Here is a 57,028-nt window from a genome sequence, read left to right as displayed (position 1 = left end):
CCTGACATGCGCGCGCTCGTCCTCGGCGCCGGGGCCGTCGGCGGCTATTATGGCGGACGACTCGTCGAGGCGGGCGCGGATGTGACCTTTTTCGTGCGCGAGGCGCGGGCGCGGCTCCTCGCCGAGCAAGGGCTGCGGATCGAGAGCGCGCTCGGCGGCGCGCGGCTCGATGTCAGAACGGCCTGCGATCGACAGGCGCTCGCGCCTTTCGATCTCGTGATCCTCTCCTGCAAGGCCTATGACCTCGACGATGCGCTGGAGACGATCGCCCGCGCCGTCGGACCGCAGACGGGCGTGCTGCCGCTGCTCAACGGGCTGGTCCACCTCGATCGCATAGCCGCGCGATTTCCGCGGGCGACCGTCTTCGGCGGCGTGGCGCGCATCAGCGCGACGCTCGGCGGCGATGGGATTGTGCGGCATTTCGGCGTGCTGAATCGCATCGATTTCGGCGCCCGCGACGGCGGCGCCGACGCTCGCCTCGAGGCGTTGCGCGACTTTTTCGCGCGGACGCCCGTCGATGCGCGGCTCTCCGCCGAGATAGAACAGGAGCTGTGGGACAAATTCGTGTTTCTGGCGACGCTCGCCGGAATCACCACGCTCATGCGCGCCAGCGTCGGGACCGTGCTGGAGACACCCGCCGGCGAAACGTTGATCCTGCGCCTCCTCGCCGAATGCGAAGATATCGCGCGCGCCGAGGGCCATGCGCCGGTGCCGGAGAAATTCGCCGATTTCCGCGCCGAGCTGACGCGGCCGGGCTCGCCGCTCAAAGCCTCCATGCTGCGAGACATGGAGCGGGGCGGTCCGACCGAGGGCGAGCATATCCTCGGCGACATGCTGGCGCGGGCGCAGCGCGCCGGCGTCGCGGCGCCGGTGCTGGAGATCGCCGCGACCAATGTGCGCGCCTATGAGGCGAGCCGAGCGTCCGCCGGCTGACGGCACAAATTTCGCGTAAATCTCGGCCTGTTCGGCGAAAGGCGCCGCAGACCGGGGAATTGAGACATATGAGCGATCCGAGCGCGAGCCTCGCCAAGGCGGAAGAACAGGTGCTCGCCGCCGCGCGGCGCAATTTCGACAGCTTCTTCCGCTGGGTCGCCTTCCTCGACGAGTCGATCAAAAAGGATATCGGGCCGAAATTCGGCGTCGAGCTGGCGCTGAAGGCGAGCGCCGTCGAGCAGAAGGTGATGGGCCTGCTCTTCGTCTCGCGCCCGCTGAAGGAGCCGCTGCCGCTGCCCTTCGAGATCGAGGGAACCTCGATCCGCTTCGGCCATCCGAAATTCGAGCGCGACGACGAGGCCACCGGCGAGAAGACGACGCGTTACGACGTCTCCACCATAGACGATGTGAACCGCATTCTGGGCGATGTGGTGCAGGATTTCATCGGCTGATCTGAGCCGGAGGGGGCCGAGCCGGCCGCTCGATGGCATGTCGATTGCTATCTAATTCTGAGACAAGCAATCACGCGGGTCCAGGTTCTTTCACCGGGATCCCGGCCTTTTGTCGGAGATCGGACATGCTGCCGCAAGTCGTCCTGGTCGATGGCGTCCCCAGATGCGTTATTCGCCCGACCGATCAAAAAGCGCTCGACCGCTTCGTGCGCAACAGCAGGAAATGGCTCCAGGCCGGCAACGCCGAAGCCAAATGCACCTACCGCCCGGCCGATGACACGGAGCGGGCCGTGTGGACCGACGCGTTCGAGCTGCACAAGGCCGCCGGCTCGGATGAGGAGAGCTTTTTCGGCATTCCCCTCGTCGGCGCCGCGGCATTGGCGGCGGCGCCGTCCGAATAGCGGGCTTCCGACGATCTGATCGGTTCGCGCAGCGCTCGTCGCATTCCTCGTCCCCGTTTGCCGCCGTTTGCGGGGAGAAGGAATGCGGCGAGCCGCGCGAACCAATCTGCCAGAAATCATAAGAGTCGCGCGACGCCGATATCCGCCCGGTCGCCTCCGGCGGGGAAATCATCTAGAGAAAGATTGAACGGTCCGCGCAGCGCGAGACGAGCATGACTCGCCCGATCTATTACGAAATGACGCCCGGCGATTGGGGCGGCGGCGAGCATTGCGGTCTCGTGGTCGAGCCGGCATCAAAAGCGCGCGCGGCTTTATGGTGCGGGCGTGGCGTCGGCCCCGAGTCCTGGCCGGACGGCTTCCGTAAATTGCCGAGACATCCCTATCAGTTCAGCGACGCCTATGAGACGCCGCGCCTGCTGATCCTGCCGCGCAAAAGCGGCAAGGCGCCGAACGACTGCTTTTTTTACGGCGGCCTCTGGTTCATCTCGCGACGCTTCAAGGAAGCGATCGAGGAGATCGACCCCGGCGCTTGCGACATTCGGCCGGCCGAGACGATCATGCCCGACGGCGCGCCGGGACCGGAATATTATATTTGCAGCGTCACGCGGATGCTGGAGGCCAAAAATGTCGTCGATGTGGAAAGAAGCGAAGGATTGCAGATCGTTCAGCTTCCAACGGGATCGCTCGATTATCGAATGCCGTCGTTCAGCGATTTCGAGTTCAAAGCGCTGCCGAACGCCATTCGATTTTTTCGAGTAGCCGAATTCGGGCAAAGTGTATTTTGCGATTTCGACACAAAAAAGCGCCTGCAGGCCGGGAAGTTCAAGGGCGTCCATTATTCGAGAATGGGCAAGCGCTGAAAAGCGGACGATTGTCGCGCGGCCGAGCCGCTGCGCCGGGGATCGCGCGATTGCGACGGTTCCGCTGAGCGCCCGCCGCTCCGGGATGCGTTCGCCGCGCCAGTCTGCTAAACCGCCGGCCACGAACCCCTTCGGCCCGGACATTCGATGAACATCTTCTCCGACTTCCACGTCGCCATCGCCGCCATTCTCGATTCGATCAAGGCCTCCGGCCGCCTGCCGGAGACGTTGGATTATGCGCGTTTCGTCGTGGAGCCGCCCAAGGACGCCGCCCATGGCGATCTCGCCACCAACGCCGCCATGGTCTTCGCCAAGGAGGCCAAGGCCAATTTTGCCAATCCGCGCCAGCTCGCGGTGGAGATCGCCGCCGCGCTCGCCGATCTGCCCAATGTGGCCGAGGCCGAGGTCGCCGGGCCGGGCTTCATCAATATTCGCCTGAAGCCGAGCCTCTACGCCGATGTTCTGCGCGCCGTGCTGAGCGACTGCGAAGCCTATGGAAGGCCGCAGGGCAGGGGGGCGCTCGCGGGCAAGATCAATGTCGAATATGTCTCGGCCAATCCGACCGGGCCGATGCATGTCGGCCATGGGCGCGGCGCGGTGTTCGGCGATGCGCTGGCCAATCTTCTGGCCTTCGCGGGCGCAGAGGTCACGCGCGAATATTACATCAACGACGCCGGCGCGCAGGTCGATGTTCTCGCCCGCTCCGCCTTCCTGCGCTATCGCGAGGCGCTCGGCGAGACGATCGCCATTCCCGAGGGGCTCTATCCGGGCGATTATCTCAAAAGCGCTGGCGAAGCGCTGGCGAAGCAATATGGCCGCGCGCTTTTGGACAAGAGCGAGAGCGAATGGCTGGAGCCGGTCAAGGGCGCGGCCATCGACGCCATGATGGCGATGATCCGCGACGATCTCGCCGCGCTCGATATCACCCATGAAGTCTTCTTCTCCGAGCGCACGCTGCATGAGAAGATTAATGGTCTGTCGCAGATCGACAAGGAGATAAACGAGCTGCGCGCGCGCGGCCTCGTTTATGATGGCCGCCTGCCGCCGCCCAAGGGCCAATTGCCGGATGATTGGGAGGATCGCGAGCAGACCTTGTTCCGCTCCACCGATTTCGGCGACGACGTCGATCGTCCGCTGAAGAAATCCGACGGCTCCAACACCTATTTCGCGGCCGACATCGCCTATCACAAGTCGAAGATAGACCGCGGCTTCACGACTCTGGTCGACGTCTGGGGCGCCGATCACGGCGGCTATGTGAAGCGCATGACCGCCGCCGTCGCGGCGCTCTCCGACAATAAGGTCACGCTCGATGTGAAGCTCTGCCAGCTCGTCAAATTGATGCGCAATGGCGAGCCGGTGAAAATGTCGAAGCGCTCCGGCGATTTCGTCACTCTGCGTGAGGTGGTGGACGAAGTGGGCGTCGACGCCGTGCGTTTCATGATGCTCTATCGCAAGAATGACGCGCCGCTCGAATTCGATCTCGCCAAGGTCATCGAGCAGTCGAAGGACAATGCGGTTTTCTATGTGCAATACGCCCATGCGCGCGCCAAATCCGCCGTGCGTCAGGCGCTCGGCGCTTTTCCCGATCTCGACCTCTCGCCCAAGGCGCTCGCCGCCGCGCCGCTCGATCTGCTGCAGGACGAAGGCGAGATCGCGCTCGCAAAGGCGATTGCGCAATATCCGAGGTTGATCGAATCGGCCGCCGCGGCGCATGAGCCGCACAGAATCGCCTTCTATCTCTATGATCTCGCCAGCGTCTTTCATTCGCATTGGAACAAAGGCAAAGATCGGCCACAATTACGCTTTGTTAATGCAGATGATAGAAATTCGACCTATGCGCGGATGGCGTTGGTCGTTTCTTTGACTTGCGTCCTGGCGTCGGGTTCGAGACTCCTAGGCGTGAGCGCCCCCGACGAGATGCGGTGATCGCGGCCGGCGCTTTGCATGAGCGTGGCGCGCGCTCGCGTCCGGGAATGGCGACGTTGCGTCCGTCGGGTAGTGAGCAGGAAGGTGCATCATGCGCGAGGCGACGGCCCGAGGGCCTTCCATCGACATCAGCGAATTCGAGCGGCGCCTGCGTGGCGGAGAGCCGCAGGAGAATCAGCCGGGCAGGGGCGAGGCGAAGACCGATCCGCTCGCCGAGCTGGCGCGTCTGCTGCACGGCGATGAAGCGGCCGCCGCCGCCGACCCTTACGGGCGAGTCTTCGCCGACCAGCAGCGCCGGGAGCCGTCCGTGAGCCAGAGAGACAGAGACGTTTTCGATACGGCCGAGCTGCGCGGCGCCTTGCCGCCGGTCTCGCCGTCGCAGAGGTCGCCTTCGCCCATGTCGCCGCCGCCATTGTCGCCGGCCGCGCAGCAGCAGTCGCAGTCCGACGACTATTACGCGGTGCGCTCGCCCGGCGAGGAAGGTCAGTGGGCGCATCAGGATCAGCAGGATTATCTCGACTATGGCGTCGAGGACGAGCCCTATGACGAGCCGCGCGAGCGCAGGGGCTTTTTCGGCGCGCTGCGCGATCGGCTGCGGCCCTGGCATGCGGTGGTTGCGCTCGCCGGCGTCGGCGCGGTGAGCGTCGGCCTCGCCTTGGGCCATCGCGGCGGCGTCGTGGCCCCGCAGGAGCTCGCCACCATCAAGGCGCCGGAAGGTCCGGCCAAGGTGCAGCCCTCCACCGTCGCCGAAGCCGCCGCGCCTCAGCGCGGCGCGGCCGTGCTCGATCGCAATCAGACCGCTCCGGTCAAGAAGGTCGTCTCCAAGCAGGAGCAGCCGGTCGATCCGGCGGCGGCGGTGCGCGTCGTCAAGCTCGGCGACGGCCCGGTGGACGCGCCGCATGAGGCCGCCCCGGCCGGCGGCCCGAATAACGCCTATGGCGCCGAGCCGCGGCGGGTGAAGACCGTCTCGGTTCGGCCCGACGGCACCGTCATCGATCATGATGCGCCGACGCCGGCGATCGCTCGTCCAGTCAATGTCGCGCCTCCCGCGCGGCCGCCGTCTCTCGCCGCCCGGCCGAGCGCCGTCGACGCCGCCGTCGAGCCGCCGACCGCGACGCCGAAGGGGCCTGCCAAGCCGGCGACCACGCCCAAGGTCGCGCAACCGCCGCGCCCGACCAAGCCCGCCGCCCCGGCCGCCGCCGCCATTCCCGAGCAGACCGCCGCCATAGAAACCGCGCAGCCGGAGGCCGCGACCGGCGGCAATGGCGGCTTCGCTGTGCAATTCGGCGCCGCCGGCTCCGAGGACGAGGCGCGCCGGCTGATGCAGACGGTGAACTCCAAATACAGCGCCCAGCTCGGCGGAAAGCGCCTCGGCTTCCGTCTCGCCAAGGTCGGCGAGAAGAGCGTCTATCGCGTCCGCGCCGCCGGCATGAGCCGCGAGGCCGCGGTCGGCGTCTGCGAGAAGGTCAAGGCCTCCGGCGGCTCCTGCTTCGTCGCCGCCAATTGATGGAGACAGCGGCTCCGTGACGCGCGCTTTCATCTGCGGCTGCGCCGGCCTCGCGCTCTCGTCGGAGGAGAAATCCTTCCTGCGCGAGGCGCAGCCCTGGGGCGCGATCCTGTTCAAGCGCAATGTCGCCTCGCGCGAGCAGGTTTTTGCCCTCACGGCGGAAATTCGCGATGCGCTGGGAACGGACGCTCCCATTCTCGTCGATCAGGAGGGCGGGCGCGTCCAGCGTCTCGGCCCGCCGGTCTGGCGCGCCTATCCCGCCGCCGCCGCCTTCGAGCGGCTGGGGCTTCCGGCCGAGGAGACCGCCGCTCTCGTCCGGCTCGGCGCGCGGCTGATCGCCCATGATCTGCGCGAGGTCGGCATAGACGTCGATTGCCTGCCGGTTCTCGACACGCCGGTGGACGGCTCCCACAATATCATCGGCGACCGCGCCTATAGCCGCGTTCCCACCGAGATCGCGCGGCTCGGCCGCGCGGCGGCGGAGGGGCTGCTCGACGGCGGCGTGCTGCCGGTCATCAAGCATATCCCCGGCCATGGGCGGGCGCGGGCGGACAGCCATCTCGAGCTGCCCGTCGTCGAGGCCTCCCGCGCCGAGCTGGAGGCGCAGGATTTCATTCCCTTCCGCGCCGACGCCGATCTGCCGCTCGGCATGACCGCCCATGTCGTCTATCGGGCCATCGATCCCGAGCTTCCGGGCACGCTCTCCAAGGCCGTCATAGAGGGGATCATTCGCGGCCTCATCGGTTTCGACGGCCTGCTGATGACCGATGATCTCTCGATGAAGGCCCTCTCGGGCGGCTTTCGCGCGCGCGCCGAGGGCGCGATCGCCGCCGGCTGCGATGTGGTCCTGCATTGCAACGGCGATCTCGCCGAGGCCTGCGCCGTGGCGGAAGGGGCGGGCGATCTCGCCGGTCGGGCGCTGGAGCGGGCGCGCGCCGCCAAGGCGAAAATCGCCGCGCCGAAGGAATTCGATCCTGTGGACGGAGCCCGCCAGCTCGACGCGGCTCTTGCGGCCGGCGTCTGATCGGCCCAATCTCTCGCCTTCCCGATGGGCGGAGGCGTGAGACGACGCCGTGAGGCGAGATGGCGCAGGATTTGGCTTTCGACATTGCCGGAGAACATGAGCGCGCGGAGGCGGAGCCCGCCTTCCTCGTCGATGTCGACGGCTTCGAAGGCCCGCTGGACCTGCTGCTGGAGCTCGCCCGCCGCCAGAAGGTCGATCTCGCGCGCATTTCTATTCTGGCGCTGGCCGAGCAATATCTCGCCTTCGTCGAGGAGGCGCGGCGCGTCCGGCTGGAGCTCGCCGCCGATTATCTGGTGATGGCCGCCTGGCTCGCCTATCTGAAATCGCGCCTGCTGCTGCCGGAGCAGCCCAAGACGGGCGAGGAGCCCTCGGCGGCGGAGCTGGCCGCGGCGCTCGCCGATCGCCTGCGCCGGCTGGAGGCGATCCGCGCGGCGTCCGACAAGCTTCAGGAGCGGGCGCGGCTCGGCCGCGACATGTTCCTGCGCGGCGGGCCGGAGGGCATAGAGACCAAGACGAACTCGACCTTCACGGCCAGCCTCTATGATCTCCTGTCGGCCTACGCTCGCCAGCGGCAGAAGCAGGCGATCTCCAAGGTCACGCTGCGCCAGCGCAATGTCTGGTCGTTGGCGGAGGCGCGCGAGACGCTGGAGCGGCTCGCCGGAATCGCCGCCCAATGGACCGCGCTCGACGATTATCTTTTGGCTTTTTGTGTGGATATTCAAACGGCGCGCACCGTCCGCGCCTCGTCTTTTTCCGCTTCGCTGGAAATGGTGCGGGAAGGGCGGTTCGACATTCGCCAGGACCGCGCCTTCGCGCCGATCTGGCTGCGTCGGCGCGATACGGAACTGGACCGCGAGCCTTCGGGCTCTTTGAGCGAAGCCTCGGAGCCGTGAGCCACAGGGCTCATGATCCAAAGGCGAGGGAGAGAAATTTGGCGCGAGCCTTGCGACCCGTCGAGCTGTTCCAGGACGACGCCGCCCCCGATGAAGAGGCGGCGGCGCTGCGCGAGGCCTCGCGCATCGCCGAGGCGCTGCTTTTTGCGGCCAGCGAGCCGCTCGAGGAGACGGAGATCGCCCGCCGCCTGCCGGACGGAATGGACGTCGAGGCCGTGCTGACCAGGCTGAAGCAGGATTACGCCGACCGCGGCGTCACGCTGACGCGCGCCGGCCGCAAATGGTTCTTCCGCACCGCCGCCGATCTCGGCTGGGTGCTGGCGCGCGAGCAGGTGGAGCAGAAGAAGCTCTCCCGCGCCGCGCTGGAGACGCTCGCCATCGTCGCCTATCACCAGCCGGTGACGCGCGCCGAGATCGAGGACATAAGAGGCGTCGCCGTCGCCAAAGGCACGCTGGACGTGCTGCTGGAGACGGGCTGGATTCGCCTGCGCGGCCGTCGCCGCGCGCCGGGGCGTCCGCTCACCTATGGCACGACCGACAGCTTTCTCATGCAATTCGGCCTCGAGCAGATCGGCGATCTGCCCGGCCTCGACGAGCTGAAGGGCGCCGGCCTCTTCGACGGCCGCCTGCCCAAGGGCTTCGACGTGCCGCAGCCGACCGACGACGCCACGCTCAAGGAGGACGAGGATCCGCTGGAGGGCGACGCCGAGGCGGCGCTCGAGATGGATTTTCTGCAGGAGCCAGACGCGCCGGAGGAGCCGGAGCCGATCGAGGAGTAGGGCGCTCTCGCTCCGTCTCGCGCGGGTCCGCCGAAATCCTACCTGAAGCGTCGGAGAATTCGCTCATCCAACTTGTTTTTGCGCGTCCGGCGTCCTAGGTTCCGAGAAGTTTCGGCCGGCCTCGCCGGTCCACGAAAGACGAGTGGGAGGTTCGCGCCATGGGCGGTCTGTCGATCTGGCATTGGATTATCGTCGGCGGCGTGGCCTTCATATTGTTCGGCGGACGCTTCAAGATTTCCGACGTGATGGGCGACGTCGCCAAGGGCATAAAGGCCTTCAAGAAGGGCCTCGCCGAAGACGAGACCGAGACCAAGGCCGAGGAGCCGGCGAAATCGCTGGAGCATCAGCCGCTCGCGAGCCAGACCACGCTGCACGCCGACAAGCCGGCCGAAGCGAAAAAGGCCTGACGCCACCCTTGTTTCGCCTGCCGCGGGCAGGCTCTCGAGAAGACCATGTTCGATCTCGATCCCGGAAAGCTGATCGTCATCGGCATCGTTGCGCTCGTCGCGATTCCGACCAAGGATCTGCCGCGCGTGTTGCGCCAGATCGGCCAGATCACCGGGCGCATGCGGCGCATGGCGTCCGAGTTCCAAGGCCAGTTCATGGATGCGATGCGCGAGGCCGATCTCGCCGAGGTTCAGAAAAATTTGAAGAGCGAGGTCGATTCGGCCTTTGCGGGCGTCGGCGACGTCGCCTTCGATCCGCTCAAGCAGGCCCGCGAGCAGATCGTCGGCGCGATCGAAGGTCCGCCCGCTCCGCCGCAAGAGGGTGAGGCCAAGGCGGCCGAGAGCGACGTCGCCGCTGAGAGTCATGCGGCGCCGGCCGTCGAAGCGCGGGCCGAGGTCCATGCCTCCGACGAGCCGGCCGCGAGCGAGCCCGCGGCGGCGGCGAGCGGGGCCGAGACGACGCCCGAAAGCCAGCCGATATGACCGACGCCGATATCGACGCCACCAAGGCGCCGCTCCTCGAGCATCTGATGGAGCTGCGCGAGCGGCTCATCCGCGCGCTGATGGCGTTTCTGGGCGCCTTCATCCTGGCCTTCTTCTTCGCCAAGGACATTTATAATCTGCTGGTGGTCCCCTATACGATCGCCGTGGGTCCCGATGCGACGCTCATCTATACCGCGCCGCAGGAGTATTTCTTCACGCAGATCAAGGTGGCGATGTTCGCCGCCGCTTTCGTCTCCTGTCCGATCGTGTTCGGGCAAGTCTATGCTTTCGTCGCGCCCGGCCTCTACAAGCACGAGAGGGCCGCCTTTCGGCCCTATCTCTTCGCCACGCCCATTTTTTTCGCGCTCGGCGCATTGGTCGTCTATTTTCTCGTCATGCCCAATCTGCTGCATTTCTTCATCTCGATGCAGCAGGCCAACGAGCCCGGCAAGGCGAGGATCGAGCTGCTGCCGCGCGTCTCCGAATATCTCTCGCTGATCATGACGCTGGTGCTCGCCTTCGGCGTCGTCTTCCAGCTGCCGGTGGTGCTGACGCTGCTCGGTCAGATCGGCATCGTCTCTTCGCAATTCCTGGCCGAGAAGCGCCGCTATGCGATCGTCCTCGTCTTCATCGTGGCGGCGGTGCTGACGCCGCCGGATGTGTTCAGCCAGCTGGCGCTCGCCATACCGGGGCTGCTGCTCTACGAGGCGTCGATCATTTCCGTGCGCTGGATCGAGAAGAAGCGGGCGGCGGTCGAGGAACAGCAAGCCGCGGGTTGACCCTTCGTTCCGCTCGAGGGACAAGGACCCTCATCCGACCCTCGCTCACGCGAGGGCCACCTTCTCCCACGAGTGGGAGAAGGATTCGCGCCCCTCGTTTCGCGCAACGTTGGCCGCTCCCTTCTCCCACCTGTGGGAGAAGGTGGCCCGGCGTAGCCGGGTCGGATGAGGGCACGCACCAGTCGGCGGATCGATTCTCATGCATGACATCAAATTCATTCGCGATAATGCGGAAGCTTTCGACAATGGCCGCCGCCGCCGCAATCTCCCGCCTCTGTCGGAAAGCCTCTTCGCGCTCGATGACGCCCGCCGCGCGGCGATCGCGGCCTTGCAGGCGGCGCAGGAGCGTCGCAACGCGGCCTCCAAGGAAATCGGCCTCGCCATGCGCGAGAAGGACGCCGCTCGCGCCGAGGCGCTGAAGGCGGAAGTGGCGAAGCTCAAGGAAGACTTCCCGCAGCTTGAGCAGGCCGAGCGCGAGGCGAGCGCCGCGCTCGACAAGGCGCTGTCGGAGATTCCCAACACGCCGCTCGAGCTAGTGCCGGAAGGCAAGGACGAGCACGACAATGTCGAGGTTTTGCTCTGGGGCGAGCCGCGGCAGTTCAACTATCCGCCGAAAGAGCATTTCGACATCGGCGAAGGGTTGAAGCTCATGGATTTCGAGAGCGCCGCCAAGCTCTCTGGCGCGCGCTTCGTCGTGAACAAGGGCGGAATCGCGCGGCTCGAGCGTGCGCTCGCGCAATTCATGCTCGATCTGCACACGGGCGAGCACGGCTACACCGAGGTCGCGCCGCCGCTGCTGGTGCGCGACGACGCCATGTTCGGCACGGCGCAACTGCCGAAATTTCGCGACGATCAGTTCTCCGTGACGGCGGGTCGTGGCGACGGGCAATCGGAGGAGCCGGCGAGCGAATATTGGCTGGTGCCGACGGCCGAAGTCCCGCTCACCAATCTGGTCCGCGAATCCATCCTCGACGAATCGCAGCTGCCGCTGCGCTTCACCGCGGGCACTTATTGCTTCCGCGCCGAGGCGGGCGCGGCGGGGCGCGACACGCGCGGCATGATCCGCCAGCATCAGTTCTACAAGGTCGAGCTCGTCTCCATCACCACGCCCGAGCAATCGCTCGAGGAGCATGAGCGCATGACCGGCTGCGCGGAGAAAGTGCTGCAATTGCTCGAGCTGCCCTATCGCAAGGTGACGCTCTGCACTGGCGACATGGGCTTCGCCTCGCAGAAAACCTATGACCTCGAGGTGTGGCTGCCGGGGCAGGGGAAATATCGCGAGATTTCCTCCTGCTCGGTCTGCGGCGATTTCCAGGCCCGGCGCATGAACGCGCGCTACCGTCCCGCCGAGGGCAAGGCGACGCGCTTCGTGCATACGCTCAACGGCTCCGGCGTCGCCGTCGGCCGCGCTCTGGTCGCGGTGCTGGAGAATTATCAGGAGGCGGACGGCTCCGTCACAGTGCCGACGGTCCTGCGCCCCTATATGGGTGGGCTGGAGCGAATCGCCGCGGCGCGGTAGCCCTTACCGTAATCTATGCGCGCGCTTCCTTCTCCCGCTTGCGGGAGAAGGTGGCCCCGCGAAGCGGGGTCGGATGAGGGTCCTTCGCGTGACGCGAAGACTCGTCTCGACCTGGACGAGCCCTCATCCGACCCTCGCTGACGCGAGGGCCACCTTCTCCCACGTGTGGGAGAAGGAGCGCCAATGATCAGCGTTTGTGAGACGATGCGCATCCTCATCACCAATGACGACGGAATCCACGGCGCCGGCCTCGCGCTGGCCGAGCGCGTCGCGCGCAGCCTCACCGACGATGTCTTCGTCGTCGCGCCGGAGAGCGAGCAATCCGGCGTCGCGCATTCGCTCTCCATCAATGATCCGCTGCGTCTGCGCGAAATCTCCTCGCGGCATTTCGCCGTCAAAGGCACGCCGACCGATTGCGTCATCATGGGCGTGCGCAAGCTGCTCGCCGACAGACCGCCGGATCTCATTCTCTCCGGCGTCAATTCGGGCCAGAATCTCGCCGAGGACGTCAGCTATTCCGGCACCATCGCCGGCGCCATCGAGGGCACGCTGCTCGGCATTCCCTCCATCGCGCTGTCGCAGGTCTATGATTTCTTCGCCGGACGCCGGCACATCCACTGGGATTGCGCGGAGACGCATGCGGCCGACGTCATTCGCAAGCTGGTCGCGGCCGGCATTCCGCCGGGCGTGCTGATGAATGTCAATTTCCCCAATTGCACGCCGCAAGAGGTGAAGGGCGTCGCCGTCACCATGCAGGGCCAGCGCTCCAATGATCTGATGCATATAGAAGATCGCAAGGACGGTCGCGGCATTCCCTATTATTGGATATGCTTTCGGCGCGGCAATTTCACGCCGGGGCCGGGCACCGACCTCGAGGCGGTGGAGGCGAATAAGATTTCGGTGACGCCCCTGCGCCTCGACTTCACCGACCATCCGACCTTGACGCGGCTCTCCGCCGCTTTCGAATAGGAGCCAAATGGAGGAGCGCGCGGACGAGGGACCATCGATCGAGGCTCGCGCGGCGCTTCTCCTGCAATTGCGGCGCGCCGGCGTGCGCGACCTCTCCATCATGCGCGCCTTCGAGACGATTCCGCGCGAGCTGTTCGCGCCGCATCGCTTTCGCGATCTCGCCGCCCGCGACATGTCGCTGCCGATCGGCTGCGGACAGACAATGCCGGCCGCCGCCGCTCTCGCGCGCCGGCTCGAGGCGCTGCGAACCGAGCCGCATCATCGCGTGCTGGAAGTGGGGACGGGCTCCGGCTTCGGCGCGGCGGTGCTGTCGCGGCTCGCGCGCGAGGTAGTGACGATCGAGCGTTACGAGACCTTGGCGATAGAGGCGCGCCAACGCCTCGCCGAGCTCGGCTGCGCCAATGTCGAGGCGCTGTTCGGCGACGGGCTCGCCGCCGATGAGACGCGCGGATATTTCGACCGCATCATTCTCCATATGTCTTTTCACGAGCAGCCGCCGCATGCGGTCATGGCCGCGCTCGCGCCGGGCGGGGCTGCGATCTTCGGACGCTATGCGCCGCCGGCTTCCGAGGATGCGCGGCCGTCGGAGCGGCTCTCGCTCTCGCATCGCGACGGCGAGGCGCTGTGGACGACGAGCGATCTTTGGCCCTGCCGGCTCGGCGCGGCGCTCATCGGGCGCGCGAAAGCTCTGTGAAGGCTCGAAATTTACCTAAAATCCGCGTCGCGTCGCTGAACCCGCATTCATCTTAAACGCTCCCTTAACCGGGCTGTGGCTAAATGACCACAGTGAGGATAGCGTTCGAGCGTAGGTCGCGTCATGGCAATTGAGCGTCGTGTTTTTCTGTCGCGAGTCGCAAAGCGGCTCATGTTCGCCGCTGGCGCCGCCGGCCTGCTCGCCGGTTGTTCCGACGCTTCCCGTTTCTCCGATCCTTTCACCAATCCTTTCCAGGATTCTGCGCCGACGAGCCGCGTCGATCGCGCGCCGACGGGCACGATCTCGCAGCCCGTGCGCCGCAGCGTCGTCGAGCGCCAGCCGCTCGCCCCGCCGCCGGCCGTGAGCCAGCCCGCGCCCGTCGCCGCCGCTCCTGCGCCGGCTCGGGCCGCCGCGCCGGCGCCTGCGCCCGCCCGCGTGGCCGGCGCCTATAATCATTGGAGCGCCGAGGGCGGCACGCCCGTGGTCGTCGCCGACGGCGAATCGGCCGGCGTGATCGCGACCCGCTATGGCGTGCCGCTGGACGCGCTGCTGCGCGTCAATGGCTATGGCAAGCCGGCCGAGGTGCATTCCGGCTCGCGTCTGGTGATCCCGATCTATCGCGCTTCCGCCGCTCCGGCGGCGCCCGTGGCCGCAGCGCCGGCTCCGGCGCCCGTCCATGTCGCCGCGCAGCCGAAGCCTTTGCCGCAGCCTGCGGCCAAGACGGCGGATGTGCGCGATCGCAAGACGGAGAAGAAGGCCGCCGCCCCCGTCGAGCCGAAGAGGAAGACCTCCAGCGTCGAGGCCGAGCAGGAGCCCGTGCGCCCCGTCGTGGCCGAGCGTCCACATGCCGCGCCTGTCCGCCAGGCGCAGGTCGAGGCGAAGCCGGCCAAGGCGGCCCCGGTCAAGCAGGCCGAGGCGCAGCCTGCGCGGCTCGCGCCCAAGCAGATGGTCGCTCAGGCGCCCGCGCTGAAGCCGACGCCCGCGCAAAAGCCGCAGGCCGAGGCGCATCCGGCCCGCGCGCAGCTCGCGCAGCGGACCAAGGAGCCCGAGCCCGCGAAGACGAAGGCTGAGCCGCAGCGCAAGCTCGCTCAGGCCGAGCCCGCGCGCAAGGCGGAGCCCGAGGTCCGCGCCGAGAAGATCGCCAAGAAGAAGCCCGAGCCGGCTCAGCCGAAGGAGATCGCCCGCGCGCCGCAGGTCGAGAAGCCGCAGCGTTACGCCGAAGCCGCGCCGGCCCCGCAGCCGCAGGCTCTGCGCAATATCGACAAGACGCCGACCGCCTCGATCCCGCCGCAGGCGCAGCAGGCCGAGGAGAAATCAGCCCCCGCGGCGTCCGCGGCCTCCGCCGATGCGCGGCCGGAGTTCCGCTGGCCGGCGCGCGGCCGCATCATCCAGGGCTTCAGCTCGGGCGGCAATGACGGCATCAACATCTCTGTGCCGGAAGGCACGCAGGTGAAGGCGGCCGAGGGCGGCGTCGTCGCCTATGCCGGCAGCGAGCTCAAGGGCTATGGCAATCTGGTGCTGATCCGCCATCCCAATGGCTTCGTCTCGGCCTACGCCCATAATGGCGAACTCGATGTGAAGCGCGGCGATCAGGTGAAGCGCGGCCAGACGATCGCCAAATCCGGCCAGTCGGGCAATGTCGGCTCGCCGCAGCTGCATTTCGAGCTGCGCAAAGGCTCGACCCCGGTCGATCCGACCGGCTATCTCGCCGGGCTGTGAGCTAGAGCGCTTTCCGATCGAACGGAATCGTTCGATCGATCAGAATTCGCTCCCACGCGAGAATCGAGAGCGCTATCCGATCCAATCGGATTGGATAGCGCTCTAAAAGGAATCTCGGGCGTTCGCGAGACACTTGCGCCGGAGTGGGGCGACGGGCGGCACGACGCGCCCGTCGCCCGTTTTCTTTTCCGACGGGAGCCTCTATAGGGACATAAGGGTTGGGCGATAGGGGAAAATTCGGCAGTGAAACGTCTCATCTCTCTCGCGGCGGCTGTTCTGTTCGTCACGCCGGCGCTCGCCATCGATCCCACCGGAATTCCCGTCTGCGACACATTCTTGAAGCGCTATGAGGAATGCACGGTCGAGCTGCCGCGCGCCAATATCCACGCCGCGCAGAAGGAACTGCTCGAGGGCGCGATGAGCCTGCGCGCCAACGCCTCCAATCCCGAGCTGCGCCCGACATTGGAGAGGTTCTGCGCCGACACTTTCGAGGCGATGAAGACCTCGAGCGACATCAAGGCCTGCATGTCGAAGTGAGCCGCGGCTCAATGGATCGGTATGGTGATCGCATTGCGCAGGGCGGATTCGGCGGCGAAATAGCCGTAGCATTCCGCCGTGTGCAGAGCGGTCCAATTATTGACGGTGAGAAAATTCGCCTTGGTGTCGTAGGTGTGGTCGCCGATGCGGTCCGGGCTCCTCACGCCGGGTCCGACGAAATGCGCCAGCTCGTGAATGATCGTCTCCAGCATGAAATTATCGGTCTTGGCCAATAGCTGCCCGACCGGAAAAAAGATCGTGTCCTCGCGCAGATTCTTGGCGCCCTTGTAATTGTCGTCGCCGGAGAGGCGCGGCTTGCCGTCCGGGCGGCGCGCCTGCCAGCCGCCGTAAAAAGTATAGGCGACATAATCCAGCGCCGCGATCGTGCCGTCGGCGGGATCGGGCTGGAAATAGCCGACGCCCCAGCCGAACATCGGCGCCTGCAGCAGCGAATGGGTGATGACGGTGTTCATCGAATCATAGAGCCGCTTGGCGCGGTGCAATTGCGCCAGCTTCGTCGTCGTCGGCTCTTTCTGCGTGTGGAAATATTTGTCGAACAGAGCGAGCTGCCCTCTGCCGATGTCGTGCAGCGAGGGGAAGGGATCGTTGCGCCCGGCCGGCGCGCGGCGCAAATAATCCGTGGCCATGTCGATATTGAGCTGCGCCATGGAGATCCAATGCCGCGCGCGCGGCAGCAGCGAGCCGATGCGCTCGACGAATTGGGCGTTCTGCTGCGCCGTGGCCTTGGGCGGCGGCGTCTTGGGGCCGGCTTTGGCGGGGGCGGACTGACCGCCGCTCTGGCCGCTCAGCGCATGTATCGTCGGCCCGTCGGGATCGACTCGTCCGTCCGACCAGCCGAGCTGGCGGTTCTGATATTTCTCGATCGCGGCGATGGTGATCGGCCCGACGATACCGTCGACGTCGAGCTTCAATATCGGCCCGCCATCGGCCGGGCAGACGCCATTGAGCGCCGATTGAATCGTTCGCACGTCTTCAGGCAGATTGCGGCCGCCACGGCCGACAGAACCGCCGATCGAAAAGCCCGGCGCGGGCGGCGGATCGCAGCTGGAGCAGCCGCCATTCGACAATTTCATGAGAATTTGCTGGGCCATGGGTCAATTCCCCTCGAGGAGCGCTGAATCGAAATCGGGAGCGGCGCAGACGCGGAGGTCACATTAGCAGGCGGATTTTCGCCTCCTGTGCGCGCGCTCACAGTCGATGCGGCGGCGCCTCCGCCGCGATGCGCCTGCGGACATCTGCGGATTCGCCCTAGCGCTCAGCCCTCGGCGCGCCAGATATGATGGTCATGCGTTCCCTCTGCCTGCGCTGGCTGCCGAATTTCATCACCATCGGGCGTCTCGTGCTGACGCCGGCCGCGATCGACATGATCGTCGGCGATCATTGGCGCGCCGCTTTCGCGATCTTCGTTCTCGCCGGCGCGTCGGACGCGCTCGACGGCTGGCTGGCCAAGACCTTCGATCTGCGCACAGAGCTCGGCGCCGTGCTCGACCCCATCGCCGACAAGGCGCTGATCGTCTCCATCTATGCGACGCTGGCGATCAAGGGCGTGCTGCCCTCCTGGCTCGCCCTGCTGGTGATCTCGCGCGATGTGATGATCGTCGGGGCCGTGTTCGTGTCCTGGCTGCTCGCACGCCCCATGGACCTTCGTCCCTTGCCGGTCTCCAAGGCCACGACGGCGGCGCAGCTGCTGCTCGCGGCCATTGTGCTCGCGGGCGAGGCCTTCGCCATTTCGCTCCATGGCGTGGACAGCCTTCTAATGGCCGCGGTCGCGGCATTGACCGTCGCTTCCGCCAGCGTCTATCTCTGGCGCTGGGTCAAGCTCATGGGACCAGACGATGTCGGAGCGTGAGATGGGGGAGGCGCGCGTTTCGAACGCGCTGGACCGGCGGCTCGCCTTCTGGACGGCGACGATTCTTCTCGTCTTCGCGCTGTTCTATTTTCTGAGCGCGGTGCTGGCGCCTTTTCTGGCGGGGCTCGCGCTCGGCTATCTGCTCGATCCGGTCGCCGATCGACTGCAGACGCTCGGCCTCTCGCGCCTCGGCGCCTCTTTCGTCATTTTGACTGTGTTCGTCGTGCTGGCGGCGGCGATCGTGCTGCTGATCGCGCCGGTGCTCACCCGGCAATTCAGCGAGTTCCTCGAGAGCCTGCCCGGCTATCTCACCACTCTGCAAGGGCTGCTCACGCATGTCAGCCGCGAGGCTACCGGCGATTTTATGCGCAGCGTCTATGAGAAGCTCGGCCTGCCGGTCTCCGACGCCTCGCTCGACACGCAGAAATATGTGAACGACCTCGCCAGCGAGGCCGCGCGCATGGGCGCCGCGTTTCTCAAATCGCTGGTTTCCGGCGGCGCGGCGCTCGTCAATATGGTCTCGCTGGTGGTCATCACGCCGGTCGTCGCCTTCTACATTCTGCTCGACTGGGACGATATGGTCGCGACGCTCGATCAGCTGACGCCGCCGCGCTATCGCGACGATGTGCGCGCCATCGCTCGCGACATAGACAGAGCGCTGGCCGGCTTTCTGCGCGGCCAGGCGCTCGTCTGCCTGTTCCTGGGCCTGTGGTACAGCATCGGCCTGTCGCTCATCGGCTTGAATTTCGGCTTCCTCATCGGCGTCAGCGCCGGCGTGCTCAGCTTCGTGCCCTATGTCGGCTCGATCACCGCTTTCGTCCTGTCGATCATCGTCGCTCTGGTGCAGGGCTGGCCGGATTGGCGGCTGCTGGCCATGGCCGTGGCGGTCGTCTCCACGGGCCTCTTCCTCGATGGCAATGTGCTGTCGCCGCGCCTCGTCGGCGGCTCCATCGGCGTGCATCCCGTTTGGCTGATGTTCGCTCTGCTCGCGGCGGGATCGCTGTTCGGCTTCACCGGGCTGCTGCTGGCGGCTCCGGTCGCGGCCGCGCTCGGCGTCATTCTGCGCTTCGCCGTGCGGCGTTATCGTCAGAGCGCGCTGTTTCTCGGCCCGGCCGCGCCGGGGGAGAGCTGAGCCCATGCCAGAAGGCGATTCTCGCCGCGGGCCCGCCCAGCTCTTCTTCGATCTGGCCGGCGAGCCGCGCTATGGCGAGGCGGATTTTCTGATCTCCCCCGCCAATCGCGCGGCCTATGAGATGATCTCGCGCTGGCCGGACTGGCCCGACAGCGCGCTGCTGCTCGTCGGCCCGCCGGGATCCGGCAAGACCCATCTCGGCGCCATTTTCGCGCGTCGCAACGACGCCGTTCTCGTCTCTCCGACCGAGATTCCCGAGCCCGGCCGGCTCGCCGGCGCCGCGGCGATGCTCGACGGGCTGGAGGCGGTGACGGATGAGACGGCATTGTTTCATTTGATGAATTTTCTACGGGAAAGCGGCGGGTCGCTGCTCGTCACCTCGCGGCGGCCTCCGTCTGCGCTGCAAATCGCGCTTCCCGACCTATTGTCGCGTTTACGTCGTGCGCCGGTCGTAGAAATCGGCGCGCCGGACGATTCTCTGATTCGCGCCGTGCTGGAAAAGCTGTTCCGCGACCGTCAGCTGGCGGTAGAGGCGACGCTGGTCGACTATGTCGCGCTTCGGCTCGAGCGCTCGCTCGAGGCGGCTCGCGCCTTTGTGCGCATGCTCGACGAGGAGGCGCTGGCGCGCGGCCGTCCGGTCACGCGCGCGCTCGCGGGCGAGCTTCTCCAGCTGATCGACGCCTCGCGCGGCGCGTGAGGGCTTTCGGATGGTGGAAAATCTGTCAGAATCGCGCCGGCGGGCGAGAGGTGGAAAAAGCATGTCGAAGCACATCCAGGACAATCTCGAGGCCGAGCGCACCGGGGCCGATATTCCCGTCATGGACCAGCCGGGCGAGATTCTGGAGCGTCCCGAGGAGCTCGCCGCTCTGCCGCAGCGCTTCATCAATCGCGAATTGTCCTGGCTCGAGTTCAACCGCCGCGTTCTCGAGGAGGCGTCCAATCGCAATCATCCTCTGCTGGAGCAGCTGCGCTTCCTCTCCATCTCCGCCAATAATCTCGACGAATTCTTCATGGTGCGCGTCGCCGGCCTGCGCGGCCAGGTGCGCACCGGCGTCGCCACTCTTTCGCAGGACGGGCTGACCCCGGCCGAGCAGCTGGTGAAGATCAACGAGCGCGTGGCGCTGCTCACCACGGCGCAGACGCGGCGCTGGCGCGAGCTGCGCCGCGAGATCGAGGATGTCGGCATCGTCATCGTGGAGCCGGGGCATCTCTCCAAGGGCGACCGCGAATGGCTGGAAGACCATTTCCTCTCGCGCGTCTTTCCGGTGCTGACGCCGCTCGCCATCGATCCGGCGCATCCTTTCCCCTTCATCCCCAATCTCGGCTTCACCCTCGCGCTGGAGCTGGTGCGTCCGGGGGATCGCAAGACGCTTCATGCGCTGGTGCGCCTGCCGCCCAAGATCGAGCGTTTCGTGCGTCTGCCGAGCGCGGGCGGGCAGGGGCGCGAGCGCTTTATGCTGCTCGAGACCTTGATCGCCATCAATGCGCAAAAGCTCTTTCCCGGCTATCAGCTCAAGGGGCAGGGCATTTTCCGCCTCATTCGCGACAGCGATCTCGAGGTGGAGGAGGAGGCCGAAGATCTGGTCCGTCTGTTCGAGACGGCGCTGAAGCGTCGCCGCCGCGGCTCGGTCATTCGCCTCGAGGTCGCCTCGGACATGCCGGAGGCGCTGCGCGCCCTCGTCGCCGAGGAGCTCGATGTCGGCGATGACGAGATTTTCGTGCTCGATGGAATGCTGGCGCTGAACGATCTCTCAGAGGTGGTCGCGCTCGATCGGCCCGATCTCAAGTTCAAGCCCTACACGCCGCGCTTCCCAGAGCGCGTGCGCGACAATGGCGGCGATTGCTTCCTCGCCATCAAGCAGAAGGACCTCGCGGTCCATCACCCTTACGAATCCTTCGACGTCGTCGTGCAATTCCTGCAGCAGGCGGCGCGCGATCCCAATGTGGTCGCGATCAAGCAGACGCTCTATCGCACCTCTTCCAACAGCCCCATCGTGCGCGCGCTGGTGGAGGCGGCGGAGGCCGGAAAGTCGGTGACGGCGCTGGTCGAGCTGAAGGCGCGCTTCGACGAGGAGGCGAACATCCGCTGGGCGCGCGATCTCGAGCGCGCCGGCGCGCAGGTCGTGTTCGGCTTCATCGAGCTGAAGACGCATGGCAAGCTGTCGATGGTGGTGCGGCGCGAGGGCGGCGGCATCGTCACTTATTGCCATGTCGGCACGGGCAATTATCATCCGGTGACGGCGCGCGTTTATACGGACATCTCGCTCTTCACCGCCGATCCGGCGATCGGCCGCGACGTGTCGCGCATCTTCAATTTCATCACCGGCTATGCGGAGCCCGCGGGTCTCGAGCGCATGGCGGTGTCGCCCATCTCGCTCAAGACGCGGCTGCTCGAGCATATCGAGCAGGAGATCGGCTTCGCCAAGGCTGGCAAGCCGGCGGCCATCTGGGGAAAATGCAACGCTCTCGTCGATCCCGAGATCATCGACGCGCTCTATCACGCCTCGCAGGCGGGCGTGTCGATCGAGTTCGTCGTGCGCGGCATCTGCTGCCTGCGGCCGGGCGTGCCGGGCCTTTCCGACAATATCCGCGTGAAATCGATCGTCGGGCGTTTCCTCGAGCATGCGCGCGTCTATTGCTTCGGCGGCGGCCATGCGCTGCCGCACGCCAAGGCCCATGTCTATATTTCCTCGGCCGATCTCATGCCGCGCAACCTCGACCGCCGCGTCGAGGTGCTGATGCCGATCACCAATCCGACGGTGCATCAGCAGATTCTCGATCAGATCATGCTGGCCAATCTCATCGACAATGAGCAGAGCTATCGAGTCTTGCCGGATGGCTCTTCGTTACGCATAACTCCCCCGGAGGGCGAAGAGCGGTTCAACGCCCATAAATACTTCATGACCAACCCGAGTCTCTCTGGCCGTGGCAAGTCTCTCAAGGAATGGCGCCCGCGTTCGCTCCTCAAGCCGCGTGAGGAATGACGCGGCGGAGGTAGAGGCGGCGCGTGCGGAAGAAACGCAGCGGCCTGTCGCGATCGTCGACATCGGCTCCAATTCGGTGCGTCTCGTCGCCTATTCGGCGTTGGGGCGCGCGCTGACGCCGATCTTCAACGAAAAGGCCATGTGCGGCCTCGGGCGCGGCGTCGTCACGACCGGCCGGCTGCCCGATGATGCGATTCGCAAGGCGCTCGCGGCGCTGCGGCGCTTTCGCTCGCTCTGCGAGATCATGGAGATCGGCGACATAGAGGTGATCGCGACCGCGGCCGCGCGCGACGCCGTCAATGGCGCCGCCTTCCTCGCCGCCGCGCAGGAGGCGATCGGCCGCGAAATTTCGCTGCTGTCCGGCCGCCGCGAGGCCGAGCTTTCGGCGCTCGGCGTGATCTCCGCCATCCACGAGCCGGACGGAGTGGTCGGCGACCTCGGCGGCGGCTCGCTTGAGCTCATAGATCTGCATGACGGCGAGATGGGCGAGGGGGTGACGCTGCCGCTCGGCGGCCTCGCGCTGATGGACGCCGCCAGCCGCTCGACCCGCCAGGCGTCGCGCATCGCCCGCAAGGCGATCGACGAGGCGCCGCCGCTGCAGCGGCTCAAGGGGCGGACCTTCTACGCCGTCGGCGGCACATGGCGCGCGCTGGCGCGGCTGCATATGCGCCAGCGCAATTATCCGCTCGACATGATGCATAATTATCGCATCCCGACCAGCGACGCGGCGGAATTCGCCAGCCTGCTGGAGCGCGTCGACAGCGAGGCGCTGGCCGATATCGCCGCGGTCTCGGCGGCGCGCCGTCCGCTGCTCGCCTATGGCGCGATCGTTCTCGACGAGGTGATTCGCAAGGCGCGGCCCAAGGAGATCGTCATCTCCGCCGCCGGCGTGCGCGAGGGCCTGCTCTATGAGCGCCTGTCGCCGCAGCAGCGCGCGGCCGATCCGCTGGTCGCCGCCGCGCGTGAATTGGAGCGCGCCATGGCGCGCGCGCCCGGCTATGGCGATGATCTCATCGCTTGGACCGACGCGCTGTTTTCCTCCTCCGGCCTGCCGGAGACCGAGGATGAGGCGCGGCTGCGCCACACGGCCTGCTTTCTGTCGGATGTCAGCTGGCGCGCCCATCCCGATTATCGCGCCAATCAGGCGATGAATGTGATCGCCAATTCCGCCTTCGTGGCCGTCGATCATCCGGGCCGCGCCTTTTTGGCGCTGGTGGCGGTGCTGCGCCACGCCGGGCCGGACAGCGAGGGCGCTCTGCCGGTGCGCGGCCTGCTGTCGCCGCGCTTGCTGGAGCGCGCCCGCGTGCTCTCGGCGGCGCTGCGGGTCGCTTATCTGCTGACGGCGGCCATGCCCGGCGTCTTGCCGCGCACGCCGCTGGTCACGCATGAGGGGAGGCTGATTCTGTCGCTGCCGCCGGAATTCGCCGATCTCGTCAGCGAGCGGCTGGCCAGCCGGTCCAAGGCGCTCGGCCGTCTCATCGGGGCCGAGGCGGTCATAGAGGCCGCCGCCTCCGTCCTCTGACGGAGGCGGCGGCCTTCATCAATAGGCCGCGCGGGGCGCGACGCGCTCGCTCGTGCTCACCGTGACGGCGCCGGCGTCGGCGGAGCAGGAGAAGCGCAGCGTCTTGGCGACGGCGGTGTCGAGATTGGCGGACGAGCCGCTGGAGATCGGCACAATGAAGCGCGTCGTCGCCGTGCTGGCGTTGGCGGCCTCGAGCGTCGGCGCGTCGAAGACGATCACCGTCAGCCGGCAGGCGCCGTCGCCGCCGACGAAATAGCTCAGCACATGTTTCTGGCCCGCGTCGAAGCTGGCCGCGGCGAGCGGCTTCAGCGTCACGGGCGCAGCCGCCGCGCCATAGGGCTCGGCGTGCAGGGCCACGCCCGCCGTGAGGCTCAGCACAGCGGCGAGGGCCAGAGCGAAGATGCGTTTGCCTGCAGTCATCATGGTCTTGTCCTTCCTCGAAATCAGCGGCGGCGCTGGAAAGCGCCTCCTGCGACCGCCGCTCCTCGACCGCGCCGAAGCCGCGTCGAGCTCACGTTGCGTCGCAACATGATCGTATGTTGCGCCGCAGCAGCAAAAATTCAAGGCGCGGTTTGTCGCAGGGCTGCTTCTATAGAACCATTCGATTTGGCAATGAATTCAGCTCTAAAGAGGAGTTGTGCGTCGCAAAATGGATGGGTTTGTACGGGCTGGATGGGTTGGCAAAGAGCCACCCATCCCTATCCGTCAAGATAGGGATGAGAATGGGTGAAAGAATGGGGAGTCTGCCTACCCTTAGGCGGGCTTCAGCGCGCGGCGCTCTCGTCCAGCTCTTGCCAGTCGAGGGTGACGACCCGGCCTTTTTCGACCGCGAGGGCCAGTCGTCCAGCCTTCAGCTGCAGAGCTTTGTCGCCGAAGATCGCCCGCCGCCAGCCGGAGAGGGCAGGGACGTCCGCCCCATCGTCGGCGGCGATGGCCTCGAGGTCTTCGACGGTGGCGATCATCTTGGTGGCGACGCCCGTCTCTTCGGCGACCTGCCGCAGCAGCACCTTGAGCAGCTCGACCGTGGCGCCGCTGGAGCTGCCGCGCTTCTCCCGCTCTATGCGCGGCAGCGTCGCGGGGTCGCGCGCCAGCGCTCTTTCCACGGCGGCGACGATTTCCGCCCCCGAGCGGGAGCGCTCGAGCCCGCGCGGGAAGGCGCGCAAATTGCCGAGCGCCTCCTGCGTGCGCGGGGCGGCGAGGGCGATCTCGATCAGCATGTCGTCCTTGAGCACGCGCGAGCGCGGCACGTCGCGGCCCTGCGCCTCGGCCTCGCGCCAGGCGGCGAGCTCCATCAGCACGGCGAGGTCGCGCGGCTTGCGCACGCGATGCCGCAGCCGCTCCCAGGCGTTCTCCGGGCTCTGCTCATAGGTCTCCGGCGTCGTCAGCGTGCGCATCTCGTCGACGAGCCAGTCGAGCCGGTTGGAGCGCTCGAGCCGCGCGCGCAAATGCGTGTAGATCTGCCGCAAATGGGTGACGTCGGCGATGGCGTAGTCGATCTGCGCCGTGGACAAAGGCCGCTTCGACCAATCGGTGAAGCGGGAGGATTTGTCGAGGCTCTCCTTGGCGATGGCTTTCACCAATTCGACATAGGAGACCTGATCGCCGAAGCCGCAGACCATGGCCGCGACCTGCGTGTCGAACAAGGGCGCGGGAATCAGCCGCGCCAGCCGCCAGACGATCTCGAGGTCCTGGCGCGCGGCGTGGAAGACCTTGACCACGCTTTCATTGGCCATCAGCTCGAAAAAGGGCGTGAGGTCGAGCCCCTCGGACAGGGTGTCGACGGCGAAGGCCTCCTCGGGCGAGGCCAGCTGGATGACGCAGACCTTGGGCCAGAAAGTCGTTTCCCTCAAAAACTCCGTGTCGACGGTGACGAACGGATGTCGGGCGAGACGGGCGCAGGCGGCGGCGAGATCTTCGGTAGAGGTCAAGAGGCTCATCGACATGCAGTCTTAGAGTACTTTTTTGTGGTCCTGAAGGGTCTTTGCGCATGTTTTCTCACTCTCGACGCATGTTTTCGACCGATTTTCCTGCTGAACGCCCGAGCCTGCGCTGGGCGCGACGGCCCGCGCGGCGCATACGAAGGCGGCCAATCTGTTGAGCCGTTTCGGAAAATCATTTATCCGGGCCGTTCTGCGCGCCTCGGCCGAGCGGAGGCTGAGGCGGCGCGCGTCTCGATGCGCAGTTTTTCCGATTGCTCTCGAAGCGGCGAAATGAAATCATAGTGAAATAGTCAACTATACGGAGCCCTCGGCCACATGGCGCGCCACGCTTTCGTCTCCACCTCGTTTCGGTCTCCGCTTCGTCTCGCGCTGGCGGCGGCTTTCTCCCTCGTCTGCGTCGCCGCCGAGGCCAAGGGCGACGCCTGGGCGTCCTGCCGCGCCGCCGATCCCGACAAGCGCATAGAAGGCTGCGGCGAGGTGATCGCGCGCGGCGACAAGGAGACCAAGCCGAACCGCGTGGCGGCCTATGTCAATCGTGGCGGCGCCTATCACGCCAAGGGCGATTTCGAGCGCGCGCTCGCCGATTTCGACAAGGCGCTGGAGATCGACCCGTCCTCCTCCGTCGTTCTCGCCGATCGCGCCGCCGCCTATCGCGCCAAGAGCGATTTCGACCACGCCATCGCCGATTACGACAAGCTCCTCGTCGCGCAGCCGAAATCGGCGGCGGCCTATCTCGGCCGCGGCGGCGCCTATCAGGGGAAGGGCGATCTCGACAAGGCGATCGCCGATTACGACAAGGCGCTGGAGCTGGACAAGAAATCGGCCGCCGCTCTGGCTGGTCGCGGCCGCGCCTGGCGCGCCAAGGGCGATCTCGACCACGCGCTCGCCGATTTCGACGCGGCGATCAAGCTCGAGCCCAAATCCGCGCAGGCCTATCTCAATCGCGCCGCGCTCTATCAGGCCAAGGGCGATCTCGACCATGCGCTCGCCGATTACGACAAGGCGATCGCCAGCGACGGCAAGCTCGCCATCGCCTATAATAATCGCGGGCTGACGCTGCACGCCAAGGGCGATTTCGACCGCGCCGTCGCCGATTTCGGCAAGGCCGTCGGGCTCGATCCCAAATATGCGCGCGCCTATCTCAACCGCGCCAACGCCTATCGCGGCAAGCATGATCTCGAGCACGCCAAGCCCGATCTCGAGCAGGCGCTGACGCTCGATCCCAATCTCGCTGCGGCGAAAAAGGGGCTGGACGAGGTGACGAAGCAGCTCGCCGCCCGCGCCGCGGCCGCGCCGGCGCAATAAGCCTGCGACGCGCTCTCGTCGTCAGCGCGACGGCGAGGGCGCCTCGTCTATGGCGAGGAAGAGCCGCTCGACGCCCGTCCCGGCGATCGGCGGCGATCGATGCGGAAGGGCGCGGAGTTCGGCGCTCGCCGCCTTTTCGCCGCGCATGATCGCGACCCAGCCGCGTTCGAGCCGCCGAATCGAATTCTCCGCGAGCGGATCGGCGTCCGGCCCCGGCGCGATCCATTGCGTGCCCGGACCGCGATAGGTGGTCACGAGCCGAAAGCGCACGAAATCGACGTGGAATAGCCGGCAGGCGTCGTCGGCGATCGTCTCCAGCCTGACTCGCAATTCCTTCGCCCCAGTCGCCTCGCGATAGAGACGCGCGAGACGCATGACGTCGCTCGCCAACCATTCCGCGAGCCACTTCGGCGCGAGGCCGGCGTCGCCAAGAGCGTCGATGACGGCGCGCGGAAAGGTCTCCTCGGCGCCGGTCACGCGCAAGCGCAGAGGCTGCGCGAGACTCATCGCATCCAACGCTTCGGCGATCCGCGGCTCCAATTCTCGCGGCAACAGGCAGATGGAGCGGGACTGCATCAGTCGGCGAGCGGAACTGGACGGCGGCGCGGCCGCCTCGTCACGCAGCATCGGCGCTCTCCCAAGCGGGGAAGGGATCGACGAGCGAGCGATAGGCGGAGGCGTCGAAGCGCTTCGGCTTTTGCGGCCCGACGAGGCAGGCGTCGAGCGCGGCGCGAATCGCGGCCTCGTCCATGCCAATTCCGATGAAAACGAGCTCCTGCCGGCGATCGCCCCAGACCTCGTCCCAATTGCGCTCGAAATGGCGTTTCCAATCGGGGTGGTCGGGCCAATGCTGCTTCGGCACGGCGATCCACCAATAGCCCATGGCCGTCACGCGGGCGATCGCGCCGGCGATCGAGAATTCGCCGACCCATTTCGGCCGGGTGGCGAGCCAGAAATGCCCCTTGGCGCGCACCAGTCCCGGCCAGGTCGCATTGATGAAAGCGTTGAATTTTTCGGGGTGGAACGGACGCCGCGCCCGATAGACGAAGCTCTCTATTCCATATTGCTCCGACTCCGGCACATGCTCTTCCGGGCTGTAGAGCGCCTTGTGCCAAAGCGGATGGCGCTCCGCCTTCTCCTCGTCGAAAAGGCCGGTGTCGAGAATGGCGTCCATCGGCGCCGCGCCGAAATCGGTCTCGACGATGCGCGCGTCGGCGTTCAGCGACTTCACCAATTTGCGCACCAGCGCCAGCCGCTCATCCGATACAGCCGAGGCCTTGTTGAGGACGATGACGTCGGCGAATTCGATCTGCTCGACGAGGAGATCGACGAGGGTGCGGTCGTCGTCCTCGCCGGCGACCTCGCCGCGGTCGCGCAGAAAGTCGTTCGATCCATAGTCCTGCAGCAGGCTGGCCGCGTCGACGACCGTGACCATCGTGTCGAGCCGTGCGAGATCGGAGAGGCTGGCGCCATTCTCGTCGCGAAAGGAGAAGGTGCTGGCGACCGGCAGCGGCTCGGCGATGCCCGTGCTCTCGATCAGCAGATAATCGAAGCGGCCTTCCTCGCCGAGGCGCCGCACCTCCGCGAGCAGATCGTCGCGCAAGGTGCAGCAGATGCAGCCATTGGTCATTTCGACGAGCTTCTCGTCGGTGCGCGACAGCTCTGCGCCGCCGTCGCGGATGAGGTCGGCGTCGATATTCACCTCGCTCATATCGTTCACGATGACGGCGACGCGCCGGCCCTCGCGATTATTGAGAACATGATTGAGCAGCGTCGTCTTTCCGGCCCCGAGAAAGCCGGAGAGGACGGTGACGGGGAGGCGAGGGTCGGGGTTCTGGGCCATGGCGCGCCATATGTTATGTTATAACATAAATTGGCGTAGCCGAGCGGGATAGCGGCGTCAAGCGGAGGACGGTTGAATGAAGTGGAGCGGAATCTTATCCTTGAGATGCAACGGCTTTGATTGTTAGGGACGACATGGCAGAGAATGTTCCACAGGTTGCTGATAAAATTGACAGTTCTTCGAACGAGGCGGCCAATGCGCTTCTTTCTCGCTTGTCACAAATATTGTGGGCAGAGCTAGATTCGGTTCCAGAGTTTTATGATGCCAAGCCTCTGCTCGCTCATTACACTTCAATTCAAACGCTTGAGTCGATTTTCAAAAATCGACAGCTGTGGTTTTCCAATCCGCTTTATATGAACGATCTCGAAGAGGTTCGGTTTGGCATATTGGAAGGCTTATCTGCATTCATGGCTAGCCAATCTCTTGAATTAGCCTGCGGTACACCGCAGCGCGCGGCGCTGTTGCGTCAGAACTTTAAATTTTTATTTGATTCTTTCGAGCGCGAGCACGCTCTCGATACGTATGTATTTTGTTTGTCGGAGCACGTGCCTGGAAATGACGACGGGCTTTTGTCGATGTGGCGTGGCTACGCAGCAAATGGGAGCGGCGCCGCGATTGTTTTCGATACGAGGCGGTTGATTCACAATGAAAATACGCCGTTAACACTTGCTCGCGTTATCTATGCTTCGGTGGAGAAGCGACGAAAATGGATCATAGATAAAATCGAAATTCTAGCAAGTTTTATTCGCGATGTTCCACACTCTGACGAGCAGCTATTTGTTCCAGCCTTCGCATTCTTCGAGCGGCTGAAGCTGTTCGCTCTATTTACAAAGCACCCAGGGTTTGAGGAAGAACGCGAATGGCGTGCAGTTTACCGTCCTGAACGTGATCTCAACAAGTCGTTTTCTGATATGATTGAATACACTATTGGCACTCGAGGGATCGAAAATAAGCTAAAATTAAGACTTGAACCAATACAGGGGCTTATCGAGGATGACTTTACCCTCGATAAGCTCATTCACCGGATTATCCTTGGCCCCACGCTCTCATCGCCACTCACCCGTGCCGCTGTGATTAGAATGCTCAATCGTTACGCTCCAACTCTTGTAGAGCGATTAGCGACCTCGAGCATTCCTTTCAGGTCGGTTTGAAATCAACGAATCGGAGCGTGGGCGAGGGGCGCTACTTCCCCTTCGCCGCCGCCAGCACCTCGGCCGCATGGCCCGGCACTTTCACCTTGCGCCAGATTTTCTCGATCTTGCCGTCCGGGCCGATCAGAAAGGTCGAGCGCTCCACGCCCATATATTTGCGGCCATACATGCTCTTCTCCACCCAGACGCCATAGGCGGAGAGCATCTCCTTGCTCTCGTCGGAAGCGAGCGGGAAGGTCAGCTCATATTTGGCGCGGAACTTGTCGTGCTTGGCCGGCGAATCCGGCGAGACGCCGACCAGCGCGGTCTTCGCCTTGGCGAAATCCGCCTTCAAAGCGTTGAATTCGATCGCCTCCTTGGTGCAGCCGGAGGTGTCGTCCTTGGGGTAGAAGTAGAGCGCCAGCTTCTTGCCGGAAAAGCCGGAAAGAGAGAGCTTCTCGCCGCCGGCGCCCGGCAGCTCGAAAGAGGGGGCGGCGTCGCCTTCGCGCAAGCCTGTGGATTTCTTCGCTTCGGTCACCGCGCCTTCCTTTCGTCTCATCCGCCGTTACAATCGGCAGCATGCAGAGGATGGCGCGCTCCGCAAGGGATTCTGGTGAAAATCCCCAGTTGCGCGCCATTCGAGTTGTGATCTTCTCGACGCCGTGCAGATTCGGCGCCGGCGCGCGCGGAGCGGCGCGGTCGAACCGAAGGGCTGGCGCTTGACGCAGAGGATAGACGAGAGTCCGGCGGTCGGAGCGCGGGCGCCGCGCTTTTTATTGGGATTTTTCCAGCGCGGCTCGACCGCGGTCCGGCTGCGGGGCTTTTGCGTGGTGCGTAGCCTTTCCATCGTGGCGGTGACGGCGCTGCTCGTCATCGTGCTCACTGTCGGCGCTTTTTTCGCCGCGCTCGCCCGCGGTCCCATCGCCTCCGACTGGCTCGCGCCAAAAATCGTCGAGGCGCTCGACGATCTCTATGTCCATCGCTACCAATTCGGGCTCAGCTCGGTGGCGATCGCCAGCACGGATCACGGCCTCACCTTCACCGTGAACGGCCTCGCCGTGAAGAGCGGCGAGCGCACCATCCTCGCCGCGCCGCGCGCGCAATTGTCGGTGGACCCGCGGGCGCTGCTCATCGGCCGGCTGACGCCGCGCCGGCTCGATGTGCTGGACCTCGAGCTGAGGCTCGAGGTGCTGCCCGACGGCGTTGTGGCGATCTCTGCGCCGGGCGCCGATCCCGTCGCCATACCGCTCGACACGCCATCGCCGGCTGAGCCCGCCGCAGAGGCGCAGGCGGCGCCTGTCGTCCCATCGCTGCGGCAAGCGGCGGGGGCCTTGCGCGCGGTGATGAATTTCATCGTCGATCCTGAGAGCCCCGTCGCCGCCATCGACAAGATCGGCGTCTCCAACGCCCGCCTCGTGATCGACGATCGCACGCTGGACAAGACGATCGTTTATGACGATCTGACCTTGAGCTTCGACAAAATCGCCGGCGCGCGGCGGCTGCGCCTCGGCGCCACCGGCTCCTCCGGCCATGTCGGCGCCGAGGTGGAGGCCAAGGGCGCCATGGGCGAGCGGCGCACGCTGGACGCGCGCTTGCGCAGCCTCTCCATGGAAGAGGTCGCGCTGGCCGCGGGGGCGCGCACTCTGCCCTTCGACACAGACGCGCCTTTGTCGCTCGATCTGCATTTCGCGCTGGCGGACGACGGCCGCGTCATCGAGGCGAGCGGGAAATTCGCCGTCGGCGAAGGCTTCTTCCGCCTCGAGGAGCCGGACGCCGAGCCTTTCATGCTGCAGGAGCTGTCCATCTCCGGCCGCTGGGACATGGAGCGCCGGCTGCTCGCCATAGAGCCGGTCGAGATTCGCACCAGCGTCGCGCGGCTGAGCTTCAAAGGCGCGCTGACGCCGCCGGCGGAAGGAACGGGCGTCGTCGGCCTCTCATTCGATCTCGTGCGGCCGGGCGCCTTTCTGCCGACGCGCCATGGCGAGGCGCCGCTCGTCGTCGAGAACGCCGGCCTCACCGTGACGCTCGATCTCCTCGCCAAGAAATACAAGGTCGAGCGCGTCTATCTCGACGGGCCGGAGGTGCACGCCGCGGCCTCCCTCGATGTAGACGGCGCGCAGCCGGATGGAACGCATCTCAAATATGCGATCCGCGCGACGCAGACGCCGCTGCGCTCCGTGCTGCGCATCTGGCCGACGCAGGTGGCGGCGCCGACGCGCATGTGGATGGACGAGCACATCACCGCCGGCGTGATGCGCAGCGGAACGCTCACCGCCGATCTCGATCAGCAGGCGATGATCGCCGGCCGTTATGAGCGGCCGCCGCCGGACGCCGCCTTGCGCGGCGATTTCGATCTCGACAATGCGACGCTCGTCGACGCCGTTCCGGGCCTGTGGCCGATCAACGGCATGAACGGCCATATCGCGCTCACCGGACGCACCGTGTCCTTCGTCGCTTCTTCCGGCGTTATGGAGAGCGCGCCGGGCCGCAAGCTCGCCATAACGGAAGGCGTGTTTCGCGCGCCTGCGCTGGGCTTCGATCCGGCGCCCGCCTGGATCGAATTGAAGCTCGCCGGCGGCGTGGAGGCGGTCGCCGACATTCTCTCGCTCAAGAGCGTCGCCCCGGCCGCCAGCCTGCCCATGGACGCCAATCAGCTCAAAGGGCAGATCGAAGGCAAGCTGCGCATCGACTTCGAGCTCGGCCTCGCAGCGAAGGAAGAGCATACGCGCATCGCCGTCGACGCGGAGACGAGCAATCTCTCCATGGATCGCTTCATCGGCAAGGAGCGGCTCGAGGGCGCGGCGCTGCGGCTCGTCTCGGATCGCGAGGGGCTGCGCGTCACCGGCGCCGGCCGCGTCTTCGGCGCGCCGGTGACGCTCGATCTGCGCCGCGCCGCCGGCGAGAAGGGGCAGGCGCAGGCGCAATTGTCCTTCTCGCTCGACGACGCCGCGCGCCTGCGCGCCGGCTATGGATTTGGCGGCGTCTCCGGCGTCGTCGGCGTGCAAGTGCAGACGAGGCTGCCGATCGAAGATTCCGAGTCGCAATTCGAGATCGACTTCTCCAAAGCCGCGCTCGATCATCCCTTGCCGGGCGTGACCAAGCCGCTCGGCAAGCCGGGCCGCGCCAGCTTCACTCTGGTGAAGCGGCCGGACGGCTCGGCGCTCGAGCAATTGCAGGCGGAGGCGGGGCCGCAGCAGTTTTCCGGCGTGGTGGAGCTCGGCCGCGACGGCGTGCTGCGCTCGGCCAAGCTCAGCCAAGCGAAGCTCTCGCCCGGCGACGACATGCGCTTGGAGGTGACGCGCGGCGGCGATGCGCTGAAGCTCGTCGTGCGCGGCGCCAATATCGATGCGCGTCCGCTGCTGCGCTATCTCTCGCAGCCTTCCGCCGAGCCGCAAGGCGCCGCGGCGGCGGGCAAGCCGGCGTCCTCGGACGATTTCGATCTCGACCTCAAATCGCCGATCGTCACCGGACACGGCAAGCAGATTCTCTCCAATGTCGATCTGCGCTTCGAGCGGCGCGGAGGCAAGCCGCGGCAATTGTCGCTCACCGGCAATTTTGGCCGCGAGCCTTTCGCCGCGATGCTGACGCGCCATCCGAGCGGCGCGCCGCAGATCGATCTCTCGACCAGCGACGGCGGCGCCTTTCTCTCCTTCCTCGATCTCTATCACCGCATGGAGAGCGGCGCGCTGTCGGCGACGCTATTGCTCAATCCGGGCCGCTCGGACGGCACGATGCGCATTCATGATTTCTATCTGCAGAACGAGCCGGCCATTCGTCAGCTCGTCATGCAGGGCGCCGCGCGCACCGATGACAAGGGCGCCGCGCATTTCGATCCAGACTCGGTAAAATTCGCGCGCGTGCAATCCACCTTCACCTGGGCGAATGGCCGCCTCACAATGCGCGATGCGGTGATGTCTGGAACCGATATCGGCCTGACCGTGGACGGCTATATCGACATGGCGCGAGACCGCATCGACGTGTCGGGCTCGTTCGTGCCGGCCTATGGGCTCAATAATCTCGTGTCGAATATTCCGGTCATCGGCTTCATGCTCGCCGGCGGCCAGCACGAGGGCGTCTTCGCGGTGAGCTTTCGCGTGAGCGGCGCCTTCAGCGCGCCGGTGCTGACCGTCAATCCGCTATCGGTGATCGCGCCGGGTCTCTTGCGCAAGGTGTTCGGCATAGTGGACGGCACCGGGACGGGCCGCCTGCCGGAGAGCGCGCCGGCGCCGCGGTAAGGGGGCGCCGCGAGAGCGGCGTCATCTCGCGCGGCGACAGATCGGGCCGGTGGGCTCCGGGTCTTCTCGCAGCGTCGCCATCAACGCCGAGGCGCCGCCGCAGGCGAGGAGCAGAAGAAGCGCGAGCCACCCGATGGCGGCTCGCGTGTGGATGGTCGAGGCGCTCCACATGCGCGCGCTCAGTGGTGATGGCCGCCGCCGCCGCCGCCCGACACCGCGCCGTCTGATTCATCGTCCGACGGCAGCTGGCCGACGCGCTTCAGAAACGCAGCATGCTGCTCGGGCGTATGGTTGGCGTGGATGCCGCCGAGCTTCTTGTAGTCCTCATTGGCGGCGACGGCGGGCTTCGGCGAACTCGTCGAATTGCAGGCGGCGAGCATGAGCGCGCCGCCGATAGCGACGATAGAGAGTGACGCCTTCATCGTTTCTTTTCTCCAGTAATGATTTCATAGCCTCAAAATGTGATCGACGAGGTGACGCCGAATGTGCGCGGCCCTTGCGTCGAAATTCCGACGGTCGTCGGCGCCGAGGAGGTGCCGGGCGACCAGCTCGACCAGGGCCGATTGTTGAAGAGATTCTTCGACCAGAGGGTGAGGCTGTATTTGCGATCGTCGGTGCGCAGTCCAACGCCGGCGTCGAGCATCACATAGGCGGGCTGCCAATATTGGACCAGCGAGAAGGGGTTCGTATATTGCGCCTTGTTGAACCAGGACGCATTCGAATAGACGAAGCCCGTCACTGGCTGATTGCTCCACTCGCCGAGGTCGGCGAGCGCATTGCCGAGCCTCTGCTCGTAATTGAATCCGCCATTGACCTGCCACCAGGGCATGCCGGTGATCCGCGTGCCATTCATCGGAATGGTCGCCGGACCGCCGGTGATGCCCCAATCCGCGGGCGCCGGTCCGTCCTTATAATCGATATAGCGAGCCTCGGTGTATGCGCCCGACGCGTTCAGCGTCAGCCCTTCGAAGGGAATCCAGCGCTCCACGAATTCGACGCCGCGCAGGCGCACATGTGGCGCGTTGCCGAGATAAGAGACATTGGCCGTGACGCCGGCGCTGCTCGTCTGCACCTTGGTCTGGGTGATCTGGAAGTCGTAGAGATCGTTCCAATAGAGGTTGACGTTGGAGATCAGCGCGCCGTCGAACCAATTGGTCTTCGCGCCGATCTCATAGTCCCATGAGGTCTCGGGCCGGGCGAAGGCGGTCTTGAAGCTTTGCGCGACGCCGCCGATATAGGTCGGCGTGTTTTGCGTGTTCACCGATTGCGGCTTGTCGCCGCGTCCGACCAGGCCGTAGATTAGGACATTCTCATTGAGCTGATATTGCGGGTTGAAGACCGCCACGACGCCATTGTGATATTTCGTCTCGCCGCCGGAATCCGCCCAACCATAGCCGCCGCCGGCGATGATGGCGGCGTTCTGCTGCCAGACGGTGTAGGGCACGCCGTAATAGAAGTTCGGCCGAAATTTGTTCGCGCTATAGCGGATCTCATAGCTGTCGCGCAGGCCGAAGGTGAGGGCGAGCTTCTCGTCGAAGTGATAGGTTCCCTGGCCATAGGCGGCGAAGGAAATGTCGCCGGTCTTATTGAGCCACCACGGCGTCAGATCGGGCAGAGCGGCGGGGTTGTTGAGCCATTTCGCCGTGTCGACGCCATATTGGTAATGGTGCATGCGGTCTTCGCCATACTCCAGATAGCCGTAGAGACCGGTCGTCCATTCGAATTCCTGGTCCTTGGGCGAGGACAGCCGCAGCTCCTGCGAGGTCTGCATGAGATAGGTGTCCATGCTGCCCGAGCCGAGACCGAGCTGCAGCAGCTGATTGTCCGAATATCCCAAATTGCGGAACGAGCCATAGCCGATCGCGGAAATCGCGGTCAGCATATTGTCGCCGATCTGATAGTTGAACTCGTTCGACAGCATGAAGACATGCGTCGGGTCGCGGCCACTGCGCGCGAGATAGGGCGTGTTGGGATCGACCGTCCAAATCGGCTTGCCGAGCTTCTTGATGACATTCTGGAAGAAGGTCGTCGACGGACGTGTTCCATCGACATAGACGAGGCTGGTGTCGCCGATCGTGCCGGTGAGATAGTCATTGTGCTCGTTGGACGCGTTGTAGATGAAGCTGAAGCGGTCGCTCCATCCATCGCCGACGCCCAGAAGCTGGAGGTGCAATCCGAGGCGATTGGTGTCCTGATAGGTCGAGCCCGTGGACGGATCCTTGATCCAGCCGTCGCCGCGGTCGAGATAGCCGGCGAAGCGATAGGCGAGGGAGTCTTCGATCAGCGTGCCGGTCGTGTTGATCGTCTGCTTGAAGTGATTGTAGTTGCCGAAGGTGGATTTCACCGTCGTCTTCGGCTCGAAGGACGGCGCCTGCGTATGCAGGATGATCGAGCCGACATTCGTGTTCTTGCCGCCGGCCGTGCCGGTCGGGCCGAGAGCGAGCTCCACCGAGCTCAAATCGATGAGATCGCCCCATTGGAAGCCGGCGAAGCTCCAATAGACGTTATCGACGATATATCCGGTGTCCGACGGCGATCCGGTGCCGCCGCCCGCCGCGACGCCGACGCCTCTGATCGCATTGCGGGACTGTCTCGGCGTCGAAATGTTCGGACGATAGCCCGGCACGCGGCGCGAAATATCGGTGACGGAATCGATCTGCTGATCCTCGAGGGTGCGCTGCGTCACCACATTTCCCGCCCGCGGGGTCTTGGTCAGCACCTGCTCCAGCAGCTTCTCGCCGACGGCCTCCGTGCCGCCGGTCACCTGCACATCCTGAATCTGTGCGGAGACAGCTCCCTCACTCTGCGTCGCCGCCGATGGCGCGGGCGCCGGAGTCTGAGCGAGCGCCGCGCCGCCCGAAGCGCCCGCCGAAAGTCCTATCAGGATGGACGCAACCGACACGCTCGAAGACAGACGCCAATTCGAATTACCTTCCCCGATCCAGACCATTCGACCTATCCCTCACCGTTCGACCCGTGATGGTCCCCCCGGACCATGCCGCCTCGCGCCGCCGCCCCCTCAGGCGATCTGCGCGCTGCACGTACGAAGTCTCGCTTAGTGTAGGGAAAAGATACAGTATGTCTACCGATTTAATATATTTTAGCGTCGCGACCCGACCTTCTTTCGCCTCGTATCATGTTGAATAGTAGCAATTTATGAGATGGAGCGGAAAGCGCCCGCGCGCCGCATCGGGATTTTCCTCGCAGATAGAACCTAAAAAGTAGGAATTATGGTTCGCCTTTGCCCTGATCGGAGAGACTCTCGTCTCAGCTCCGCACCGGCAGGATGCGCCGCTTTTCGAGGAGCGGTGGCGTCGACGCAATCAGGCTCGCCGAATGTCGCCGGAGCGTCGGCTGCGAGAAAAGCGGAGCGAGTGTTCGACGGCGAGACGGTCAGCTGCGACAATGGAAGGAAGTGGACCAAGCAATAAGCGGCTCGGGCGCGCGGCGATCTCGTCGCGGCGACAGCAAGCCGTCGCTAGGCGCGCGTCGGCGCTTCACATCGAGTGCGGTCGGCTTCTTACGCGCGCTCCAGCAGCACATGCTTCTTCTTGCCGAGCGACAGCTTGGCGACGCCTTCGACGAAATCCGTCTCGCCGAGCACGGCCTTCTCGTCGCTCACCACGGCGTCGTTTACGCGCAGTCCGCCGGCCTTGATCTGCCGCCGCGCCTCGCCCGTGGAGGCCACGAGACCGGCTTTCACAAAGGCGGTGAGCACGCCAATGCCCGCCGCCACCTCGCTCGCCGCGACAGCGACCTTGGGCAGGGAGAGCGCGAGCGCGCCTTCCTCGAAAGTGCGGCGCGCGGTCTCGGCGGCGAGCTCGGCCGCCTCCCGCCCGTGCAGAAGCGCGGTCGCCTCGGTGGCGAGAATCTTCTTCGCCTCGTTGATCTCGGCCCCGCCGAGCGCAGCGAGCTTCTCGATCTCGTCCAGTGGCAGGAAGGTGAACAGCTTCAGGAAGCGGACGACGTCCGCATCCTCGGTGTTGCGCCAATATTGCCAATAATCGTAAGGCGCGAGCATCGACTCGTCGAGCCAGATCGCGCCGGCCGCCGTCTTGCCCATCTTGGCGCCGGAGGAGGTGGTGAGCAGCGGCGCGGTCAGCGCATAGAGCTGATGCGTCCCGAGCCGACGGCCGAGATCGACGCCCATGACGATATTGCCCCATTGATCGGAGCCGCCCATCTGCAGGCTCGCGCCATAGCGCTTGGCGATCTCGGCGAAATCATAGGACTGCAGACACATATAGTTGAACTCGATGAAGGACAGCTCCTGCTCGCGATCGAGCCGCAGCTTCACCGAATCCATCGACAGCATGCGATTGACCGAGAAATGACGGCCGACATCGCGCAGAAAGTCGATGTAATTGAGCTTGGTCAGCCATTCGGCGTTGTCGAGCAGAATAGCGTCGGTCTTGCCGTCGCCGAAGCGGAGAAATTTCGCGAAGGTCTTTTGGATCGCCGCCTTATTGGAGTCGATCGTCTCTATGGAGAGAAGCTTGCGGCTCTCGTCCTTGCCGGAAGGGTCGCCGACGCGCGTGGTGCCGCCGCCGACCAGCGGCAGCGGCTTGCCGCCCGTGCGCTGGAGCCAGGACAGCAGCATGATCGACAGAAGATTGCCGATATGCAGCGAAGCCGCCGTGCAGTCGAAGCCGACATAGGCGGTGAGCTCGCCGGAGCGCGCCTTTTCATCCAGCCCCTCGAAATCGGAGCACTGATGCACGAAGCCGCGCGCGATGAGCGTCGCGAGGAATTCTGATTTGGGGCGGAATGCGTCGGACATGGGGGCAGGGTGTTACGGGGAAAGGGGGCGGGGCGCAAGATAGAGCGTCGCGAGCCCGCAGCCGAGGCGTCGATCTCGCCGAGACAGCCCTTTGCGCGCCGAGCATGGCATAATTCATATTATATCTGTGTGATTTTTGACGCCATTCGTGGCGGTCGTCCGCCGGCGCGTAATGACGGAGCGTATAGTTTCCATACAAATCTCGCGCTTCCCTCGGTTCGTCGCGCCGCGCCCAGGCTGTTGCATATATTTATAAAATCTATCATATTAATATTATTAAAGGGCGGGAATGACGAAATGCGAATGATCGGCGCCACCAGACATCTACGGAATTGGCTTTGTTCCTCGGCGTCGCCTGCGCCGCTGCTGCTCGGGCCTCTGCTCGCTTTCATGGCTCCTTCCGGCGCGTTCTCGCAGGACGCGCAGATCGAGGATGTGCGGGTCGGCGGCCCGGCGCAGGAGGGGCTGTCGCGGCAGGAGGAGCGCGTCCTGCTGAAGGCGCCGCGCTCGGCGGCGATCATCAATGGAACGCGCGCGACGGAGGAGCATCTCGATCGCCTCTCCGATTTCTCGCAGCTGGCTCCGAATTACCGTCCCAATATCGCCAATCCCCAGACGGGAACGCCGGCCCTGCGCGGCGTCGGCGTCGGCGCCGGAACCGGAAATGGCGCGGAGTCGGAGACGGGATTCATCGTCGACAATGTGTTTTTCAAGAATGTCGGCTTCCAATGGGCCGATTTCGTCGAGCTCGAATCCTTCGAGGTCGGCCTCGGCCCGCAAGGAACGGCGGGCGGCAAGAACACGACTGTCGGCAACATCATCATTCGCACGCAATTGCCGTCCTTCGAGCGCAAGGCCACTCTGGAGACGTCTTTCGCCAATTACAGCCATGTCGTCGAGAAGCTGAATGTCACCGGCCCGATCATCGACGACAAGCTCGCCTATCGCTTGACCGCCTATTTCGACAAGGGCGATGGCTGGATCAACGACAAGGTGACGGGCGCCGGCTATCTCAACAACGACCGCTGGGGAATTCGCGGGCAGCTCTATTATGTCGGCGACGACATCACCGATCGCGTGATCTTCAGCTATGGAACCTCGCACGAATATATCGGCGCGAACCACCATACGGGCGTGATCGGCGATTCCGTTCCGATCTATGCGAATGGCACGGTCGGCGCGACATTCGCCCAAAATCTGTGGAACCGGCTCCACCTCGTCATGACGACGGTCGATCCTTATTCGCCAGAGTTCACGCACAGCGCCGCCTTCAGCCAGCAGACGATAAGCGCCTCCAATGAGCTGAACTGGCGGATCGGCGACAATACGCTCACATCCGTCTCGGCTTGGGCCTTCTATGTCGATCACCCCAATTACACCTATAACAACGAGAATGAAGAGCTGGAGCTGACGAGCGGATTCAGCGATCCGCATGTCACGCAATATTCGCAGGAGCTGCGCCTCGCCTCGCCGAAGGAGCAGACGCTGGAATGGCAATTCGGCCTCTTCGCCTTCTATGAGCGCATCTGGTCGTTCAGCCGCACGGATTTCGGCAGCAACGCCGCGCGATGGTTCGGCACGACGACGACCGATCCGCAATTGCTCAATCGCGTCGAGCAGCACACGGACGGAGCCTCGCGCGACTTTCAGGCGGCCGCCTACACGCAGGAGACTCTTCATATCGACGATCGCCTCGCGCTGACTTTCGGTCTGCGCGACAGCTATGAGATCAAGGAGGGCTCGGTCTTCGCTTGGGAGAAATATTGGAACACCGCCTACACGATCGCTCAGACCGATACGGCGGTGCGCGGCGGGGGCGGCGGCGGATATTACGACACCGGCGGCCAGACGCGCACGCGCAACATGCTGACCGGCGTTTTCAATCCGTCCTATAAGGTCGACGACAATATTCTGCTGTTCGGCCTGATCGGCCGCGGCGAGAAGGCGTCGCAGGTCAATGTCTCGGCGAGATCGGTGTGGTCCGGGACGAATTTTCTCGGCTGGCAGCCGCTCTTCACCAAGCCGGAGCAGAATTGGGATTACGAGATCGGCGTCAAGAGCAATTGGCTCGACGAAAAGCTCATCGCCAATTTCAATTTCTATTGGACCGACATCTTCAATTTTCAGTCCAATATGGTCGATACGAGCTTCGTCGCGTCCAATGGCCAGCCGCTTCGCCAGACCTATCTCGGCAATGTCCCGCATGTGCGGCTGAGAGGCTTCGAGTTCACGGGGCGGTGGAGCCCGGTCGAGCGTCTCTGGCTGCGCTTCAACGGCGCTTACACAGAAGCGCGCTACATTGATTTCGCTAAAGCCGCGCCTCCGTCAGATTGGGTGTGGCCGACGCCGAGTTCCGCGCCCGCGGGCTTCCTCGCCGCGCCTCTCACTCTATCGCGATCGAACACGCGCTGGGAGCTGCTGCCGAAATGGGCGGTGAATGTCGGCGCCAATTACGAACATCCGCTCGGCGCGATCTTCAAGGATTTCGGCGGCTTCGATCAGCCCGTCACCGCCTTCGGCTATTTCAATCTGGCTTGGCAGGATCGGATGCAGATGACCGATCCGCATTCCATCATTCAATATTGGCAGCCGGCCTATTCGCTCATCAACGTCGGCCTCGGCCTGCGCACCGACGACGGCCGCTACAGCTTCCAGCTCTGGAGCAAGAACATCACCGATCAGAGATGGATCAAGACTTGGACCGCAGGCACGCCGACGGCGCCGGCCACCATGCAGATACAGGATTTCCCGAGGACCTTCGGCGGGACGCTGCTGGTCAAGCTCGAGTGAGCGGAGTCATCGGCGGTCGCTCGCCTCCGCCGCCGCGCCGGGGGCCTGACGCGGAACGCGCTCTCTGCTAGCTTGCGCGTCATCGCGAGAGGCGAATGCGGCCGATGAAGTCGAGCAATGTTGTTTTTGTCCATGGTCTCATGGGATGGGGGCCGAATGATCTCGGTGGGCTTCCCTATTGGGGCGACGCTCCGGCGCAATTTTCGCCGCGCTTTCGCGCTCATCTCGCCAAATGCGGTCCGCTCAACTCTGTTCATGATTGCGCCTGCGAGCTTTTCGCGCAGATCGTCGGCGCGCGCATCGACTATGGCGAGAGTCACAGCGCACTGGCCGGCCACGCCCGCTTCTCCCGCGATTATTCCGGGCGCGGCTTCGTCGGGAACTGGTCGGCCGAAAATCCCGTAATTCTGATCGGCCACAGCGCCGGAGCTCAAACCTGCCGAATGCTGCAAAATCTTCTGGCGCAGGATTTTTGGGGCGTCGGCTCGAATGCGGAATGGGTGGAGGCGATCGTCGGCGTCGCCGGCGCGCTCAATGGCTCGACTCTCGCCTATCGATATTGCGACGAAGAGCACGGCAAGCTGAAAATGTTGCCGAGCGCGTTGGTCGCCGGTGCGCTCTCTGTCGTATCGGCTTTGTCCCGCTTAGGGGCGTCGCGCCTCTATGATCTGCATCTCGATCATTGGGCGCGAGAGGAGCAGGCCGGCGAGGCGTTCCTGCGGCGGCTGGACGCAACCTATTTCATAGAGAGCGGCGATAATCTCGGGTTCGACGTCACGCTGCACGGCGCCGCGCGCCTCAATCAGTCGATGGAGACTTTCGCGAACTGTCTCTATTTATCGCTGGTCTCGAGCGCGACGCGCGAGGGACGCTTCTTGAACCTGCCGTTTCTGCGCGCCAGGCATCGCCCCGTTCGTTCCATGGAGCTGACGATGCGCGACACGGCCGCCCACATTGCAACTCGACCTGAATTTTCCGTGGCTCCGACGCCCGATTGGGGAAGCGGCGATCTGACGATGGATCTCTGGCGCGAGAACGATGGCGTGGTGAACACGATCTCGCAGCGCTATCCTTTCATTGGCCGCGCTCATCCGGTCGGCGGCGAGGGAATTTTCGGTTTCGAGGATCGTCTCGAGCCGGGAAAATGGCGCTACCACCGCCTCGACGAAATGTTCGGCATGGCTTTCGACCATAATGACGCGACGCATGGCGCGTGCATGAAGCCACTCGAAAAGGGCCGGCGGGAGGTTCAGCGAGAGCTGTACCGAAGGCTCGCGAATGTTCTGGAAACATTCGATACGCGCCGCGACCAGATCGGACGGACGTCGCTGATTGGTTCGAGTCTAGCGGCTCGAAAAAGTGGCGGCGCGCAGACAAGCGCGCCGCTCTTTAGTTCCGTGTCTCAGCGGGCCGATCACACGTCGAAGCCGCCATCCCCGCCACCGTCATCGAAGCCGCCGGCGTCCGTGTCGTAATCGGCGCTCTGCACATCGGAACTGCCGGGGTCGGGGCCGTCATAGCCGGCGTCGGGGTAGGGCTGGCTGTAGCCGCCCTGATCGCCGTAATAATTATTGATGATGGTCTCGCCGCCGCCGGCATGCTCATAGCCCGAGCCTATGCCGAGATTGCTCCCCGCTCCGCCGGCGCCGCCATGGAACAGGCCGCGGATCGAATCGGCGAGCAGCACGCCGCCGGCGACGCCCGCCGCCGTGCCCAGCGCGCCCTTCAGAAAGCCGCCGCCGGGGGCCGCAGCCGCCTGCTGAGGCGGATAGGCCTGCGGAGCGTAGCCGGGAGGCGGGGGCGGCGCATAGGCGGGGCCGCCGGCCGGGGCCGCGCCCCAGGGACCGCCTTGCTGCTGCGGATAGCCGGGCTGCTGGCCATAGCCCGGAGGCGGGGCCGGACGCGGCGGGGGCGGAGCCTGGCGCTGAGCGCCGCCGAACAGACCGCCCAAAAATCCGCTGGACTGCTGCGGACGGCTCTCGAGGTCGCGCACGCGGCCTTCTAGCTCCTGCAGACGTTGATTGGCCGCCTGCAGCGCCTGATCCTGCACCAGAACGGTCTGCGCCAGCAGATAGGGCGCGCCCGGCTGCGACTTCAGCTGCTCGGCGATGAAACTCTCCGCCTCCTGATCGCGCTGAGCGCCGGCGGCGCTGCGCGTACGCTCGAACAAACCGGCGAGCAGTTGGCGTTCTTCGGGTGACATAGGTCTCTCCCAGTTGGAACCAGCCCTCTTCGCGGGCGTGGCGCCCGTGATATGGGAGCGCGATTTCGCTCTGCCAAGGCCTGCCGCTACGTTCCCGCCCATGTTTTACCGGGCTGCGAACGCCCCGAGTCAGTCGCCGGCGAGCGCCATGTCGTCGCGGTGGATGATCTCGTCCGGGCCTTTGAAGCCGAGCAGCCCCTCTATGTCGCGGGACGAGCGGCCGATGATGCGGGCCGCGTCCAATGCGTCATAAGTCACGAGGCCGCGGCCGATTTCGCCGCCCGAAGGATTGCGGATCACGACGCAATCGCCGCGCGCGAAGCCGCCTTCCAGCGCGGTGACGCCGGCCGGCAGCAGGCTCTTGCCGGAGAAGAGCGCGCGCGCCGCGCCCTCGTCCACATGCACGACGCCCTTGGGCTCGAGCGAGCCGGCGATCCATTTTTTTCGCGCCGTCACCGGAGACGAAGGGGTCAAGAACCAGCTGCAAGGCCCGCCCGCGGCGATGCGCGAGAGCGGCGCCTCCACGCGGCCGTCGGCGATGACCATATGGGCGCCGCCCGTGGTCGCGATCTTGGCCGCCTCGATCTTGGTGCGCATTCCGCCGCGGGAGAATTGCGAGGCGGCGCCGCCGGCCATCGCCTCCACCTCGGCCGTGACCCGCGGCACCACCTCGAGCAGCTTCGCATTTGGATCGCTCGCCGGCGGCGCAGTGTAGAGCCCGTCCACATCGGAGAGCAGCACCAGAAGATCGGCGCTCGCCATCGTCGCGACGCGCGCGGCGAGGCGATCATTGTCGCCGTAGCGAATCTCGGAGGTCGCGACCGTGTCGTTCTCATTGATGACCGGCACGGCGCGCAGCGCCAGCAGCCGGGTCAGGCATTCGCGGGCGTAGAGATAGCGGCGGCGCTCCTCCGTATCGCCGAAGGTGACGAGAATCTGCCCGGCGGTTATGCCGAGATCGCCCAAAGTCTCCGCCCAGATGCGGGCGAGGGCGATCTGCCCGACAGCCGCCGACGCCTGGCTGTCTTCCAGCGGCAGCGCGCCGGAGGGCAGGCCGAGCACGCTGCGTCCCAGCGCCACGGCGCCCGAGGAGACGACGAGAACATCGGCGCCGCGACGGTGCAGAGCGGCGATGTCCGCGGCGAGCCGCGCGAGCCACTCGCGCTTCACCTTCGCCTCGCGCGGATCGACGAGCAGCGAGGAGCCGACCTTGACGACGATGCGGCGGAAGGAATCGAGGGAGGGACGTTTCACGGGCGATCGGCTCATTCGAGATGCGGGACGGCGGGACTTATAGCCCGTCTGCGCGGAAAGCCCACCCCGCGCCGCACGGCGAGAAGAAACGGGACCGAAACGCGCGAGAGATTTTCCGCCGCGCATCCGACACCGGGCCGTTTCATCCTGCGCGCGCTGACGAAGACCAAGGAAATTCCATGCCTGACAAAATTGCTTTGACGCGACGCGGCCTCGTGGCTGTCGCGCTCGCCGGCTCGGCGACCGCGGTTCTGCCGGAACCCGCCGCTCCCGAGCCTGCCCCCGGGCCGCTGACGGCGCCGGCGGAAGAGGGGCCCTTCTATCTCGATCTCGATCTTCAGCGTGCGGACATAGCCGAAGAGCTCGCCGGCGTGCCGCTGGACATCGCCTTCGCCGTCCAGGACGAGACCGGCGCGCCGTTGCCGGGCGCCCGAATCGATGTTTGGCATTGCGATGCGCAGGGGCGTTATTCCGGCTTCCCTGGCCAGGGCGAGGACGGGCGGCTCGATCTCTCGGGCAAGACGTTTCTGCGCGGAAGCCAGATCGCGGGGGCGGACGGACGCGCGCGCTTTTCCAGCGTCTATCCGGGCTGGTATCCCGGCCGCACCACGCATATTCATTTCAAGATCATCGACGGCGGAACGGCGCGTCTCACTTCGCAGATTTTCCTGCCGGATGCGCTGAGCGAATTCCTCTACGCCAATCTCGGCGATTATGCGCGCGGCCGGCTGCGCGACACGCTGAACTCGACCGACGGCATAGCGCTCGCCGCCGGCGAGACGACGCGTGGCGAGCTGCGCGAGGCGGCCGGCCGCTATGTCGTGTCGCTGCGCGCGCGGATCGACCGCAAGACGGTGCGCGCCGTGCCGACGCCGCCCTTCATGCCGCCGCGCGGCGATCGTTTCGCCGGACCGCAGCCGGGGGGATTTCCGCCCGGCGGTCCGCCGCGCCGTCCCGCGCCGCAAGGGGCGGAGCGTCTGCGCGGGCTGCTTCCCAAGGCGTGAGCCGATCGCTCATGGCGCGGCGCGATTGCGCAGAAACACCACATAGCCGAGGAAATTCGGCCGCGTCGTCAGCGCGGCCGGAGGCGCCCATCGCGCCCCTTCGGCGAGGCCGAGCCGGAAGGGAATGCGAAGCCGCGAGAGCCGCGCCAGATAGGCGTCGATATTCTCGACCGTCTGCGCGCCTTTGTAGGTCTGGAAGACCAGCTCGTCGACGCTTCCCGAAAGCGCGTTCAAATCCTCGGGCGAGGCCTGCGACGCCCAATCCATGAGGCCGGTCGCGCCGAGCGCGCAGTCTCGAGGCAGCTCCTGCCGCAGCGCGCGCAGGAAGGCGGCGTAATTCTGCAAGCCGCGCGTCGCCGCGTCGAAATCGATCTGCACGCCGGCGACGCCGCCCGGCTGCGCGCGCCAGGCGTCCAGCCGGCGGCGAATCTGGGCGACGATCTCCGGCGGCCAATCGAGGCTGCGGACGCGATAGGCGAGCCAGAGAGCGGCCTTGTGCGGGCCGGGCTCGACCCCGCCTTGCGCCTTCATGCGGATGAAGCCGTCGCGATCCGGCCCGATCTCGCCCGAATGGAGATAGATGGTTTTCGCCGCGGCGAGCTCGCCGCGCTTTTTGACGCCGGCCCAGAGCCAGAAAGCGTCATGATCCGCCGCCCGCACCAGCGGCTCGCCCATCGCCGGAGAGGCGCAGAGCAGGGCGCAGAGCGCGAGAAGAAAAGCTCGCGCTCTCACCAGTAATATTGCAGGCCGCGCGCCCATTGCGTCGCGCCATAGCGTGATTTCAGCGTTTGGAACCAGGCCTTTCGCTGCGCCTTGTCGACATCCTTGCCGCCGCAATCATTGCTGCCCGCCGGCGCATAGCAATTGATGGCGCGATAGAGCGCATAGGCTCGGTCGGCGTCCTTGGTGGCCGGATCGGCGATCAGCCGCTGATAGACGTCGCCCCGCGAGAAAGGCTCGCCGGGGAAAATGGCTTTGGCGCCGCCCAGCTCGTCCGCCGCCGGACGCCAGGCGTCGAAACGGGCGAAGCCCGAGTGGCGGACGAAATCGCCGAGGCAGAGCAGCCCATGCGCGGAGCGCGGATCGGCGGCGAGCTCCGTGACCACCGCCTTGGGCGCCGGGCATTTATAGGGCTCATTGGCGGGCGAAGACAAAAAGATCGCCGATTTGGGAAGATCGGAGACCTCCGGCGCCTCGGCGTCGTCCTTGGCGAGGCCTTCGGCCGAGAAATCGCGCAGGAAATTCGCATATTGGCCGCGCGTCGCTTCCTTGTAGAGCAGGAGGAAACGGGCGAGCTTGCGCTCCTCCGCGCTCCCCTGCGGGTCGGCGACGGCCATGCGCAGCAAGATCGGCCCGGCCGTGTGGCGCAGCAGAATCGCGCGAATGCGCGGCGAGGAGAGCCGCGTCTCCGGCAGGAAGACCTTGTTCGCCATGCCGGCGCGCTCATAGCTCAGGGCGAGGCCCAGCTCGACCGCCTCTTTCCACAAGGGATTGGAGACAGCGCCGCGCAGCTTCGCCCAATGCTCGATCGCCTGGGGATATTGGCCCGAGGCCATCAGCGCCTGGCCGCGCAAGGTCTCTCGGCTGAAGGCGAGATAGGAGCGCGGCGCCGCGACGGGAGCCCCGAGCGCTTGCAGCGTCGCCGGAAAATCGGCGTCGGCGTAATAGGCGCGCGCGGCTTTCAGAAAGCCGAAGAGATCGGCGTGGCCGGCGAAGGCCTGCGCCTGCGCGTCCAGCTCCGCGGCCGGAAGATGCGTCTCCTTGCCGTCGGAGCGCAGCTTCATCAAATCCTGCGTCGCCAGCAGGATCGGCTCGCGGCTCGCATGGTCTTTGGCGGTGGTCAGATATTTGGCGTCGATCTCCTGCGCCAGATCGACGCCGTCGAGACCGACCTTGGCGCCGCTCCCTTGCGCGATCCGCCGGCCATATTCGGCGGCGAGGCGCTCGTCATCCGCCGCCAGCCAATAGACGCGCCGCAACAGTCCCTGCGCCGAGGCGGCGTAGCGCCCCGTGGAATAGGATTTCAGATAGGTCTGAAAGGCGGCCTGCGCCGCTGTCAGCGTCGCGCGATCGGTCACATTGGGCGTCGCGGTCGCGTCGAAATCGGCGAAGGCGCCGATCTGCGCCTTGTTGAGCAGAGCGCGGGCGGTCATGTAGCGCGCCGCCTCGCGCAGCCAGGCGTTGCGCGCCGTTTCGAGCTTGCCGAAGCGCTCCAGCGCGCGATCGAAATAGCCTTCGTAGAAAGCGTCGGCGCCGATCAGATAGGACGCGAACTCCTGCCCGGCGGCCGAGGGCGCGACTTGCGCGAGCGCATTTTGCGCGGCCGCGTCGGCTTTCTCATTGCGGCAGGAGGGAGCGATCTTGTCCCGCGCCGCCATCAACGCCCGCCGCTCTTCGGCGGAAAGCGCGGGCTCCGCCTCGACCGCAGCCGTGAAGGCGGCCCGGCCGGAGTCGAGCGAGACGCAGCGCGTTCCCTCGCCGTCGGCGAAAGCGCTCGCGGCCTCGTCCTTGCGGTCGCGCGCCCCTGCGCCTTTCCTGCAGGCGTCGGTGAAATCGGGCCGAAAGAACAGCACGGAGGAATAGAAGTCGAGCTTCTCCTCACCCTTTGAAATCGCCTCGTCCTTCGGCCGCAGCGCCGGATCGGCGTCGATCATCAGAAAGAGGAGATTGAGACGTGTGTCATTGCCCGGATCGAGGAAGGGCATGCCGTTCTGCTCGGCATAGCTCCTCTGATCGAGCGACCAGCGTCCGGGCGTCGGATCGCCGCCGCCACAAGCGCTCGCCGTGCCGGCGGAAATCAGAAAAGCGAGAATGGCGGCGCCGGCGAGCATGGAACGCATCGAAACATCCCGATCACGAAATGCGCATCGATATCGCGCTTCGCCGAAAGCCCGGCCGCGCGATCTTTGTTGGGCGGAATTTTGGGAGGAGCTGGCAGGAGTGGAGGGACTCGAACCCCCAACCCCCGGTTTTGGAGACCGGTGCTCTAGCCGATTGAGCTACACTCCTGCGGTGACGGCGCGCCGTCGTGGCTCTCATGCCGCATCGCGGCCGAGGATGCAAGCGCCGGGGAGGGGCCTCGGCGCATTTTGCGGGTCAAGAATTGCCGCCGGACAGCACGGTGACGGCGCGGCGGTTCTGCGACCAGCAGGAAATATCGTCGCAGACGGCGACCGGACGCTCCTTGCCATAGCTGATCGTGCGGATGCGGCCGGCGGAGAGGCCGCGCGAGGCGAGATAATTCTTCACCACCTCGGCGCGGCGGGCGCCGAGCGCGAAATTATATTCGCGCGTGCCGCGCTCGTCGGCGTGGCCCTCCACGGTGAAGGAATAGCGGCCGTAGCGCTGCAGCCAGTCGGCCTGCTTGTCGAGCGTCGCCTGCGCGGTGGTCGTCAGCTCGCTCGAATCGGTCTCGAAATAGACGCGGTCGCCGACATTGACGACGAAATCCTGCGGGCTTCCGGGGGCGGCGTAGCCGCCGCGGCCATTGGCGCCGGCGCCGCCGGCGAGCGCGGCGTTCTCATCCTCGGCGTTTTTGGCGCAGGCGCCGAGCGAGACGGCCGCCAGAACGGCGACGGCGAAGCGCAGGGCGCGCGCGGCGGAAAGCAATGCCATTTCCTCTAAGCTCCTCTGACGACGGGTCGCTGCTGTCGTCAGTCCTATCTGCGCAGGGGTTAAGCGAAGGTTCCGTCAACCTTGACGAAAGCTTTGCGCGCCCCGATGCGGCGTGCGAAAGCGCGGTAAGGTTAACGTGAGCTTGATCGTCGACGCGGTCCGTGGCGGCAGTGAGGCGAAAAGGCGGCGCGAAAGGCGATGCGCCTTGTCCCACAGGGAATTGCGTATGGGGAATGCGGGGGCTGGACCGCCGCCCGGATCATTGTTAGCACTTTCTTCATCATGAGGCGGAGGGTGCTGGAGACGATGCGCGATCTGAAACGCTCCGCCCTTCGCTTTTTCGGGCCGTTCTGCGCGGCGATCGGCGCGCTGACGCTCGCCGGCTGCGTCGATACGGCGGTGGAGATCGGCCATCCGCGGCCCGAGCAGCTCGCCCAGCGGCAGCGCCCGACAGCGCGGCCCGGCGTCAGCCCCCATGGCGCGCCCGTGGCGCTCATCAGCCTGGAAGGCGCGCCGGAGGATGCGCTGGCGCGTTTCCGTCCGGCCTTCGCCCGCGCGACGGAGAGCCGCGACATCGCCGCTTCCGAGGAGCCGGCGGCCGCCTATCGGCTGCGCGGCTATCTCACCGCCTATGCGAGCGCGGAAGGGGCGACGCGCTTCGCCTATGTCTTCGATATTTTCGACCGCAATGGACGACGCGCCCGCCGCCTCACTGACGAGGTGGCCGTGACCGGCGCCGGCGATCCCTGGACGCTGCTCGACGATCGCGCGCTGGCCGCGGTCGCGGCGCGGGGCGCCGACGAGCTCGCCGCCTTTCTCTCCGATACGCCGGAGGCCATAGCCGCCGCGGCGGGCGCCGAATCAGGCGTGACGATCGCCGCCGCGACGCGGGGCGAGCCGACCTCTGCGCCGACCGCCGCCAAGCCTCTGGGCTTCGCCGAGATCAAGTGAGCGATCGGCCGAAAGAGTCGATCGCCGCCGCGCCCAGCGCGCCGAAGAGGACGACGATCCAGGGCGGAGCCCGCCAGAAGACCAGCAGCAGATAGGCCGCCGCCGCGAGGCAGAAATCCGCCGCCGAGAAGATCGCGCTGGTCCAGACCGGCGTGTAGAGCGCGCCCGTGAGAATGCCGACCACCGCCGCATTGACGCCGGCGAGCGCCGCGCGCATGGCGGATCGGCCGCGCACCGCATCCCAGAACGGCAGCACGCCGAGAAGCAGCAGCAAGGACGGAAGATAGATGGCGACGAGGCACAGAATCGCGCCCTCCCAGCCATTGGGCGGCTCGCGCATCGCTGCGCCGAGAAAAGCCGCGAAGGTGAAGAGCGGGCCGGGGACGGCCTGCGCGGCGGCGTAGCCGGCGAGAAAAGCGTCCGGGCCGATCCATCCCGGCGGAGTCACCGCCTGCTGCAGCAGCGGCAGCACCACATGGCCGCCGCCGAACACCAGAGCGCCCGAGCGATAGAACGCCGCGAAAAGGGCGAGCCAATGCTCGCCGGTGGTCGCGGCGAGAATCGGAGCGCCGATCAGCACGATGACGAAGAGCGCCAGCGAGGCGAGGCCGGCGCGCCGACCGATGAAGCCGGTGGAGATCGGCGATGAGGCGGGCGTCGCGCGCTGCGGGAGCAGCAGCCATCCGATGAGGCCGCCGCCGACAATGGCGCCGATCTGGCCCGCGGCCGAGGGAAGCGCCAGAGTGAGGATCATGGCCGCGAGCGCGATCGTCGCGCGCTCGCGATCCGGGCAAAGGGATTGCGCCATTCCCCAGACCGCTTGCGCGACGACGGCCACGGCGACGATCGCGAGGCCGTGCAGCCAGGGAAGATGCGCGACATCGCCGAGCTGCGAGACGCCATAGGCGAAGAGGACGAGGGTGATGGCCGACGGCAGGGTAAAGCCGAGCCAGGCCGAGAAGCCGCCGAGCAGGCCGGCGCGCGACATGCCCAGGATAAAGCCGAGCTGGCTGCTCGCCGGTCCGGGAAGAAATTGGCAGAGCGCGACGAAATCGGCGAAGGCCGTCTCGCTCAGCCATTTGCGGCGCTCGACGAATTCGGCCCGGAAATAGCCGATATGGGCGATCGGCCCGCCGAAGCTGGTCAGTCCCAGCTGCGCAAAGGCGAGAAGCGTCTCGAGCGCCGAACGCCGTGGAGAGCTGGAGCCGATGTTGTCGTCCTCGTCGTTGCGCATGAGCATTTTGGTTTCGTCCTCGCGGCGGCTCATACGCTCGCGCGCGGGATCGCGAAAGCCGCCGCGCCGCTCGCCGGCGCATTGACGATCCGGCCGGCTTTATGTATCGAATTAGCTACATAAGGTCGCGAGGGCGATAGCCCGCGCGCCAGGGGATGGGGTGCCCCCTATAACCGCCGAAGAGGCTGATGACTCCTGCTCGATGCCCGATGATCGCAAGATCATCGAAGGAGGGCGCTCGCGCGCTCATAAAGCAGGAGGAAGCAGATGAATCAGGATCTCTCGGTTTTCGTCACCCCTTTCGCTCTCGTCATCGGATGCGCGCTGATCGCCGCCGGCGGGCTCTACTTCATCGAAATTCAATTTCTGAAGTCGCGCTTCCAGGCGATCGCCGCGCTCGTCGCGGGCTCCCTCGTTCTCGCCGCGCTCGAGGTCGTGCTCGCCGGCAGCAGCGTCTCCTTCTTCAAGGCGCAGCAGGTGCAGACTTCCGCCTGTGAGCTGGAAGGAGAGTCGGCGCATCCCGAGGCGCGCCTCGGCGTCGACGTCAACATCATTCACAAGCACATCCTCGGCTGCATGCAGGAGGCCGGCTATGAATGGTCGCCGACGCATCGCAACTGCAAGGACGCGCCGGTCGCCACCAATCCCTATTGCTACCTGCCGACCGCCGGCTTCGACCGCACCATCACCGCTTTCCAGCTGCGATTCGAATAGTCTGAGCGCTGCGGCGAGGCTCGAGCGCTTTCGAGCGAAGGGGGAGCCGGTTCGCGTGAAGAAAACACGACCGAACAAGGGAAACCACGAGTCATTCCGGTTCAATCCGAGCCGGAATGACTCTAAGCTCGCCGCTCGTCCCAGCGGGGCGCTTGCCGGTTGGAGGACATGCTCCATTTGACCTCGAGACTGAGGGGAAGGCGGCGCCCCGTCGGGAACAGACGGGAGACGTGCCGATGAATGAGGATATCTCCGCCTTCGTGGCTCCGCTGACGCTCATGCTCGGCGGCGGATTGCTGGCGCTCGGCGCTCTGTCCTTCATCGGCATCGATTATTTCGACAGCAAGTTCAAGGCGCGCGTCGCTTTCGCCGTCGGTCTCGCCTTCATCGTCGCGACCGAGCTCGTCTTCGTCACCAGCAGCAGCAGCGGGCGCTATTTCGCCGGGCTGAAGATCGACGTCACCGATTGCGAGCTCGACAGCGAGAGCAAGCTCCCGGAGGAGCGGCACAAGAACAGCAGAGTGCTGCACGATCATATCGTCGCCTGCATGGAGCGGCTCGGCTATGAGTGGAACGCCGAGCACGAGCACTGCAAGGAGGCGAAGATCGCCACCAATTCCTTCTGCTATCTGCCGACGCGGCCGGTGGCGCGGGCGATCGTGCGCTTTCAGACCGCCTTCGAGTAAAAGCGCTCAGGCGCTATCCACCGCCTCGCCGGGAACGAAAGCGTCGAAGGCCGCCCAGAATTGCTCGCGCAATTCGTCGCGCTCCATCAGCAATTCGTGACGCGCGCCGGGAACCTCGATGAGGCTCGCGACCGGCAGCCGCTGGGCGAAGCGCTCGATCGCGCGGGAGGAAATGATGCGGTCGCGCCCGCAGAGAAAGGCCATCACCGGCGAGCGCACGGCGCGGGCGTATTCGGGCGCGGCGAATTGTTTCATCAGCCGGAAGGCGGCGTTGACCCAGCCGACCGTCGGATCGCCGATGGCGAGATGCGGCGCGGCGCGCACGATGTCGGCGTTGCGGGAGAAGCGCGCGGGATCGGAGGTCAGACGATTGCCCTCGAAGGGCAGCTCCTCCAGCGATTTCGGTCCGCCGCCCGGCACATACATGGCGCCGAGGCCGAACATGTCGAGCGTGTCGGCGATGGCGCGCGCGCCGATCGGAAAGCGCAGCCCTTCGAAATCGACCATTGGCGCGGCGACGATGACGCGATCGAATGGCGAGCGCGCCGAATGGACGCGATCGAGCAATATGGCGCCGCCCATGGAATGCGCCAGCGCATGCCAGGGGGAGGGGCATTCGAGCGCCAGGACGTCGGTGATGAAGGCGTCGAGATCGCGCTGATAGAGCGCGAAATCATCGACATGGCCCTTGCGCGGATCGGAAAGATCGCGCTCCGAGCCGCCCTGTCCACGCCAATCCAGCGTCACCACATGAAGGTCGCGGGCGAGCAGATCATTGATCGTCTCGAAATATTTCTCGATGAACTCGGCCCGGCCCTGAAACAGCGCCACTGTGCCGATCGCCCCACGCGGCGGCGCGAAGCTCGCTGCGCGCAGGCTGCGTCCGTCCGCCGTGCGAATGGCGAAGACCTTCGCATTGGGCGGCACGGGATTGTCGGGCGTTCCGATGAGCTGCGATTCGGTGAGCGGCATGTCGGGCGATCCTGCTACGGCGGGAGCGAAAGGCGCTGCCCGCGCCTCTTGCCCCGTCTATCGCATGTCTCGCCCGAGCGCGCAAAAGGCGAAGCTCAGAACTTCACCGTCAGCCCGGCATAATAGGAGCGGCCCTGTCCCGGCACGGCGCCGAAGACGCTCGTCTTCTTGTAATTCGTGTAATCGAAGCCGCCGAGCGGCGAATAATAGCGCACATCGGCGACATTGGTGACGCCGAGATCGATGCGGAACGCGTCCCATTCATAGGCGGTGCGCAGATTGACGAGGCCATAGGAGGGCGTCTTCAGCTCGTTGCGCGCCGTGCTCACATGCGTCTTGCTGTCGACCAGCTGCAGCTCGACGGCGCTGCTCCAGCCGCCGAGCTTGTGCTCGAGCGCGAAGCGGGCGTTGAGCGGCATGATGTGATAGAGCCCGTCGCCGCGATCGAGATTTTCGCCATAGACATAGCCGATGACGCCGGAGAGCGTGAAGCTGCCGACATCCGGCGCCTCATAGAGCTTGCCGCGGCCGGAGAGATCGAAGCCATAGAGCTCCGCCTTGTGATTGCGGAACTGCAGAATGGGGAACCAGCTTCCATTCTTGTCGCTGAATCCGCCGATGCGATCGGCGTCGATGAAATTCTCGACATAGCTGAAATAGGGCGTCGCCTTCACCTCCCAATCATGGGCGACGGGATCGCGCCAAGCGGCCGTGAAGCTCACCGTATGCGCGACCTCGGGCTTCAGATCGAGATTGCCGACATAGCCATTGGCGTCGCCGAACCAGCCGATCATGCTGCTCGCCATGCCGCCGACGCCGAAGGCGTAGCGCTCGTAGAGATTGGGCGAGCGCGTCTTGCGCGAATAGCCGAGCTCATATGTGCTCGTCTCGTCGGCCTGGTAGCGGACGAGCGCGGTCATGTCGAAATTCACGTCGGTGCGCGCATGGCTGCGGGCGTTGAAGAAACGCGCCGCCGTCGCGTCTGGATTGGCCATGCCCATGCCCATTCCCATCATGCCCATGGGGATGGGATTGCGCGGGTCATAGGCCTGGGCGTCGCCGGCGTTCGTCCAGACGACATCGTTGCGCACGCCGAGCGACGTCGTCCATTGCGGCGACCATTTCGCCTCCCATTCCGCGAATGTGCCGATGCGGTCGCGCTGGCCGCCATTGATGTTCCAATAGGTTCCCGGACCCATCATCATGCTGCCGACGATCGGCGGCCACCAATCGTTCAGATGATTGCCGTGGAATTCGTTGCCGACGCGCAGAAGATTGGAGGGGTCGAGCGGAATTTCCGCCTTCAGCGAATAGCCGTAATCCGTTCCCGACGTGTTCATCGGCATGTTGGCGGGCTGCTTGTCGTAGAGAAAGCCCATCTCATGCGCTGTATGGTGCCAGTAGGCGCGCGCCTCGAGCTTGCCCCATTCGAACGCGCCCTCATAGCCGGCGTCGACGGAATAGGCGCGGTTGGCGGTCATATCCATGCGCTGATTGACGAATCCCTGATAGGGAATGTTCTGATAGCCGCCCTTCAACGTGAAGAGATGTCCGTCGTTCTGATAGGCGAGAGTCGCCGAATGATTTTCGGAGATGAAGCCGGTGGAGAGGACCTTCGGTCCATTGTCGCCCGCGTGATAATCCGAGCCGCGCGTATAGCCGCCATTGTAGAGCAGGCTGAAATGCTCGGTGGCGACATTCGCCGTTCCCGAGACGCCGAAGCTGCTGTTGGAGCTGCGGAAGAAGCCCGAGATCGATCCAGAGGCGAGAACGCCGGGCGCGACCGATGGAACGAGCCCGGGCGCCGAGGCGACGTGCGGATTGGCGAAGATCGGCGGCTTGGGCGTGACCGAAATCGTGCCCGCGATCGAATCGCCGCCCTTGCTCACCGGCGTCACGCCGGACAGCACCTCGATCTTTCCGACATTGTTCGGATCGATATAAGAGAGCGGCGGATTCATGTGATTGGCGCAGGCCGAGGTGATCTCGACGCCGCCGAGCAAAATCTTGATGCGATCGTCGGCGAGGCCGCGCAGCGCCGGCAGGCGCGACACGCCGCCCGCCTCATAGAGATCGACGCCCGGCGCCGCGTAGAGCAGCTGCGCCGTGTCGCTGGCGTTGGGACGCTGAGCGTCGAGCGCCGCGCCGCTTATGTCCGCCGCGCCGATCGGCGTGAAGGGGCCGTCGGCGTGGCGCGCTGCGGCGCGCAGCGCGCGCGCGCTCCGCCGCCACGTCGATCGGCGGCAGCGGAACCGCGCCGGCGTCATTGCGCGTGGTCTCGTTCTGCGCGAGCACAATGGCGACGCTGCGTCCGTCGCGCGTGAGGCGATAGCCTATGCCCGTGCCGGCGAGCAGACGATCGAGCGCGTCTTCCAGCGTGAAGACGCCGGTGAGGCCGTGTGTCGTGAGATCGCGCGTCAGCCGCGATTTATAGACGAGCTGCGCGCCGGTGGCGTCGGCGAGGCGATTGAGCGCGGCGGCGATAGAGCCCGCCGGAATCTCATAGCTGCGCACGGCGGCCGCGAGCTCCGCCTCCGGCATTGCGACATGCGCTATGGCCGGCTCTTGTCCGAGGACGAGAGCGCTCAGAGCCGTCGCTATCGCCGTCGCGCCCATGTTTCTATTCTCGAGACGAAAAAATCGCCGCTGCATCCGCCCTTCTCCGAGTTCTCATCAGGAACGAAAACGTCCCTCTATGAACTCTGACGAATGGAGCGCGCGAACACGCACGTCCGTGCGACGAAAAAATGCGGGCGCATGATGCGGCGTTCTGTCTCATCCGCGCAGCGCCACGAGATAATCGCCGATGTGAATCGCATCGAGAGCGAGCGAAGCCTCGATCGCGCGCAGAGCGCCGATCGGATCGGCGGCGTCGAACACGCCGGTGACGCGCAGCAGGCGCGTGGAATCGCTCGCCACGATTATGTAGCCGCGGTGATAGCG

The 57,028-nt window shown here is 65.5% G+C and carries 51 protein-coding genes, 1 tRNA gene and 1 riboswitch (2 of these 53 cut by a window edge); of the genes, 32 read left to right on the top strand and 20 right to left on the bottom strand.

The window, feature by feature from the left end:
• From guaB to METLW4_RS0106805, 18 genes are all read left to right on the top strand, one after another.
• Window positions 1-5, top strand: the 3' portion of a protein-coding gene (guaB, locus tag METLW4_RS0106895; protein WP_026191319.1) for an IMP dehydrogenase. 1,489 nt of this gene lie to the left of the window's left edge; only the last 5 of its 1,494 coding nucleotides appear in the window; the start codon falls outside the window, past its left edge; its stop codon occupies window positions 3-5.
• Window position 6: 1 nt separating this feature from the next.
• Window positions 7-933, top strand: a complete 927-nt coding sequence (locus METLW4_RS0106890; protein WP_018265468.1) for a ketopantoate reductase family protein — start codon at window positions 7-9, stop codon at window positions 931-933.
• A gap of 68 nt (window positions 934-1,001) precedes the next feature.
• Complete coding sequence (locus METLW4_RS0106885) at window positions 1,002-1,385, top strand: hypothetical protein (protein ID WP_018265467.1); 384 nt, start codon at window positions 1,002-1,004, stop codon at window positions 1,383-1,385.
• A 125-nt stretch (window positions 1,386-1,510) separates the two neighbouring features.
• Window positions 1,511-1,786: a hypothetical protein gene (locus METLW4_RS0106880; RefSeq protein ID WP_018265466.1), complete on the top strand. Its 276-nt coding sequence runs from the start codon at window positions 1,511-1,513 to the stop codon at window positions 1,784-1,786.
• A gap of 212 nt (window positions 1,787-1,998) precedes the next feature.
• The gene (locus tag METLW4_RS26360; protein WP_018265465.1) at window positions 1,999-2,646 is read left to right on the top strand and encodes an imm11 family protein; all 648 of its coding nucleotides are present in this window, start codon (window positions 1,999-2,001) and stop codon (window positions 2,644-2,646) included.
• Between the two features lie 147 nt (window positions 2,647-2,793).
• A complete protein-coding gene (gene argS, locus METLW4_RS0106870; protein ID WP_018265464.1) occupies window positions 2,794-4,572 on the top strand; it encodes an arginine--tRNA ligase in 1,779 nt (592 codons plus the stop codon).
• 91 nt (window positions 4,573-4,663) lie between these two features.
• A complete protein-coding gene (locus tag METLW4_RS0106865; protein ID WP_018265463.1) occupies window positions 4,664-6,079 on the top strand; it encodes an SPOR domain-containing protein in 1,416 nt (471 codons plus the stop codon).
• Between the two features lie 16 nt (window positions 6,080-6,095).
• Window positions 6,096-7,103 (top strand): beta-N-acetylhexosaminidase, encoded by a 1,008-nt coding sequence (nagZ, locus tag METLW4_RS0106860; RefSeq protein ID WP_018265462.1) that lies wholly within the window; start codon window positions 6,096-6,098, stop codon window positions 7,101-7,103.
• A gap of 59 nt (window positions 7,104-7,162) precedes the next feature.
• Window positions 7,163-7,996, top strand: a complete 834-nt coding sequence (locus METLW4_RS0106855) for a segregation and condensation protein A (protein WP_018265461.1) — start codon at window positions 7,163-7,165, stop codon at window positions 7,994-7,996.
• 38 nt (window positions 7,997-8,034) lie between these two features.
• Window positions 8,035-8,775 carry an SMC-Scp complex subunit ScpB gene (scpB, locus tag METLW4_RS0106850; RefSeq protein ID WP_018265460.1) on the top strand — a complete coding sequence of 247 codons (741 nt, stop codon included), beginning with the start codon at window positions 8,035-8,037 and terminating at the stop codon, window positions 8,773-8,775.
• 158 nt (window positions 8,776-8,933) lie between these two features.
• Window positions 8,934-9,182, top strand: a complete 249-nt coding sequence (locus METLW4_RS0106845; RefSeq protein ID WP_018265459.1) for a twin-arginine translocase TatA/TatE family subunit — start codon at window positions 8,934-8,936, stop codon at window positions 9,180-9,182.
• Between the two features lie 45 nt (window positions 9,183-9,227).
• Window positions 9,228-9,704: a Sec-independent protein translocase subunit TatA/TatB gene (locus METLW4_RS28260; protein ID WP_018265458.1), complete on the top strand. Its 477-nt coding sequence runs from the start codon at window positions 9,228-9,230 to the stop codon at window positions 9,702-9,704.
• On the top strand, window positions 9,701-10,483 hold the full coding sequence (tatC, locus tag METLW4_RS0106835) for a twin-arginine translocase subunit TatC (RefSeq protein WP_018265457.1): 783 nt from the start codon (window positions 9,701-9,703) through the stop codon (window positions 10,481-10,483). The genes METLW4_RS28260 and tatC overlap by 4 nt, the downstream gene beginning before the upstream one ends.
• Window positions 10,484-10,682: 199 nt before the next feature.
• Window positions 10,683-12,002: a serine--tRNA ligase gene (gene serS, locus METLW4_RS0106830; RefSeq protein WP_018265456.1), complete on the top strand. Its 1,320-nt coding sequence runs from the start codon at window positions 10,683-10,685 to the stop codon at window positions 12,000-12,002.
• A gap of 204 nt (window positions 12,003-12,206) precedes the next feature.
• Window positions 12,207-12,971: a 5'/3'-nucleotidase SurE gene (gene surE, locus METLW4_RS0106825; RefSeq protein ID WP_018265455.1), complete on the top strand. Its 765-nt coding sequence runs from the start codon at window positions 12,207-12,209 to the stop codon at window positions 12,969-12,971.
• A 7-nt stretch (window positions 12,972-12,978) separates the two neighbouring features.
• The gene (locus tag METLW4_RS0106820; protein ID WP_018265454.1) at window positions 12,979-13,665 is read left to right on the top strand and encodes a protein-L-isoaspartate O-methyltransferase family protein; all 687 of its coding nucleotides are present in this window, start codon (window positions 12,979-12,981) and stop codon (window positions 13,663-13,665) included.
• Window positions 13,666-13,836: 171 nt separating this feature from the next.
• Window positions 13,837-15,384, top strand: a complete 1,548-nt coding sequence (locus METLW4_RS0106815; RefSeq protein ID WP_018265453.1) for a LysM peptidoglycan-binding domain-containing M23 family metallopeptidase — start codon at window positions 13,837-13,839, stop codon at window positions 15,382-15,384.
• Window positions 15,385-15,627: 243 nt separating this feature from the next.
• Complete coding sequence (locus tag METLW4_RS0106805) at window positions 15,628-15,921, top strand: hypothetical protein (RefSeq protein WP_018265452.1); 294 nt, start codon at window positions 15,628-15,630, stop codon at window positions 15,919-15,921.
• Between the two features lie 8 nt (window positions 15,922-15,929).
• Here METLW4_RS0106805 and METLW4_RS0106800 read toward each other — a convergent pair whose 3' ends face one another.
• Entirely contained in the window at window positions 15,930-17,033 is a 1,104-nt protein-coding gene (locus tag METLW4_RS0106800; RefSeq protein ID WP_018265451.1) for a hypothetical protein, read from the bottom strand.
• A 188-nt stretch (window positions 17,034-17,221) separates the two neighbouring features.
• On the opposite strand from METLW4_RS0106800, the gene METLW4_RS0106795 reads away from it, so the two are divergent.
• The 5 genes from METLW4_RS0106795 (at window position 17,222) to ppx (ending at window position 23,429) form a co-directional block, all read left to right on the top strand.
• Window positions 17,222-17,791, top strand: a complete 570-nt coding sequence (locus METLW4_RS0106795) for a CDP-alcohol phosphatidyltransferase family protein (RefSeq protein ID WP_020493723.1) — start codon at window positions 17,222-17,224, stop codon at window positions 17,789-17,791.
• On the top strand, window positions 17,778-18,923 hold the full coding sequence (locus METLW4_RS0106790; RefSeq protein WP_018265449.1) for an AI-2E family transporter: 1,146 nt from the start codon (window positions 17,778-17,780) through the stop codon (window positions 18,921-18,923). Before METLW4_RS0106795 ends, METLW4_RS0106790 begins: the two co-directional genes overlap by 14 nt.
• Window positions 18,924-18,927: 4 nt before the next feature.
• Window positions 18,928-19,620, top strand: coding sequence for a DnaA ATPase domain-containing protein (locus METLW4_RS0106785; protein WP_018265448.1), 693 nt, complete (start codon window positions 18,928-18,930; stop codon window positions 19,618-19,620).
• A 61-nt stretch (window positions 19,621-19,681) separates the two neighbouring features.
• Entirely contained in the window at window positions 19,682-21,907 is a 2,226-nt protein-coding gene (locus tag METLW4_RS0106780; protein ID WP_018265447.1) for an RNA degradosome polyphosphate kinase, read from the top strand.
• Window positions 21,897-23,429: an exopolyphosphatase gene (ppx, locus tag METLW4_RS0106775; protein ID WP_018265446.1), complete on the top strand. Its 1,533-nt coding sequence runs from the start codon at window positions 21,897-21,899 to the stop codon at window positions 23,427-23,429. The genes METLW4_RS0106780 and ppx overlap by 11 nt, the downstream gene beginning before the upstream one ends.
• 18 nt (window positions 23,430-23,447) lie before the next feature.
• Here the strand turns inward: ppx and METLW4_RS0106770 are convergent, their stop codons facing one another.
• Both METLW4_RS0106770 and rnd read right to left on the bottom strand, forming a co-directional pair.
• Window positions 23,448-23,852, bottom strand: a complete 405-nt coding sequence (locus tag METLW4_RS0106770; RefSeq protein ID WP_018265445.1) for a hypothetical protein — start codon at window positions 23,850-23,852, stop codon at window positions 23,448-23,450.
• A 341-nt stretch (window positions 23,853-24,193) separates the two neighbouring features.
• A complete protein-coding gene (rnd, locus tag METLW4_RS0106760) occupies window positions 24,194-25,366 on the bottom strand; it encodes a ribonuclease D (protein WP_026191316.1) in 1,173 nt (390 codons plus the stop codon).
• A gap of 318 nt (window positions 25,367-25,684) precedes the next feature.
• On the opposite strand from rnd, the gene METLW4_RS0106755 reads away from it, so the two are divergent.
• Window positions 25,685-26,674: a tetratricopeptide repeat protein gene (locus tag METLW4_RS0106755; RefSeq protein ID WP_018265443.1), complete on the top strand. Its 990-nt coding sequence runs from the start codon at window positions 25,685-25,687 to the stop codon at window positions 26,672-26,674.
• A 21-nt stretch (window positions 26,675-26,695) separates the two neighbouring features.
• On the opposite strand, the gene METLW4_RS24180 is transcribed toward METLW4_RS0106755, so the two are convergent.
• Entirely contained in the window at window positions 26,696-27,301 is a 606-nt protein-coding gene (locus tag METLW4_RS24180) for a DUF1826 domain-containing protein (RefSeq protein WP_018265442.1), read from the bottom strand.
• Window positions 27,291-28,517, bottom strand: coding sequence for a zinc metallochaperone GTPase ZigA (gene zigA, locus METLW4_RS0106745; protein ID WP_018265441.1), 1,227 nt, complete (start codon window positions 28,515-28,517; stop codon window positions 27,291-27,293). Before zigA ends, METLW4_RS24180 begins: the two co-directional genes overlap by 11 nt.
• A 134-nt stretch (window positions 28,518-28,651) precedes the next feature.
• On the opposite strand from zigA, the gene METLW4_RS0106740 reads away from it, so the two are divergent.
• Window positions 28,652-29,668 carry a DUF2971 domain-containing protein gene (locus METLW4_RS0106740; protein WP_157234948.1) on the top strand — a complete coding sequence of 339 codons (1,017 nt, stop codon included), beginning with the start codon at window positions 28,652-28,654 and terminating at the stop codon, window positions 29,666-29,668.
• A gap of 31 nt (window positions 29,669-29,699) precedes the next feature.
• Here METLW4_RS0106740 and METLW4_RS0106735 read toward each other — a convergent pair whose 3' ends face one another.
• Window positions 29,700-30,206, bottom strand: a complete 507-nt coding sequence (locus tag METLW4_RS0106735) for a peroxiredoxin (protein WP_018265439.1) — start codon at window positions 30,204-30,206, stop codon at window positions 29,700-29,702.
• A gap of 268 nt (window positions 30,207-30,474) precedes the next feature.
• Between METLW4_RS0106735 and METLW4_RS0106725 the strand changes: the two genes are divergently transcribed.
• A complete protein-coding gene (locus tag METLW4_RS0106725; RefSeq protein ID WP_245258421.1) occupies window positions 30,475-33,882 on the top strand; it encodes a DUF3971 domain-containing protein in 3,408 nt (1,135 codons plus the stop codon).
• 179 nt (window positions 33,883-34,061) lie between these two features.
• Here METLW4_RS0106725 and METLW4_RS0106715 read toward each other — a convergent pair whose 3' ends face one another.
• The 3 genes from METLW4_RS0106715 to tyrS form a co-directional block, all read right to left on the bottom strand.
• A complete protein-coding gene (locus tag METLW4_RS0106715; protein WP_043331746.1) occupies window positions 34,062-34,304 on the bottom strand; it encodes a hypothetical protein in 243 nt (80 codons plus the stop codon).
• Window positions 34,305-34,336: 32 nt separating this feature from the next.
• On the bottom strand, window positions 34,337-36,646 hold the full coding sequence (locus tag METLW4_RS0106710; protein WP_245258420.1) for a TonB-dependent receptor: 2,310 nt from the start codon (window positions 36,644-36,646) through the stop codon (window positions 34,337-34,339).
• Between the two features lie 756 nt (window positions 36,647-37,402).
• On the bottom strand, window positions 37,403-38,662 hold the full coding sequence (tyrS, locus tag METLW4_RS0106705; protein WP_018265434.1) for a tyrosine--tRNA ligase: 1,260 nt from the start codon (window positions 38,660-38,662) through the stop codon (window positions 37,403-37,405).
• 303 nt (window positions 38,663-38,965) lie between these two features.
• On the opposite strand from tyrS, the gene METLW4_RS0106700 reads away from it, so the two are divergent.
• Window positions 38,966-41,452 carry a TonB-dependent receptor gene (locus METLW4_RS0106700; protein ID WP_018265433.1) on the top strand — a complete coding sequence of 829 codons (2,487 nt, stop codon included), beginning with the start codon at window positions 38,966-38,968 and terminating at the stop codon, window positions 41,450-41,452.
• A gap of 104 nt (window positions 41,453-41,556) precedes the next feature.
• Window positions 41,557-42,927: a lipase-like domain-containing protein gene (locus METLW4_RS24175; RefSeq protein WP_157234944.1), complete on the top strand. Its 1,371-nt coding sequence runs from the start codon at window positions 41,557-41,559 to the stop codon at window positions 42,925-42,927.
• Here METLW4_RS24175 and METLW4_RS0106690 read toward each other — a convergent pair.
• Window positions 42,867-43,655, bottom strand: coding sequence for a DUF2076 domain-containing protein (locus tag METLW4_RS0106690; RefSeq protein WP_026191314.1), 789 nt, complete (start codon window positions 43,653-43,655; stop codon window positions 42,867-42,869). The genes METLW4_RS24175 and METLW4_RS0106690 overlap by 61 nt on opposite strands.
• A gap of 129 nt (window positions 43,656-43,784) precedes the next feature.
• The gene (gene proB / locus METLW4_RS0106685) at window positions 43,785-44,924 is read right to left on the bottom strand and encodes a glutamate 5-kinase (protein WP_018265430.1); all 1,140 of its coding nucleotides are present in this window, start codon (window positions 44,922-44,924) and stop codon (window positions 43,785-43,787) included.
• A gap of 164 nt (window positions 44,925-45,088) precedes the next feature.
• Here proB and METLW4_RS0106680 point away from each other — a divergent pair, with 164 nt between their 5' ends.
• The gene (locus METLW4_RS0106680; RefSeq protein ID WP_018265429.1) at window positions 45,089-45,913 is read left to right on the top strand and encodes an intradiol ring-cleavage dioxygenase; all 825 of its coding nucleotides are present in this window, start codon (window positions 45,089-45,091) and stop codon (window positions 45,911-45,913) included.
• A 9-nt stretch (window positions 45,914-45,922) separates the two neighbouring features.
• Here METLW4_RS0106680 and METLW4_RS0106675 read toward each other — a convergent pair whose 3' ends face one another.
• From METLW4_RS0106675 to pal, 4 genes are all read right to left on the bottom strand, one after another.
• A complete protein-coding gene (locus METLW4_RS0106675) occupies window positions 45,923-46,645 on the bottom strand; it encodes a DUF3142 domain-containing protein (RefSeq protein WP_018265428.1) in 723 nt (240 codons plus the stop codon).
• Window positions 46,642-48,753 (bottom strand): hypothetical protein, encoded by a 2,112-nt coding sequence (locus METLW4_RS0106670; protein ID WP_026191312.1) that lies wholly within the window; start codon window positions 48,751-48,753, stop codon window positions 46,642-46,644. The genes METLW4_RS0106675 and METLW4_RS0106670 overlap by 4 nt, the downstream gene beginning before the upstream one ends.
• A 92-nt stretch (window positions 48,754-48,845) precedes the next feature.
• Window positions 48,846-48,922 (bottom strand) — tRNA-Trp (locus METLW4_RS0106665).
• An 87-nt stretch (window positions 48,923-49,009) separates the two neighbouring features.
• Entirely contained in the window at window positions 49,010-49,528 is a 519-nt protein-coding gene (pal, locus tag METLW4_RS0106660) for a peptidoglycan-associated lipoprotein Pal (protein WP_018265426.1), read from the bottom strand.
• 306 nt (window positions 49,529-49,834) lie between these two features.
• Between pal and METLW4_RS0106655 the strand changes: the two genes are divergently transcribed.
• On the top strand, window positions 49,835-50,479 hold the full coding sequence (locus METLW4_RS0106655; protein WP_157234942.1) for a hypothetical protein: 645 nt from the start codon (window positions 49,835-49,837) through the stop codon (window positions 50,477-50,479).
• Here METLW4_RS0106655 and chrA read toward each other — a convergent pair.
• Entirely contained in the window at window positions 50,472-51,713 is a 1,242-nt protein-coding gene (gene chrA, locus METLW4_RS0106650; RefSeq protein ID WP_157235327.1) for a chromate efflux transporter, read from the bottom strand. The genes METLW4_RS0106655 and chrA overlap by 8 nt on opposite strands.
• 142 nt (window positions 51,714-51,855) lie before the next feature.
• Window positions 51,856-51,918: riboswitch (Fluoride riboswitch) on the top strand.
• 62 nt (window positions 51,919-51,980) lie between these two features.
• On the opposite strand from chrA, the gene METLW4_RS0106645 reads away from it, so the two are divergent.
• Window positions 51,981-52,427 (top strand): hypothetical protein, encoded by a 447-nt coding sequence (locus METLW4_RS0106645; protein ID WP_018265423.1) that lies wholly within the window; start codon window positions 51,981-51,983, stop codon window positions 52,425-52,427.
• Window positions 52,428-52,663: 236 nt separating this feature from the next.
• On the top strand, window positions 52,664-53,113 hold the full coding sequence (locus METLW4_RS0106640; RefSeq protein ID WP_018265422.1) for a hypothetical protein: 450 nt from the start codon (window positions 52,664-52,666) through the stop codon (window positions 53,111-53,113).
• A gap of 6 nt (window positions 53,114-53,119) precedes the next feature.
• On the opposite strand, the gene METLW4_RS0106635 is transcribed toward METLW4_RS0106640, so the two are convergent.
• The 4 genes from METLW4_RS0106635 to METLW4_RS0106620 all read right to left on the bottom strand — a co-directional run.
• A complete protein-coding gene (locus METLW4_RS0106635) occupies window positions 53,120-54,085 on the bottom strand; it encodes an alpha/beta fold hydrolase (RefSeq protein WP_018265421.1) in 966 nt (321 codons plus the stop codon).
• 95 nt (window positions 54,086-54,180) lie between these two features.
• A complete protein-coding gene (locus METLW4_RS24170) occupies window positions 54,181-56,238 on the bottom strand; it encodes a TonB-dependent receptor (RefSeq protein WP_245258482.1) in 2,058 nt (685 codons plus the stop codon).
• Window positions 56,150-56,701, bottom strand: coding sequence for an STN domain-containing protein (locus METLW4_RS28520; RefSeq protein ID WP_026191311.1), 552 nt, complete (start codon window positions 56,699-56,701; stop codon window positions 56,150-56,152). Before METLW4_RS28520 ends, METLW4_RS24170 begins: the two co-directional genes overlap by 89 nt.
• 159 nt (window positions 56,702-56,860) lie before the next feature.
• On the bottom strand, window positions 56,861-57,028 hold the 3' end of the coding sequence (locus METLW4_RS0106620) for a FecR family protein (protein WP_018265419.1). It continues 768 nt past the right edge of the window; 168 of the gene's 936 nt are visible here — the last part of the coding sequence; the start codon falls outside the window, past its right edge; its stop codon occupies window positions 56,861-56,863.

Source organism: Methylosinus sp. LW4, from assembly GCF_000379125.1.
Classification (GTDB): Bacteria; Pseudomonadota; Alphaproteobacteria; order Rhizobiales; family Beijerinckiaceae; genus Methylosinus.
Note: the sequence above shows the minus strand (reverse complement) of the source record. Positions and strands in the feature narration are given on the sequence as shown.

Coding starts and splice junctions, on each gene's coding strand:
- surE (WP_018265455.1), top strand. CDS start 12,207: ATGCGCATCCTCATCACCAATGACGACGGAATCCACGGCGCCGGCCTC.
- METLW4_RS26360 (WP_018265465.1), top strand. CDS start 1,999: ATGACTCGCCCGATCTATTACGAAATGACGCCCGGCGATTGGGGCGGC.
- zigA (WP_018265441.1), bottom strand. CDS start 28,517: ATGGCCCAGAACCCCGACCCTCGCCTCCCCGTCACCGTCCTCTCCGGC.
- rnd (WP_026191316.1), bottom strand. CDS start 25,366: ATGAGCCTCTTGACCTCTACCGAAGATCTCGCCGCCGCCTGCGCCCGT.
- METLW4_RS0106715 (WP_043331746.1), bottom strand. CDS start 34,304: ATGAAGGCGTCACTCTCTATCGTCGCTATCGGCGGCGCGCTCATGCTC.
- METLW4_RS0106640 (WP_018265422.1), top strand. CDS start 52,664: ATGAATGAGGATATCTCCGCCTTCGTGGCTCCGCTGACGCTCATGCTC.
- argS (WP_018265464.1), top strand. CDS start 2,794: ATGAACATCTTCTCCGACTTCCACGTCGCCATCGCCGCCATTCTCGAT.
- METLW4_RS0106785 (WP_018265448.1), top strand. CDS start 18,928: ATGCCAGAAGGCGATTCTCGCCGCGGGCCCGCCCAGCTCTTCTTCGAT.
- METLW4_RS0106890 (WP_018265468.1), top strand. CDS start 7: ATGCGCGCGCTCGTCCTCGGCGCCGGGGCCGTCGGCGGCTATTATGGC.
- METLW4_RS0106855 (WP_018265461.1), top strand. CDS start 7,163: ATGGCGCAGGATTTGGCTTTCGACATTGCCGGAGAACATGAGCGCGCG.
- METLW4_RS28260 (WP_018265458.1), top strand. CDS start 9,228: ATGTTCGATCTCGATCCCGGAAAGCTGATCGTCATCGGCATCGTTGCG.
- METLW4_RS0106670 (WP_026191312.1), bottom strand. CDS start 48,753: ATGCGTTCCATGCTCGCCGGCGCCGCCATTCTCGCTTTTCTGATTTCC.
- METLW4_RS0106680 (WP_018265429.1), top strand. CDS start 45,089: ATGCCTGACAAAATTGCTTTGACGCGACGCGGCCTCGTGGCTGTCGCG.
- METLW4_RS0106885 (WP_018265467.1), top strand. CDS start 1,002: ATGAGCGATCCGAGCGCGAGCCTCGCCAAGGCGGAAGAACAGGTGCTC.
- METLW4_RS0106815 (WP_018265453.1), top strand. CDS start 13,837: ATGTTCGCCGCTGGCGCCGCCGGCCTGCTCGCCGGTTGTTCCGACGCT.
- METLW4_RS0106790 (WP_018265449.1), top strand. CDS start 17,778: ATGTCGGAGCGTGAGATGGGGGAGGCGCGCGTTTCGAACGCGCTGGAC.
- METLW4_RS0106690 (WP_026191314.1), bottom strand. CDS start 43,655: ATGTCACCCGAAGAACGCCAACTGCTCGCCGGTTTGTTCGAGCGTACG.
- METLW4_RS0106770 (WP_018265445.1), bottom strand. CDS start 23,852: ATGATGACTGCAGGCAAACGCATCTTCGCTCTGGCCCTCGCCGCTGTG.
- METLW4_RS24175 (WP_157234944.1), top strand. CDS start 41,557: ATGAAGTCGAGCAATGTTGTTTTTGTCCATGGTCTCATGGGATGGGGG.
- METLW4_RS0106700 (WP_018265433.1), top strand. CDS start 38,966: ATGATCGGCGCCACCAGACATCTACGGAATTGGCTTTGTTCCTCGGCG.
- METLW4_RS0106645 (WP_018265423.1), top strand. CDS start 51,981: ATGAATCAGGATCTCTCGGTTTTCGTCACCCCTTTCGCTCTCGTCATC.
- METLW4_RS0106865 (WP_018265463.1), top strand. CDS start 4,664: ATGCGCGAGGCGACGGCCCGAGGGCCTTCCATCGACATCAGCGAATTC.
- METLW4_RS0106845 (WP_018265459.1), top strand. CDS start 8,934: ATGGGCGGTCTGTCGATCTGGCATTGGATTATCGTCGGCGGCGTGGCC.
- METLW4_RS0106735 (WP_018265439.1), bottom strand. CDS start 30,206: ATGAGACGAAAGGAAGGCGCGGTGACCGAAGCGAAGAAATCCACAGGC.
- METLW4_RS28520 (WP_026191311.1), bottom strand. CDS start 56,701: ATGGGCGCGACGGCGATAGCGACGGCTCTGAGCGCTCTCGTCCTCGGA.
- METLW4_RS24180 (WP_018265442.1), bottom strand. CDS start 27,301: ATGCTGCGTGACGAGGCGGCCGCGCCGCCGTCCAGTTCCGCTCGCCGA.
- pal (WP_018265426.1), bottom strand. CDS start 49,528: ATGGCATTGCTTTCCGCCGCGCGCGCCCTGCGCTTCGCCGTCGCCGTT.
- METLW4_RS0106795 (WP_020493723.1), top strand. CDS start 17,222: ATGGTCATGCGTTCCCTCTGCCTGCGCTGGCTGCCGAATTTCATCACC.
- tatC (WP_018265457.1), top strand. CDS start 9,701: ATGACCGACGCCGATATCGACGCCACCAAGGCGCCGCTCCTCGAGCAT.
- METLW4_RS0106880 (WP_018265466.1), top strand. CDS start 1,511: ATGCTGCCGCAAGTCGTCCTGGTCGATGGCGTCCCCAGATGCGTTATT.
- METLW4_RS0106740 (WP_157234948.1), top strand. CDS start 28,652: ATGGCAGAGAATGTTCCACAGGTTGCTGATAAAATTGACAGTTCTTCG.
- tyrS (WP_018265434.1), bottom strand. CDS start 38,662: ATGTCCGACGCATTCCGCCCCAAATCAGAATTCCTCGCGACGCTCATC.
- METLW4_RS0106780 (WP_018265447.1), top strand. CDS start 19,682: ATGTCGAAGCACATCCAGGACAATCTCGAGGCCGAGCGCACCGGGGCC.
- METLW4_RS0106635 (WP_018265421.1), bottom strand. CDS start 54,085: ATGCCGCTCACCGAATCGCAGCTCATCGGAACGCCCGACAATCCCGTG.
- proB (WP_018265430.1), bottom strand. CDS start 44,924: ATGAGCCGATCGCCCGTGAAACGTCCCTCCCTCGATTCCTTCCGCCGC.
- chrA (WP_157235327.1), bottom strand. CDS start 51,713: ATGCGCAACGACGAGGACGACAACATCGGCTCCAGCTCTCCACGGCGT.
- METLW4_RS0106800 (WP_018265451.1), bottom strand. CDS start 17,033: ATGGCCCAGCAAATTCTCATGAAATTGTCGAATGGCGGCTGCTCCAGC.
- METLW4_RS0106655 (WP_157234942.1), top strand. CDS start 49,835: ATGCGCGATCTGAAACGCTCCGCCCTTCGCTTTTTCGGGCCGTTCTGC.
- METLW4_RS0106820 (WP_018265454.1), top strand. CDS start 12,979: ATGGAGGAGCGCGCGGACGAGGGACCATCGATCGAGGCTCGCGCGGCG.
- METLW4_RS0106755 (WP_018265443.1), top strand. CDS start 25,685: ATGGCGCGCCACGCTTTCGTCTCCACCTCGTTTCGGTCTCCGCTTCGT.
- serS (WP_018265456.1), top strand. CDS start 10,683: ATGCATGACATCAAATTCATTCGCGATAATGCGGAAGCTTTCGACAAT.